This is a genomic window from Pseudomonas sp. H26/SER47-MNA-CIBAN-0231 (assembly GCF_040310465.1).
GTDB classification, from domain to species: domain Bacteria; phylum Pseudomonadota; class Gammaproteobacteria; order Pseudomonadales; family Pseudomonadaceae; genus Aquipseudomonas; species Aquipseudomonas atacamensis.
In genome coordinates, this window is sequence record NZ_JBEOPW010000022.1 from 1 (window position 1) to 56387 (window position 56387).

A 56387-nucleotide genomic window follows, 5' to 3' on the forward strand; every position below is an offset into this window, starting at 1 on the left:
CCGTTTCGACTGCGCCGGAAGTGGGGCGAATTATAGACCTCTGGAATCTGCCGTCAACCGTTAATTTCGCTTTTCTTGCAGATTCTGCTTTTTACCCAGTAAACGCGGGATTCGCTTCATCACCGGCGGCAGACGAAGCAGCAAAAGCACGCCACCTATAAAGGCATAAATGGTCCACTCTTCCAGATCGGCCCGCACGATCCACAGCATATGCAGCAAACCCAGTCCGAGAATCAGGTAAACCAGGCGATGCAGCTTCTTCCAGCGAGCGCCCAAACGACGCTGACTATAACGATTGGACGTCACCGCCAGTATCAGTAATCCGAGAAAGCCCAGCGCACCAACAATAATGTAAGGCCGCTTGCGCAGCTCAACGCCCAACTGCGACCAGTCGAATCCGAGGATAAACGCCATATAGCTGAACAGATGCAGCGTCACATAAGCAAAACACCAAAGCCCTAACTGCCGGCGCACTGCAATCCACCCCGCCCAGCCGCTCAGCTTTTGCAGGGGAGTCATGCTCAGGGTGATCAACAGCAACACCAGCGTGCCAAGCCCGAGACGATCAACCAGCACCTTGCCCGGATCAGGCCCGAGCAGATCGGCGAACGCTTGATAGAACCACAGCAATGGCCAGACCGCCGCAGCAATGAACACGCCCACTCGCCAGAACGGATAGCGCATCAGTAGTTCTTCCGCAGATCGAGCCCTGTATATAAAGAAGCGACTTCATCCGAGTAGCCGTTGAACATCTGCGTGTCGCGCACATTCGGTTTGAACAGGCTGTTCGGCAAGCGCCGCTCGCGCGCCTGGGTCCAGCGTGGATGGTCGACGGTAGGATTCACATTCGCGTAGAAGCCGTACTCATCGGCAGCAATGCTTTGCCAGGTGGTCTTCGGCTGCTCGCTGACCAGACTGATGCGCACAATGGACTTCACACTTTTAAAGCCGTACTTCCACGGCACCACCAGACGCAAAGGTGCGCCGTTCTGGTTCGGCAGTTCGCGGCCATACATGCCCACCGCGAGGATCGCCAAAGGATTCATCGCCTCATCGAGACGCAAACCTTCGACATACGGCCAGTCGATCAACGCAAAACCGGAACGCTGGCCGGGCATGCTCTTGGGATCCTGCAGGGTTTCGAAGCGGATGTACTTGGCCTTGGAAGTCGGCTCGACCTGTTTGAGCAAGGCCGAGATGGGAAAGCCGATCCAGGGAATGACCATCGACCACGCCTCGACGCAGCGCAGACGATAGATACGCTCCTCCAATTGATACGGTTTCATGAAGTCTTCCAGCGCATAACGCCCTGGCTTACCCACCTCCCCGTCAATCACCACGCTCCAGGGTTCGGTTTTCAGGTCGCCAGCATTCCTCGCCGGATCGCCCTTGCCGGTACCGAACTCATAAAAGTTGTTGTAGTTCGTCGCGTCTTTATAAGGCGTGATCGCCTCATCCTTGACGTTGACCGCCCCCCATTGTGTAGAAGGGAGCTTTTCGGCAAACCAGGCCGGAGCCTTGCCGGATTCAACATCAGAGTAGCGAGGGGCATCAGCGGCACTGGCCCAGCGTGGCAGGCTGCTCATGGCAATACCGGCAGCAGTGGCGCCGAGCAATTGGCGACGGGAAAGATAAATGGCTTCAGGCGTGACATCCGACTCATGGCAGTCGGATGCTTTGGGGATCTTGATCAACATGACAACTCCGCAGCTTTGGAGGACAGGTGCACCCATAGACTGCGGAGTATGCGGGAAATTACATCACTCGGCGTTTTTGTGACGACGAAGACGCAACAGATATTGCACCGGACCGGACGCCGCATAGGCGAGGAACACCAACAGCAAAATGCGCGGCGGATCACTGAACACGACAGCGAATACCAGCACCACCGCCAGGATCGCCACGAACGGCACGCGACCTTTGAGATCCAGCTCCTTGAAGCTGTTGTACTTGATGTTGCTGACCATCAGCATGCCGGCCGCCGCCACCATCAAGGCCACCAGGAACGACATCTTCGAACCCTGGATGCCGTAATCGCTGAACGCCCAGACAATGCCGGCCACAACACCTGCCGCCGCCGGGCTGGCCAGACCGATGAAGTAGCGTTTGTCCGCCGTGCCGACCTGGGTGTTGAAACGCGCCAGACGCAACGCCGCACCCGCTACATATATGAAGGCGACCATCCAGCCGACCTTGCCCATGTCGCCCAGCGCCCAGCCGAAGGCCAGCAATGCCGGCGCTACGCCGAACGCGACCATGTCCGACAGCGAGTCATACTCGGCGCCGAAAGCACTTTGGGTATTGGTCATGCGTGCCACGCGACCATCGAGGCCATCGAGGACCATCGCGACGAAAATCGCGATCGCAGCGAAGGCGAAGTACTTGCTCGCATTCACCGAGTCGCCGGCGCTCAACGCGGCCTGCGCGCTCATCGAGTTGATGATGGAATAGAAGCCTGCGAACAGGTTGGCAGTGGTGAACAGGTTCGGCAGCAGATAGATACCACGATGCCGGACTTTACGACCTTCGGCGTCGTGCCCTTCTTCGATGTGTTCATCGATGGGCAACAGGCTTTCGGCGTCGGAAGCCTTGTTCGGCTCTTCGGGACGTTCGCTCATGGACATTACCTTGCAACGGTTTGGAAAAAATTCGACAGAGGCTTGAGGACGACAGTTCGGCCACAAACGATGCAGCTTTATACCAGAAGCACCGGCCCAAACGAAAAAACGCGGCCGAGGCCGCGTTTTTCGTACAAGCAACGACGACTCAGTTCTTGGCTTTGTCGACGATCTTGTTGGCACCGATCCACGGCATCATGGAGCGCAGTTGCTCGCCGATGACCTCGATACCGTGAGCGGCGTTGTTACGACGCTTGGCGGTCATCGAAGGGTAGCCGGTTGCGCCTTCGCTGATGAACATTTTGGCGTATTCGCCGTCCTGAATACGTTTCAGGGCGTTGCGCATGGCCTGACGGGATTCGGCGTTGATCACTTCCGGGCCAGTCACGTACTCACCGTACTCGGCGTTGTTGGAGATCGAGTAGTTCATGTTGGCGATACCGCCTTCGTACATGAGGTCAACGATCAGCTTCAGTTCGTGCAGGCACTCGAAGTAGGCCATTTCCGGCGCGTAGCCAGCTTCAACCAGAGTTTCGAAACCGGCTTTCACCAGTTCAACGGTACCGCCACACAGAACGGCTTGTTCGCCGAACAGGTCGGTTTCGGTCTCGTCCTTGAAGGTGGTTTCGATGATGCCGGTACGACCGCCACCGACGCCAGCAGCGTAGGACAGTGCGACGTTCTTGGCGTTGCCCGAGGCGTCCTGGTAGATCGCGATCAGGTCAGGGATACCGCCGCCTTTGACGAACTCGGAACGCACGGTGTGGCCCGGGGCTTTCGGCGCGATCATGATCACGTCGAGGTCGGCACGCGGAACAACCTGGTTGTAGTGAATCGCGAAGCCGTGGGAGAAGGCCAGAGTGGCGCCTTTCTTGATGTTCGGCTCGATTTCGTTCTTGTACAGCGAGGACTGGAACTCGTCTGGGGTGAGGATCATGACCAGGTCGGCAGCGGCAACAGCGGAAGCCACGTCGGTCACTTTCAGGCCGTGAGCTTCGGCTTTGGCAACGGTGGCCGAACCTTTACGCAGACCGACGGTAACGTCGACACCGGAGTCTTTCAGGTTGCACGCCTGAGCGTGGCCCTGGGAGCCGTAACCGATGATGGCAACTTTCTTGCCCTGGATGATCGACAGGTCGCAGTCTTTATCGTAGAAAACTTTCATGAATTTCCCCTTATATCCGGCCGTTCAGGCCATGCGCTAATTTGGTTTAGATGCTGAGTACTTTGTCGCCGCGAGCAATGCCGGTCACGCCGCTACGGACGGTCTCCAGAATCGATGCGGTGCCGATGGACTGAATGAAGCTGTCGAGCTTGTCGCTGGTACCGGTCAATTGAACGGTATACACGCTGGCGCTGACATCCACGATCTGCCCACGGTAGATATCGGTGGTGCGTTTGATCTCGGCGCGCTGGGCGCCAGTGGCCTTGACCTTGACCAGCATCAGTTCACGCTCGATGTGAGCGCTTTCCGACAGGTCCACCAGCTTGACCACTTCGATCAGCTTGTTCAGGTTTTTGGTGATCTGCTCGATCACTTCATCGTGGCCCACGGTGGTCAGCGTCAGACGCGACAGGGTCGGGTCTTCGGTCGGGGCCACGGTCAGGCTTTCGATGTTGTAGTTGCGCTGCGAGAACAGGCCGACTACGCGAGACAGAGCGCCGGGTTCGTTTTCCAGAAGCAGGGAAATAATGTGCCGCATGATTAAGTACGCTCCGTCTTGCTCAGCCACATATCGCGCATGGAGCCGTCTTTGATCTGCATCGGGTAGACGTGCTCGCTGGTGTCGACCGCAACATCGATGATCACCAGGCGATCCTTCATGGCAAACGCTTCGGCCATCTTCGACTTCAAATCTTTCGATTCGGTGATGCGTACGCCAACGTGGCCGTAGGCTTCAGCCAGCTTGATGAAGTCGGGCAGCGATTCCATGTAGGAGTGCGAGTGACGGCTGCCGTAACTCATGTCCTGCCACTGGCGAACCATGCCCAGCACACCGTTGTTGAGGATGACGATCTTCACCGGCAAGCCGTATTGCAGGCAGGTCGACAGCTCCTGGATATTCATCTGGATACTGCCTTCGCCGGTGACGCAGGCAACGTCATCGTCCGGGAAGCTCAGTTTGATGCCCATCGCGGCTGGCAGACCGAAGCCCATCGTGCCCAGACCACCGGAGTTGATCCAGCGGTTCGGCTTGTTGAACGTGTAGTACTGCGCGGCAAACATCTGGTGCTGACCGACGTCGGAGGTCACAAAGGCGTCGCCCTTGGTCACTTCGCAGAGGGTTTCGATCACGGTCTGCGGCTTGATCTTGCTGCCGTCGCCCTTTTCATAAGGGAACAGGCCGCGATCACCGCGCCATTCATCGACCTGCTTCCACCAGCTGGCTACGGACTCCTTGTTCGGGGTCTCGCCGATTTCCTTGAGGATCGCGACCATTTCGGTCAGGACGCTCTCGACCGGACCCACGATTGGCACGTCGGCCTTGATGGTCTTGGAAATCGACGCCGGGTCGATGTCGATATGGATGATCTTGGCGTTCGGGCAGAATTTCGCCGGGCCGTTGATCACCCGATCGTCGAAGCGTGCGCCCACTGCGAGGATCACGTCGGCGTGGTGCATCGCCAGGTTCGCGGTGTAGCTGCCGTGCATACCCAGCATGCCGATGAACTGACGGTCAGTGCCAGGGAATGCGCCCAGACCCATCAAGGTGTTGGTCACCGGCAGGTTGAGCATTTTTGCCAGTTCGGTCAGTTGCGCGGAGCCATTGCCGAGAATCACGCCGCCGCCGGAGTACAGCACCGGGCGCTTGGCCGCCAACAACATTTCTGCTGCTTTGCGGATCTGCCCGGAGTGACCGCGAACGGCCGGGCTGTAGGAGCGCAGCTTGGCTTTTTTCGGAAAAACGTATTCGAACTTTTCGGCCGGGTTGGTCATGTCTTTCGGGATGTCGACCACGACCGGGCCCGGACGACCGGATTGCGCCAGGTAGAAGGCCTTCTTCATGACTTCCGGGATTTCCGAAGCGTGCTTGATCATGAAGCTGTGCTTCACGATCGGCCGGGAGATACCGATCATGTCGGTTTCCTGGAACGCGTCGGTGCCGACCATGGTGCTTGGCACCTGACCGGAAATGATCACCATCGGAATCGAGTCCATGTAGGCGGTGGCGATACCGGTGATGGCGTTTGTGGCGCCTGGACCGGAAGTCACCAATACCACGCCGGCTTTACCGGTGGCACGGGCGTAGCCGTCAGCCATATGGGTCGCCGCTTGTTCGTGACGAACCAGGATGTGGGTCACTTCCGGTTCTTTGAACAGGGCATCGTAAACATGCAGGAGAGCACCACCCGGGTACCCGTAGATATATTTGACGCCTTCGTCACGCAAAAAGCGGACGAGCATCTCACCGCCAGATAAAAGCTCCACGTTGTTCACCTCTAAAACGCCAGAATACCGTCCACAAAAAAGGGGCGGGTCTTAATAGGTTTACTTCTCGGCAGAGCATGAGCGACGGTGGTCGCCGACTACGTCAGCACTGACTGAGCAAGTATTGGGATCGTCCCAAGTGTTGCGGGCCTTTCCCACCCAGCGCGAGGTAACGCGTTGCGGGTGTAACAGGTCGGCGCGGATGTGCGCCTCATGATCTACCGAGTGGGTCTGCTTCTGGCAGTCCCTCTACAGCGGACTTTGGATTCTTCTGTTTCGCCCTCTGCAAGTCAAGTCGTCTGTGTGGTTAATTGTGGGTAAGCACATGAGAACGCAAGAAAAAACCTGAAAAGCGCTACTCTGTTAGCGTCAATTGCGCATTTTTGCCAAGGAATCAGCATGCGAACGCTCCTCCTCACTCTGCTGATCGGCCTCAGCCCATGGTGCTCGGCCGCTCAAATCTACAAATGGGTCGATGCCCAAGGCGTCACGCATTTCGATGCACAACCGCCGCAGGGCCAACCGGCGACGACCGTACAGACACCCTCCTCACCCGCGCCGAAAGCTGCGCCGATGCCGGGCGGCGGCGTACTTGGCGATCAGAAAGCCATTGATGCCAAGGTGAAGAAACAGGTCGCCGAGCAGCAGGCGCAGCTCAAGGCATTTTGCGAGCAGGCACGCAGGAACCTGGCGCAACTGCAGAACAATCCGCGCTTGCGTGAGGAGGTTGAGGGGGATTTGCGCAGGCTCGACGATACACAGCGTCAGGAACGCATCGTCGAAGCGAAGAAGCAGATTGCCGAGAACTGCCAGTAGGCCTGGCAGTTTCCAGTTTAGTTCAGCGGGACGCAGTGATCAGCAGGTCGAACTCTTTGAGCAGCACCTGCAACTGCCGATCCTTGCCGCCAAGGTTGCGCTGGGCGAAGACCATTTCCGCCATTTCCTGAATGCCCGAGGCATTCGGCAGCGGCAGATCCTGCTCAAGGATCATCTTCATGCGCGGCAGGAAGATCCATTGCAGCCATTGCTCGAAGTCCAGCGTGTCGACCGAAAACGGCTCGACACTGCTCAGCGCTTCGGCGGACGGCTGAACTTCATCCCACCAACCCTGGGTGCGCAGCTCGCGTTCGATCAGCAACAGCTGATCGGCGATTTTCGGGAAGCGCACGTCCATCACAGGGAAACCTTGGCCTTCTGACGGGCCAGTGCGGCGCCGGCGGAATCGCCTTGTTTCTCACGAGACTGAGCGATGATTTCCCACAGGCTGGCTTGCAGATCCGGACGACCGTTGGCCATGGTCAGCGCACGACGGGCAAATTGCTCGGCTTGCGGCGCATCGCCTTGGGCCATACGTACTTGCGCCAAACGGTAAAGCACTTGTGGCTCACGGGGGGCGACACGTTGCGCGCGCTCCAGGCTGGAAGAAGCGCCGTTGAGGTCGCCGCCGGCCTGTTGCTGTTGCGCGGTGGTCAGCAAGGCGAGTACCGGACCGTCCAGTTGCTCATCCGCCGACAGGCCACCGCCACTGCTGGCCGAAGGAATGCCACTTGGCGTCGACGGCATGCTGTAGCTGCCGGAGTTGATCGGCGCCGACTCAACCGCCGATGGGTTGTACGGCCCCGACGTAATGCCTCCGGATGCAGGCCCCGGGACGATCGGCGAAGAGCTGATCGGTGTCGACACTGCCGCACCGCCGCCCGGCACCATCACCACTACGCCGGTATCGCCTTGCGGAATCGCCTGAGGCTGGCCCTGCACCGGGCGCTTGACCGTGGTCTGGCGAAAACCGCCATTGGCGCCGATGCGTTCGCTGTTGGACACGGCCGTGCCCGAATCCACCACGGGAATCGAACCACGCTGTACGGTGGAGCAGCCGCTGAGCAAAGCCACGGCGGTCACCGCTGGAATCAACCACTTGTTCACTTGAAACCCTCTTTGCTTAATTCATCCAGCCCTTGACCCAGTCCATCACCGATTCCGGCGAGGCAGGTGTTTCGCTTGCACACGCGGCGCCGGGTGGCGGCTCGCTGCCGCGAATATACGGCATCTGTACCGCGCCGGGGCAGTTGGCATCCGAACCCTGGCCGGTGCGCGAATCGACCCAGGCCTGCACGACGTTGTCCGGCTGCGGCATGTCCAGCGGCAGCGGATCGGCCTTGCGCATGAAACTGGTCCAGACCTGCAACGCACCGGTGGCCCCGGTGAACGGCGTCTTGCCGTTGTCGTCGCGGCCGAGCCAGACCACTGCCAGCAGATCCTGACTGAAACCGGCAAACCAGCTGTCGCGCGAATCGTTACTGGTACCGGTCTTGCCCGCCAGTGTCAGGGTCTTGGGCAGCACGTTATAAACCGAACTGCCGGTACCTTCACGCATCACCCGCTGCATGGCGTTCTGGATCAGGTAAATCGAGGCCGGGTCGAAACGCTGCTCGATCTGGAACGGATAACGCTTGAGCGGCTCGCCCTCGGCGGTCAGCACGCTGCGAATGCCGCGCATCGGCGTATTGAAACCACCGTTGGCCAGCGTCTGGTACATGGTCGCCACTTCGATCGGCGTCATACCGCCAGCACCGAGCAGCATCGACGGGAACGCCGGGAATTCACGAGTAACGCCGAGGCGACCCACGGTCTTGAGCACATTCGGCACGCCGACTTCCAGGCCCAGACGCGAGGTCGACAGGTTGTAGGAATGCGCCAGGCCCTGATAGAGGAAAACCGTACCGTGGGAGCGGCGATCGTAGTTCTGCGGCTTCCACACCTGACCGTTGGCGCCCTTGACCGACAGCGGATCGTCCGACAGCCAACTGGTCAGCGTGTACTGGCTTGGCTTCTCAAGCGCGGTCAGATACACCGCCGGTTTGATCAAAGAACCAATCGGGCGCACCGCATCCAGCGCGCGGTTGAAGCCGGCATAACTGGCCTGACGGCTGCCGATCATCGCCTGGACTTCACCGGTTTCCGGGTTGGTCACGACCATCGCCGCTTCGACGTCATCCGAGCCCTTGCGCCCGGCCAGACGCTTGAACGTGTCGTTGACCGAGGCTTCGGCTTTCATCTGCAGAATCGGGTCGAAACTGGTAAAGATGCGCAGGCCTTCTTCGGTCAAGTCTTCGTCGCGGTAGTCTTCGCGCAACTGACGTTTGACCAGGTCGATAAAGCCCGGGAACGAGCTGTCGGCGAGCTTGCCGCGAGTCGTCACGCCGAGCGGCATTTTCTTCGCCGCCTCGACCTGTTCGGGGGTTGCCACGCCTTGCTGCGCCAGCACGTCGAGGACCAGATTACGCCGCTCCAGCGCGCGCTCCGGGTTACGACGCGGGTTGTAGTAGGACGGCCCCTTGACCATGCCGACCAGCAGCGCTACCTGATGCAGTTTCAGCTCGGACAATGGCTGGCCGAAGAAGAACTGACTGGCCAGACCGAAACCGTGCACCGCACGCTGGCCGTCCTGACCGACGAAGACTTCGTTGAGGTAGGCCTCAAGAATTTCCTTCTTGTCGTAATGCAGTTCGAGCAGCAACGCCATCATCGCTTCGGTGAGCTTGCGGGTCAGGCTGCGTTCGCTAGTCAGGTAGAAGTTTTTCACCAACTGCTGGGTCAGCGTACTGCCGCCCTGGGTCATCTTGCCGCCGGAGGTGTTGATCCACACGGCGCGGGCGATCGATTTCGGCGACACGCCCCAGTGGCTGTAGAAGTCGCGGTCTTCCACAGCGATCAAGGTTTCGAGCAGGTACGGCGGCACTTGATCGAGTTTGATCAGGATGCGGTCTTCGAGATTTTTCGGGTAAATGCCGCCGATCATCAGCGGCTCGAGGCGCACCACCGACAGTTTCGAACCGTTGGTCGAGGACAGTTCGGCGACGTAGTCGCCGGAGAAGCGCACACGCACTGGCTGCGGCTTTTCCAGACCTTCATAGAACTGGAAGCCACGGGTGTTCAGGTCAACCGTATTGCCGCTGACGGCTGCGGCGCCGGGGCCATTGCTCACGGCTTCGCGGCGATAGCCGAGGGCATCGAGTTCGGTGAGGAAATCGTCCTTGCTGAGCTTCTGTCCGACGAACAGCTCGAGCGGGCGCGCGTACACCTTGGCCGGAATGGTCCAGCGCTTGCCGGAGAACTTCTCCTGCACCACGGCATCGAGGTAAACGGCGAAGCCGGCTAGCACTACAAGGCCGACCAGGCTGAGTTTAATGGCCCAGCTCAACCATGGGCTGAGGCCCTTGGCTGGTGGTTTTTTCTTGGTACGGGGGGATCGGGATCGAGTCATGGCGGCGGATTATACGCACTTTATCGATCCTCAACAGGCACGCGCGGAGGTTTGCGTCAGGCGGGCAAGCAGCCATAATGGCCGCCTCGAATTCCCCCGCCTCTGAAGGATCGCCCGTGAGCCAGTCCCTGATCGCTGCCCTGCAAAACCCGGCCCTCTACCCGCATCCCGTCGAAGGGTTTCAGGTCATCGAAACCCACATCTCGTGGGTGATTCTCACCGGGCCCTTTGCCTATAAAGTGAAGAAGCCGGTGAATTTCGGCTTCCTCGACTTCACCAGCCTCGACGCACGTGCGCATTTCTGCGCTGAAGAGCTGCGTCTGAACCAGCGTCTGACCGCTGATTTGTATCTGGACGTGTTGCCAATCACCGGCAGCGTCGAGGCACCGCAATTGGGCGGCGACGGCCCGGCTATCGAATACGTGCTGAAAATGCGCCAGTTCCCCCAGAGCGGGCTGCTCAGCACCCTGCAAGCCAATGGCGAACTGACCACTCAGCACATCGATGCGTTGGCCGAACAGATCGCCCATTTCCACCTCAACGCGCCGAAGGTCCCGGCCGAACACGACGCCGGCACGCCGGACAGCGTGATGGCGCCGGTCGCGCAAAACTTCGAGCAGATCCTGCCGTTCCTCAGCGACAAAAACGATTTGCTGCAACTCGATGCCCTGAAAGCCTGGGCCGAAAGCAGCTTCGAGCGCCTCAAGCCCCTGTTCGCCCAGCGCAAGTCACAAGGTTTCACCCGTGAATGCCACGGCGACATCCATTTGGGCAACGCCACGGTCATCGACGGCAATGTGGTGATCTTCGACTGCATCGAGTTCAACGAGCCATTCCGTTTCACTGATGTCTGGGCCGACACCGGCTTCCTCGCCATGGACCTGGAAGACCGTGGCCTGAAATCGCTCGCGCGTCGCCTCATCAGCCAGTACCTGGAACTGACCGGCGACTATGAGGGCCTGGAAGTGCTGAACTTCTATAAAGCCTACCGCGCGCTGGTGCGGGCCAAGGTGGCATTGTTCAGCATGCCGGCCGACGCGACTGCGGTGCAGCGCGCCACCACCCTGCGTCAGTACCGCAACTACGCCAACCTGGCGGAAAGCTACAGCACCATTCCTTCGCGTTTCATGGCCATTACCCACGGTGTTTCCGCAGTCGGCAAGAGCCATGTGGCCATGCGCCTGGTCGAAGCGCTGGGCGCGATTCGCCTGCGTTCCGATGTCGAGCGCAAGCGCCTGTTTGGCGAGCAGACCGTTGCCAACGATGTGCAGGCGGGCATTTACAGCGCCGATGCCAGCACCGCGACCTATGCGCGCCTGCATGAAATCGCCGAGGTGATCCTGCACGCCGGCTTCCCGGTAGTGATCGACGCGACTTACCTCAAGCGTGAGCAGCGCGACAACGCGGCGAAGATTGCCGAAGCCACCGGCACGCCGTTCCTGATCCTCGACTGCAACGCACCGCAAGCCGTGATCGAGAGCTGGCTGGCGATGCGCCAGGCCGACCAGAAGGATCCGTCCGACGCCACCCTCGCCGTGATCGAAGCGCAGCAGGCCAACCGCGAAGCGCTGACGCCGGAAGAAATCCTGCGCAGCAAACGCGTGCAGACCAATGAATCCGGCACGCTGGACACCGTGGTCGCGCAGATCCGTCAGCGCCTGCCGGGTCTGTAAAAAACTATTTCGGCCGTGAAGCCCTCGCTCGCTTCACGGCCGGCAAATAGTGGCACTATACTGGCGTCATAAAACCAACAGGTGATCTGACATGAGCCAGCCAAAACTGCTCGACACTCCGCTTTACGCCCTGCTGCACAAAGATGACGTCGCAGGCTTCAACAAGGAACGCCCACTGGATGGTCCGATCGACATGGTCGGCGGCGATTTCCGGGGCCTCGACCTGCGCGAGCTGAACGCCGACGGCGTGGATTTCCGCGATGCGTACTTCCGCTCCGCCGACCTGCGCGGCATCGACTTCCGCAAGGCTTCGCTCGAAGGCGCCAGCCTGGCCCATGCGCAAATCTCCGGGGCGTACTTTCCGCCAGAGCTGAGTGCTGACGAGATTCTGATGTCGATGAATTTCGGCACGCGGTTGCGCTATCGCACCCGCTGAAATCTGGAAATCTTCCTGACGCCACGCCTTTCCCCTGTGGGAGCGAGCCTGCTCGCGAAGGCGTAGTGTCAGCTGATATCGATTGTGTCTGATACGCCCTCTTCGCGAGCAGGCTCGCTCCCACATTGTTAACGCCTAACTCGCTTCCCTCTGCGTTCGCAGGTCCTTTACCCCCCCTTTCTTAGAAGCTTTTGCGTCGGATCCGATCAAACAACCACGCTTTTCCTACTGATGGCTACACTGCTGAGAAGCTCGCCCACGCACCATTCGGCCGTCGCAAGGAGGCTTGATGAATGATGAACTGCAACACCTGAAAAATCTTGGCAAGACATCGGCGCAATGGCTGCATGCCGTGGGCATCCACAGCGCCTCGGACTTGCGTCGCCTCGGTGCAGTGGATGCCTACCGGGCCGTGCGTACTCGGGGGTTTCGCGCATCGAAGGTGTTGTTGTATGCGATCGAAGGCGCGTTGATGGACGTGCACTGGAACGACATCCCCGCCGAGCGCAAGGACGCCTTGAACAAACAGCTCGAAGCCATTTCCGCGCGCCACAAGAACTGAACAGGCGCTGACGCCATGTATTTACTGGGGGAACAATCGGCCCACGCCGACGCATTGATCAATCGCTTGCAGAGTATTCCTGGGCAGTGGCTGCTGGATTTGTCGCCGTGCGCGCCGGTCATCGAGCTGGAGGCAACGGACGATCTGTTTGCACAGTTGCCGGAAGATCAGTTGTTTCTGCTGAGCGAGGGCGTGGTGCATGGCTGCATCGCGGGCCGTGCGCTGTTCTACTGGCAGGAAGGTGATCTGCTCGGCCTGCAACGTGGCGAGCAATGGAGCGACTGTCGCATTTGCAGCGACAGCGCTGTGCGCCTGGTGCCCTATGGGCGCGCTGAGGTTTTGCAGTATTTGTATGCCGACCCTGATCGAGCGGAGCAGTTGCTGAGCTATCTGCTCGGGCAAATGGCGCTGCTCGCCCATGCCGTGGCCGAGTTGAAACCCCGGGAGTTCCGCAGCACCAACGGCTTAAAACGCGTTGAGGCGGGCGCCGTACTGATTCAACAGGGCGATGCAGCGGATCACGTCTTCGTGATTATCGACGGGCATGCCGAGGCATTTGTTGACGGGCACAAGGTCGGTGACGTGGCCAAGGACGAGATTTTCGGCGCCATGGCGTTGTTTACCGGCGAGCCGCGCAACGCTTCGGTGGTGACGTCCGAGCCGAGCACGGTGATGTTGATTCCCGGTGATCAATTTTTGAGCATGACCCGCAGCAATCCGAAGATCGCCCATAGCCTGATTGAGGGCATGGCTCGACGCATCGGCCAGTTGAATCGCCAGATCACGCAGTTGACGACGCAGCGCACCTAGCGCAAAGCCCTTTATTCACAGGGCCTCACCACCGCTCGCAAAACTAAATTACAGATTTGCAAAATCAGCGGTTGACGCGGTAATGAGAATCGCTATGATTATCACAACTGGTCGCGAGATCAGTCGATATTCTGAAAAGCCCTTGGTTCGGACTCTCAGATTATCTCCTCATCAGGCTAATCACGGTTATTTGACCCGGTTTTTTACCGGGTCTTTTTTTGCCTGTGGAAAAGTCATTTAGCGAATTGCTGGCGCATCTGCTCGCAGTAATCCGGCTTCGGCGTGGCCGGCGTGTACCAGACGTAATCGGCCATCGCCGCCGATACCGCAGCGCCCTGCTCGGCCAGCATCAATACGATCGGCGCCTTGCCAGCGCCGAGATCCGACAGATGCAGCGGCACGCCAACATCCTTGCGCGCATGCCAGGCACCGGCCAGCAGAATCGAAGGCATCGGCGCCGCCAGCATGCGTTCGGCCATGCGTCGATCACGCTGTTGCTGAATTGCCAACATCGCCGGCATCTGTGATTCGGGCAGCAAGCCGCAGTGGGATTCACTGATTTGCCCAAGCAAAGTTTTTTTAACCGACGGCGAATTGCTGCGCGGACCGTTCAGAGCAGGTGGATTGCGGTAGAACGCGCGGATTTCGCTGTCATCGAGATTGGCCGCCAGCAACGGATACGGCTGCGACAGGGCAAAGCGCACGATCGGCCCGTAAAGGTTCCAGTCCCAGCCCTCTTGCCAGGCCAATGCCGCGGGCAGATCTGCCGGAACGGATTTCGACTGGCGTGCCGCATCGACTTTCGCTTGTTGAACCGGCGAGAGCATTTCCAGCAGCAGACTGCCTTGCGCTCGCTGCTCGCCGAGCGACTGCAACAGCCACAACTGTGCGGCATGGTGATCGGCGTTGTCGTGCTGCTCACCGATGATCAAAGGCTCAGGCTCAGCCAGACGCGTCAGCAATTGCTGCGCCGTAAGTACCTCGCCGCTGCGCAGATCGCGGATATCGCCGCCCACCGGTGGAGCCGCCACATGCTGACACCCTGCGAGCAACACCAGTGCCAACAACCACAATCCACGCATGCGACACCTCGATGATTGATCAGCGGGCGATGATCAGCGGATGCCCACGCTCCGGGTGCGGCTGCACCAAAACCTCCAGGCCGAACACTGCTTTGAGCGTATCCGGGCGCAGCACCTGCTGCGGAGTATCCAGCGCAACCGGGCGCCCCTCCTCCAGCAACAGCACGCGATCACAATAGCGTGCCGCCAGATTCAGATCATGCAGGATCACCAGTACCGTCGCGCCGCGATCGGCGAACTCGCGCACCGCCTGCAAGGTGGTGTGCTGATGCAGCGGATCGAGCATCGACGTCGGTTCGTCGAGCAACAGGGTTTGCCCGGCCTGACCCGGCCAGAGTTGCGCCAGCACCCGCGCCAGATGCACGCGCTGACGCTCGCCACCGGACAACGCCAGATAGCTGCGCCCACTCAGATGGCTGGCGTCGGCGGCGGCCAGCGCTGCCGCGACAATCTCGTCGTCGCGCACGCGCCCGGTCTGGTACGGCAAACGGCCCATGCCGACGACCTCCTCCACGGCGAAGGCAAAATCCAGCGTCGAAACCTGCGGCAACACCGCCAGTCGTTGTGCCCGCTGCGTTCCGCTCCAGTGGCTCAAAGTCTGACCATCGAGCGAGACATTGCCGTCGCTGGCGGGCAACTCACCACACAATGCGCCAAGCAACGTGCTCTTGCCGGCGCCGTTCGGTCCCAGCACGCCAAGCACTTGACCGGGTTCGAGCCCGAGCGTAACCCCACTGAGCACAGCCTTACGGCCACGGCGGACATGCAGATTGTGCGCAGACAACATCAGGCACGCCCTCGCAGCAGCAGATAAAGGAAGAACGGCGCACCGATAAACGCGGTGACAATGCCGATCGGCAACTCCGCCGGCGCCAGCGCCAGGCGCGCCACCAGATCGGCGAGCAATAACAGGCTCGCACCCGCCAAAACCGAGGCTGGCAACAGAACTTTGTGATCGGGGCCGGCCAGCAGGCGCACCAGATGCGGCACCACCAGCCCGACAAAACCGATCATGCCCGCCGCCGCCACCGCCGCGCCGACACCCAGCGCGGTGCAGAACACCAGTTCGCGCTTGAGCCGTTCGACATCGATGCCCAGATGACCGGCCTCGGATTCACCGAGCAACAAGGCATTCAATGCCTTGGCCCGACGCGGCAGCCACAGCGCCACGCCGATGGTGATGATCAGCAGAGGCCAAAGCCGCGCGTAACTGGCGCCGTTGAGGCTGCCCAGGTTCCAGAACGTCAGGGTGCGCAGCGTGGCGTCATCGGCCAGATAAGTGAACAGACCGACCGCCGAACTGGCCAGCGCCGTCAGCGCGATACCGGCCAGCAACATGGTCGCCACATGGGTCTGACCGTTGCGCCGGCCCAGCCGGTAGACCAGCGTCGTCACTCCAAGTCCGCCAAGAAACGCACACACCGACAACAGATACGGCCCGAACCACTCCGGCAGGCCGCCAAAGAACGAGCCGCCGACAATCGCAATCGCCGCGCCGAGTGCCGCGCCACTGGACACCCCGACCAGCCCTGGATCGGCCAGCGGATTACGAAACAGGCCCTGCATCGCCACCCCGGACAGCGCCAGCACGCCGCCGACCGCCAAGCCGAGCAAGGTTCGCGGCAGGCGGATCTGGCCGAGAATCAGCTCGGCCTGCTCCAGCCCTTCCGGCGCCAACGGCACGCCGATCAGACGCAGCGCCGCGCGCAGGGTATCGAACAACGGCAGGCTCACCGGCCCCAATGCCAGCGACAGCCAGATCGCCAGCAGACACAGCAATGTCAGGCCGATAAACAAGCCACGGGGTTTGACCAGTGTGGTCATTGGCCGCCCTTGGCCGGGTAGAAGCCGTCCGTCAGGGTTTGCAAAGCAGCCGGCAACCGTGGCCCGAGGCCGCCAACCAGCAGCGTCGGATCCAGCTCCATTACCCGCCCGCTCTTGGCCGCCCGGCTGGAATTGAGGATGGGGTTTTCCTTGAACAATGCCGCTTTTGCGGCCTCGCCGGTCAGCGCACGGTCGGCAAACACCAGCACTTCGGGATCAAGGCTGGCGAGGGATTCGACAGAAAACGGTTTGTATCCGGTATGCGTCGCAAGGTTGTGCCCGCCAGCCTGTTGCAGCAACCAATCCGCTGCGGTGTCCTTGCCGGCGATCAACGGCTTGCCGCCAGCGTGCCCGAGCAACAGCAACACGCCCGGAGCTTTCTGCGTGGTCTGCACTTGGGCAACGCGCGCTTTCTGCGCCTGAAGCTGCTGTTGATAACTCTGCAGCAGCTGCGCTGCCTGGCTTTGTGCGCCGAGCAACTGGCCCAAACGAGTGACATTCTTTTCCAGCGTCGGCAGATCAGGCTGTGCCGAGAACAGCTCGACGTTCACTTTGGCGGCTTTGACTTGCGCCAGAACCGGCGGCGGGCCCATTTCTTCGGTACCGACCAGAATGTCCGGGCGCAGGCTCAAGATGCCTTCGGCCGACAGGCTGCGCTGATAACCAATACTCGGCAGCGCCTGCAACGATTGGGGATGCTGACTGGTGGTGTCGACCCCTACCAGCTTCGACTCACCACCCAACGCGCTGACCCATTCCGACAGCGCACCGCCGGCGCTGACCCAGCGTTGCGGTAAATCCGCTGCGCTCGCCTGATGGCTGAGAAAAAGGCCGACGCACAGTACGGCAACGCGGGTTTTCAGGCGCATACGCAGCTTCCTTGAACAAGGTTTCCCGGGCATCGGCGCAGCGAGCCAAGTATCCTCGGCAACGGCCAGACTCCCTGTGGGAGAAGGTCGCCATTTGATAATTGTTTGCATTTGAACGTCAAGCTCGGACATATCCAGACACGAGCGGACATTTGAGGATAGCCATGAAGTTTCTCTGCGCCGGCAGCGATCTGGCCGAAGGTGGCAGTCGCGGTTTCGTTATCGAAGGCAAAAAGCTTTTCGCCGTGCGTCGTGGCGGGCAGGTCTATGCCTACTTCAATCGCTGCCCGCATCGCGGCGTCGGGCTGGAATGGCAGCCCGACCAGTTTCTCGACCCAAGCAACAGCCTGATCCAGTGCGCCACACATGGTGCACTGTTTCTGATCGAGGACGGCGAATGCGTCGCCGGCCCCTGCGCCGGGCAGTCGCTCACGGCAATTGAATGCCGGGAAGATACACAAGGCGTGTGGGTCGACGTTTAACCGTTTAGCCGCACGTCGAGTCGGCGGTCGATGACCATTTCTTCGTGGTCAAGGCGCACACCGTAGGCCAACACCTCAACACCGCAGGCGACCGCTTCACGCAGCGCCTCGGCGTAAGCCCAATCGATTTCCTCGGCCGGGCGCACGGCATCGATGCCGGTGAGGTTCACGCAGTACAACTGCACCGCCCGAATGCCGTCGCGCGCCAGATGCGCCAGCTCGCGCAGATGTTTGGCGCCGCGCTGGGTCACCGCATCGGGAAACGCCGCCACCGCCGTGCCGTCGAAGCCGAGGGTGACGCTTTTGACTTCGACATACGCCGGGCCGCTGGGGTATTCGAGGCGGAAGTCGATGCGGCTTTTTTCCTGTCCGTAGGCAACCTCACGCTTCAACGCGGTAAAGCCGTTCAACTCGGTAATCACCCCAGCCTGCAAGGCTTCTTCGACCAATCCGTTGGCGCGTGCGGTGTTGACGCAAAACAGCCGGCCCTGCGGGGTTTCGCCAATTTCCCAAGTGCCGGGCAATTTGCGTTTCGGGTCATTGGAGCGACTGAACCAGACCTGCCCGCCCTCGACCTGGCAATTGAGCATCGAACCGGTGTTGGGGCAGTGAATGGTCAGCAATTCGCCGCTAACGGTCTCGATATCGGCGAGAAAACGCTTGTATCGGCGAATCAGCCGCGCTTCTTCCAGAGCAGGATAAAAGCGCATCAGCCTTGCCAGCTCTTCAAGCCGCGCGCGATGCGCTCAACCGCTTCCTGTAAACGTGCGAGGTTCTGTGTGTAAGCGAAACGCACGTGATGGCCGGCCTGATAACGACCGAAATCCAGTCCCGGCGTGAAGGCAACGTGCTCGGTTTCGAGGAAATGTCGGCAGAACGCGAAGGCATCACCGCCGAAACGGCTGATATCGGCGTAAAGATAAAACGCGCCTTCCGGCTCAACGGCGATGTTGAAACCGAGTTCACGCAGCGCCGGCAGGAGGAAGTCGCGACGGCGCGCAAACTCGGCGCGGCGCTCTTCGAGAATCGCGATGGTGGCTGGCTCGAAACAGGCCAGCGCCGCGTATTGCGCCATGCTCGGCGCACTGATGTAGAGGTTCTGCGCGAGTTTTTCCAGCTCGCTGACCGCCGCGTCCGGCGCGACCAGCCAGCCCAGGCGCCAACCGGTCATGCCGAAATACTTGGAGAAACTGTTGAGGACAAAAGCGTTGTCATCGACTTCCAGCACACTGGCGGCATCAGTGCCGTAGGTCAGGCCGTGGTAGATCTCATCCACCACCAAGTGCCCGTGCCTGGCCTTGATCGCTGTGGATAATCCGCCCAGTTCATCGCGGGTCAGCAAAGTGCCCGTCGGGTTGGCCGGCGAAGCGACAAGGGCGCCGACACTGTCGTGATCCCAATGCCGCTCGACCAGATCCGGGGTCAGTTGATAACGCACCTCCGGCCCGACCGGCACCAATTGCGCCGCGCCTTCGACCAGCCGCAAGAAATGCCGATTGCACGGGTAGCCCGGGTCGGCGAGCAGCCAGTGTTTACCCGGATCGACCAACAGGGCACTGGCCAGCAACAGCGCGCCGGAGCCGCCCGGCGTGATCAGAATCCGTCGTGGGTCGATATTCAGGCCGTAACGCGATTGGTAGAAACCGGCGATCGCCTCGCGCAGTTCGGGAATGCCACGGGCGGCGGTGTAGCGGGTCTTGCCCGCCGTCAACGCAGCTCTTCCGGCGCGAATGATCGGCTCGGCGGTGGTGAAGTCCGGCTCGCCGATTTCCAGATGGATCACGTCGTGGCCTTCGGCCTGCAATTCATTGGCCCGCGCCAGCAGCGCCATCACATGGAACGGTTCGATCGCACGACTGCGCGCACTGTAGGGGCCCATTGGAATGCCTTTGACGGAAAAAAGAGACGATTCTACCTGTCTGCTGGAACGAGCGAGAACCCGTGAAGGTCACAGCCTCAAGAACGCTGGACTGTAACGATCTGAACGTACGCTCCAGGATTGACTAAAATCAGTGATTGAACAGGTCTCCCTTCCCACAGACACGGCTTGTCAGACATCTGCAAGCGCCACCCGCCGGGGGCTCGACATCCGGGAGTAGCGCAGGCTGATTTGATCTGGTAAGTTCGCCCGCTTGCAGCCGCAGGGCCGGCAGGTGTCGGTGATGGAGCAATCCTGCGCAATGGATTACAAGAGTAGAGGCGGTCTATTTCATGTCCACCCAAGCAAAGCAACAGCAGAAAGACACGATCAGCGGCTTCGAACCTTACGTTCAGAAGGCGGGTGAAGAGTACATGGGCGCTCCAATGCGCGCGCACTTCACCAAGATTCTGAACAAGTGGAAACTGGACTTGATGCAGGAAGTCGACCGCACGGTTGGCCACATGAAAGACGAAGCGGCCAACTTCCCTGACCCGGCCGACCGTGCCAGCCAGGAAGAAGAGTTCTCCCTCGAACTGCGCGCCCGCGACCGCGAGCGCAAGCTGATCAAGAAAATCGACAAGACCCTGCAACTGATCGAAGACGAAGAGTACGGCTGGTGCGAGTCCTGCGGCATCGAGATTGGCGTCAAGCGCCTCGAAGCCCGCCCGACAGCGGATCTGTGCATCGACTGCAAGACCCTGGCGGAAATCAAGGAAAAGCAGGTCGGCAAGTAATCTCGACCTGAACGAAAAACGGAGCGTGCGAACGCTCCGTTTTTGTTTCTGCTCTTCGCCTGCCGTACTTGCTTCTGCCCCTGTGGGAGCGAGCCTGCTCGCGAAAGCGTCCTTTCAGACAGCTCATTATTGACTGACACAGCGCTTTCGCGAGCAGGCTCGCTCCCACAGGAATACCCTGCATAAATTCTGAATAGCTTTTATCGCCTCCATGACTGCCAAATCCCCCGCCTACATCGGCCGCTTCGCCCCCACCCCCAGTGGCCACCTGCACTTCGGTTCGCTGGTCGCTGCGTTGGCGTCCTATCTCGACGCCCGCTCCGTCGGTGGGAGCTGGCTGGTGCGCATGGAAGATCTCGATCCGCCGCGCGAAGAGCCCGGTGCGCAAGCGGCGATTCTCAAGGCGCTGGAAAGCTACGGCTTCGAATGGGACGGCGAAATGGTCCGCCAGAGCGATCGGCACGCTGCCTACGCCGAAGTGCTCGACAGCCTGTTCAATCATGGCCTGGCCTACGCCTGCACCTGCTCGCGCAAACAACTGGAGCCCTATCACGGGATTTATCCGGGGTTTTGCCGCAACGCCGGGCATGATCAGCACGACGCCGCGATCCGCCTGCGCGTGCCGGAGCTGGAATACCACTTCATTGATCGCGTGCAGGGCGAATACCGCCAGCACCTGGGCCGCGACGTCGGCGACTTCGTCATCCGTCGGCGCGATGGTCTCTACGCTTATCAATTGGCGGTGGTGCTCGATGACGCCTGGCAAGGCATCACCGACATCGTGCGTGGCGCCGACCTGCTCGATTCGACGCCGCGTCAGCTGTACCTGCAAGAACTGCTCGGTCTGAAACAGCCGCGCTATCTGCACCTGCCGCTGATCACCCAGCCGGACGGCAACAAACTCGGCAAGTCCTACCGCTCGCCGCCGCTCGAAGCCGATCAGGCCACGCCGTTGCTGCTGCGGGCCTTGCGCGCGCTGGGGCAGAATCCCGGCACCGAACTGGCTCACGCTTCGCCGCGCGAACTGCTGGCCTGGGGCAGCGCGCATTGGGATGCCGACCGGATCCCGCGCACATTGACCCTGCCCGAAGCGCAACTGCAATGACGACACTTGCAGTCGCGCGCCCATCCGTTACCATCGCCGCACGTTTTCGGGCACGCGCATAAAAAAGAGAGGCCGGGATGTACATCTATCGCTTGGTCCTGCTTTTGGTCGTCGGGATCTACCTGTTCTCCCCCGCCATCATGGATTGGTGGATCGACGCGACGGGCGCCTGGTATCGCCCTTATCTGCTCTGGCTGATCCTGATTGTCGTGACCTTCATCCTGCAGAGCCAAAAAGATGCCGATGAGCTTTAGTCTGACCCAGATGATCCTGATCAGCGCCGCGTACCTGGCGGCGCTGTTCGGCGTGGCCTGGGTCAGCGAACGGGGCATGATCCCGCGCGCGATCATTCGCCACCCGTTGACCTACACCCTGTCGCTGGGGGTTTACGCCAGCGCCTGGGCGTTCTACGGCACGGTGGGCCTGGCCTATCAGTACGGTTACGGCTTTCTGTCCAGTTATCTCGGCGTGTCCGGTGCATTCCTGCTGGCGCCGGTGCTGCTCTATCCGATCCTGAAGATCACCCGCACCTATCAACTGTCGTCGCTGGCCGATCTGTTTGCCTTCCGCTTTCGCAGCACCTGGGCCGGTGCGCTGACCACGATTTTCATGCTGATTGGCGTCTTGCCATTGCTTGCCTTGCAGATTCAGGCCGTGGCCGACTCGATCGGCATTCTCACCGGCGAACGTGTGCAGAGCCGCGTGGCGCTGGCGTTCTGTGCGCTGATTATTCTGTTCACGATCTTCTTCGGTTCCCGGCACATCGCCACGCGCGAGAAACATGAAGGGCTGGTGTTCGCGATTGCCTTCGAATCGATCATCAAACTGATCGCTCTCGGCGGCGTTGGCCTGTACGCGCTGTATGGCGTGTTCGACGGCCCGCAACAGCTCGAACTGTGGCTGCTGCAAAACCAGACCGCCCTCGCCGCCCTGCACACGCCGTTGCAGGAAGGTCCGTGGCGCACGCTGCTGCTGGTGTTCTTTGCCTCGGCGATCGTGATGCCGCACATGTATCACATGACCTTTACGGAAAACCTCAATCCGCGCTCGCTGGTCAGCGCCAGTTGGGGCCTGCCGTTGTTTCTGCTGTTGATGAGTCTCGCCGTACCGCTGATTCTCTGGGCCGGGCTGAAACTCGGCGCCACCACCGACCCGGAATATTTCACCCTCGGCATCGGCATCGCCGCCAACAGCAAACCGCTGGCCTTGCTCGCCTATGTCGGTGGCCTGTCCGCCGCCAGTGGCCTGATCATCGTCACCACCCTGGCCTTGTCGGGCATGGCGCTGAACCATCTGGTGCTGCCGCTTTATCAACCGCCGGCCGAAGGCAACATCTACCGCTGGCTGAAATGGACCCGTCGGGCGCTGATCGTGGCGATCATCATGGCCGGTTTCGGTTTCTACCTGATGCTCGGCGTCGAACAGGATCTGGCCAACCTCGGCATCGTCGCGTTCGTGGCGACCCTGCAATTTCTGCCCGGGGTGTTGTCGGTGCTGTACTGGCCGACCGCCAACCGCCGCGGTTTCATTGCCGGTCTGCTGGCGGGGATCACGGTCTGGGTGGTGACCATGCTGCTGCCGCTGGTCGGCAATCTGCAGGGTTTCTATATCCCGCTGTTGAACATGATCTACGTGCTCGACGATACCAGTTGGCACATGGCGGCCATCGCCTCGCTGGCGGCCAACGTGCTGATGTTCACCCTGATCTCACTGTTCACCAACGCCAGCCCGGAAGAAGCCAGCGCCGCCGAAGCCTGTGCGGTGGATAACGTGCGGCGCCCGCAACGCCGCGAACTGCACGCCGCCTCGCCGCAGGAGTTCGCCACGCAACTGGCCAAGCCGCTGGGTGCCAAGGCTGCGCAGAAAGAAGTCGAGCAAGCGCTGCGCGACTTGTATCTGCCCTTCGATGAACGCCGGCCGTATGCCTTGCGCCGGTTGCGCGACCGCATTGAGGCCAACCTGTCCGGCCTGATGGGCCCGAGCGTTGCGCAGGATATGGTGGAAACCTTCCTGCCCTATAAGGCTGGCGGCGAAAACTATGTCACCGAAGACATCCACTTCATTGAAAGCCGTCTCGAGGATTATCACTCGCGCCTCACCGGCCTGGCCGCCGAGCTCGATGCCCTGCGCCGCTACCACCGCCAGACCTTGCAGGAACTGCCGATGGGCGTCTGCTCGCTGGCCAAGGATCAGGAGATCCTGATGTGGAACAAGGCCATGGAAGAGCTGACCGGCATCGCCGCGCAGCGAGTGGTCGGTTCGCGTCTGAGTACCATCGCCAACCCGTGGAAAGAACTGCTGCAAGGCTTCATCAACCTGCCCGACGAGCATTTGCACAAACAGCATCTGGCCCTCGATGGTCAGACCCGCTGGCTGAATCTGCACAAAGCGGCAATCGACGAGCCGTTGGCCCCGGGTAACAGTGGTCTGGTGTTACTGGTCGAGGATTTGACCGAAACGCAAATGCTCGAAGACAAACTGGTGCATTCCGAACGGCTGGCCAGCATCGGTCGACTCGCAGCGGGGGTGGCCCACGAAATCGGCAACCCGATCACCGGCATCGCCTGCCTGGCGCAGAACCTGCGCGAAGAGCGTGAAGACGACGGCGAGCTGACGGAAATCAGCGGGCAGATTCTTGAGCAGACCAAACGCGTCTCGCGCATCGTCCAGTCGCTGATGAGCTTCGCCCATGCCGGCAGTCATCAGCACAACGACGAACCAGTGTGTCTGGCCGAAGTCGCGCAGGACGCCATCGGCCTGCTGGCGCTGAACCGACGCAATTTCGAAGTGCAGTTCTACAACCTGTGCGATCCCGACCATTGGGTCGAAGGCGACCCGCAACGGCTTGCCCAGGTGCTAATCAATCTGCTCTCCAACGCCCGCGACGCCTCGCCGCCGCACAGTGCGGTACGGGTCAAGAGCGAAGCCGGCGAACACACGGTCGATCTGATCGTCGAAGACGAAGGCAGTGGTATTCCGTCGAGCATCATGGACCGATTGTTCGAACCTTTCTTCACCACCAAGGATCCGGGTGAAGGCACCGGTCTGGGCCTTGCACTGGTCTATTCCATCGTTGAAGAGCATTATGGACAAATCACCATCGACAGCCCGGCTGATGTACAAAGCCAACGCGGCACCCGTATCCGGGTGACCTTACCGCGTCATGTCGAAGCGACGTCCGCTGTGAACTGAGACCGTCGAGAGTATCGAATCAATGCCGCACATTTTGATCGTCGAAGACGAAACCATTATCCGCTCCGCCTTGCGCCGCCTGCTGGAACGCAACCAGTACCAGGTCAGCGAAGCCGGATCAGTGCAGGAAGCACAAGAACGCTTCACCATTCCTACGTTCGATCTGATCGTAAGCGACCTGCGCCTGCCGGGCGCTCCGGGCACCGAGCTGATCAAGCTCGGCCAGGGCACGCCGGTGCTGATCATGACCAGTTACGCCAGCCTGCGCTCGGCGGTCGACTCGATGAAAATGGGCGCGGTCGATTACATCGCCAAGCCGTTCGACCACGATGAAATGCTCCAGGCGGTTGCGCGGATCCTGCGTGATCGCCAGTCAGTGCCGGCTGCCGGCGAAGCCACGGCGAGCAAGCCTGCCGCCGGCAATGGCAAAGCTGCTGTGGATAACAGCAATGGTGAAATTGGCATCATCGGCTCCTGCCCACCGATGCAGGACCTGTACAGCAAGATCCGCAAAGTCGCGCCAACCGACTCCAACGTGTTGATTCAGGGTGAGTCCGGTACCGGTAAAGAACTGGTGGCCCGTGCCCTGCACAATCTGTCGAAACGCGCCAAGGCGCCGATGATTTCGGTGAACTGCGCGGCGATTCCGGAAAGCCTGATCGAATCAGAACTGTTCGGCCACGAGAAAGGCGCGTTCACCGGCGCCAGCGCCGGTCGCGCCGGTCTGGTTGAAGCGGCGGACGGCGGCACCTTGTTTCTCGATGAGATCGGCGAACTGCCCCTCGAAGCCCAGGCTCGCTTGCTGCGGGTTCTGCAGGAGGGCGAGATCCGCCGCGTAGGTTCGGTGCAGTCGCAGAAAGTCGATGTGCGCCTGATCGCTGCAACTCACCGCGATCTGAAGAGCCTGGCGAAAATCGGTCAGTTCCGTGAAGACCTTTATTACCGTCTGCACGTGATTGCCCTGAAGCTGCCGCCGCTGCGCGAGCGTGGCGCCGACGTCAACGAAATCGCCAATGCCTTCCTCGCTCGCCAGAGCGCGCGGATCAATCGCACCGACCTGAAATTCGCCGCCGATGCCGAACAGGCGATCCGGCACTATTCCTGGCCGGGTAACGTCCGTGAGCTGGAAAACGCTGTCGAGCGCGCGGTGATTCTCAGCGAAAGCCCGGAGATCTCGGCCGACCTGCTGGGCATCGACATCGAGCTGAGCGATCTGGAAGACGACGAGTTCATCGGCCTGCCGCCGCAAACCGGCGGTAACGCCAGCAACAGCAGCCATGAGCCGACCGAGGATCTGTCGCTGGAAGACTATTTCCAGCACTTCGTCCTCGAGCATCAGGACCATATGACCGAGACCGAACTGGCACGCAAACTGGGCGTCAGCCGCAAATGCCTGTGGGAACGCCGCCAGCGTCTGGGCATTCCACGACGCAAGACCGGGGTTGCCAGCGAGAGCTGAGCGTTACCCACCGCGTGCGCGGGTAACGCATGACAATGTGAAAAAACTGTTACCGCAGTCGATTCACGTAACAGAAGCCGGGGTTATCGGTAACGAAACCCCGGCTTTTTTTCGCCCCTGCAAAACGGTTGTATCGACCTAACCCCTTGTTTTACTGGGCTTGGCAAAAGTTGGCACGCACCCTGCTATATGTTTGGTACAAGAACAATAACAAGCAATGCACAAGACAATAAAAATAAGACGAATCGACTCACGCACAATAAAAACAAGACGGCGAGAGGCGCAGCTAACTGATTCTTTTGGAGAGGCGTTGTATTTGGGGCTTGCCCCACGACCAGGCCGAGAACAACAAAAACTGTCCTAAGACAGAGCCTGTACTGGTTGGATCGACAGATCACTGCAATTCAGCGACCAAAGCAATCCGTTTGCTCTTGGCTCCCGATTGGGAGGGTCACGAAGGAAACACTTCGTGGCGAGGGCACTCAACAAAAACAAGAAGCCCGAATCAATAATAAAAAGAGCACGCAACTACTTCTTGGGGAGCTTCGGCTCCCCTTGTAGTTTCTCCCTTCCGTGAAATCCCCCCGTTTTCCTCGCTCGACCCTTGTAGCTTGGGGCTTGCAGCTCATATCTGCTGCGTCCTACACCATCCCCCGACTAAATGCTAGAATCTGCGCCCATCATGCGGTCATTCTTTTGGTATGGCCGAACATTCCTTCAAACAGTGCATCCCATGCTGAAGAAGCTGTTCCAGTCATTCCGAACTCCCGTGCGTCGTACGCAACACATCCGCAGCACCCCTGAAGTGCTCAACAGCGGCCAACATTCGCTGCAGAAAACGCAGTTCAGCCGCTATGCGGTGAATATCGTCGAACGCCTGCAAGGTGCCGGTTACCAGGCTTATCTGGTCGGTGGTTGCGTGCGTGACATGCTGCTGGGCATCACGCCCAAGGACTTCGACGTCGCCACCAGTGCCACCCCCGAGCAGGTGCGTGCCGAATTCCGCAATGCGCGGATCATCGGCCGCCGGTTCAAGCTGGTGCACATCCATTTCGGTCGCGAAATCATTGAAGTCGCGACCTTCCGCGCCAATCACCCGGTCAACGAAGACGAGGAAGACAGCAACCAGTCTTCGCGCAACGAGAGCGGGCGGATTCTGCGCGACAACGTCTACGGCACCCTGGAAGAAGACGCGCAACGCCGCGACTTCACCATCAATGCTCTGTATTACGATCCGGTCAGCGAGCGCATTCTCGATTACGCCAACGGCGTGCACGACATCCGCAATCACCTGATCCGCCTGATCGGCGACCCGAAGCAGCGTTACCAGGAAGACCCGGTGCGCATGCTGCGGGCCGTGCGTTTCGCCGCCAAGCTCAACTTCGGCATTGAGAAGCACACCGTGCAGCCGATCCGTGAGCTGGCGCCGATGCTGCGCGAGATTCCGTCGGCGCGGCTGTTCGAAGAAGTGCTCAAGCTGTTCCTCTCCGGGCACGGCGCGATCACCTTTGAAATGCTGGTTGATCTGCAACTGTTCGCCCCGCTGTTCCCGGCCAGTGCCGAGGCGCTGGAATACAACCCGGAATACACCCACACGCTGATCAGCGAAGCACTGACCAACACCGACCTGCGCATCAAGCAGAACAAACCGGTAACCCCGGCGTTCCTCTTTGCCGCCCTGCTCTGGCCGGCGCTGCCGGCGCGAGTGTTGCGTCTGCAGGAACGCGGCATGCCGCCAATTCCGGCGATGCAGGAAGCGGCTCATGAGCTGATCGCCGAACAGTGCCAGCGCATCGCAATTCCGAAGCGCTTCACCATGCCGATCCGCGAAATCTGGGACATGCAGGAACGCCTGCCACGCCGCAGCGGCAAACGCGCCGATCTGTTGCTGGACAACCCGCGCTTCCGTGCCGGTTACGACTTCCTGCTGCTGCGTGAAAGCGCCGGCGAGGAAACCGATGGCCTCGGCGAATGGTGGACCGATTATCAGGACGCCAACGACAGCGAGCGTCGTGACATGATCCGCGATCTCAGCGGCAAGGGTGACGATGCCAGCGGCACACCGCGCAAACGTCGCCGCAGCGGCGGTTCCAAGCGCAAGCGCGCCGGTGCTTCGAGCGCGACGGGCGAGTAAGCGATGGAACGCATCTACATCGGCCTGGGCAGCAACCTCGCTGACCCGGCCGACCAGTTGCGCAGCGCCATCGCGGCGCTGGGGCAATTGCCGCAGACGAGTCTTGCCGGCGTCTCAGCCTTTTATCAAAGCGATTCGCTGCTGCCGGGCCAGCCGCGTTACACCAACGCCGTCGCCGCGATCGACAGTTCGCTCGCACCGATCGAGCTGCTCGACGCCTTGCAAGCGATCGAAAATGCTCAGGGCCGCGAGCGTCTTGAGCGCTGGGGGCCACGCACGCTGGATCTGGATATTCTGCTGTTCGGCGATCGCCTGATCGATGAGCCACGGCTGAAGGTCCCGCATTACCAGATTCAGGAGCGGGCGTTCGTTCTCTATCCCTTGGCTGAGCTGGCGCCGCAGGATCTGCGTCTCGCCGATGGCCGCACGCTGACAGAGCTGCTGGCCGCCTGCCCGTTCGTCGGCCTCGAACGCCTCTCCCAGCCCTGACAAAAATCTTCTGTGAAATGTGGTTGTGTGGCGAGGGGATTTATCCCCGTTGGGTCGCGGAGCGGCCCCATGTTGTGTACAGCTTGGTCAGATTTGGGCCTGCTTCGCAGTCCAACGGGGATAAATCCCCTCGCCACAGGTCACCTGCCAATCTCCAGTTTTTGTCAGACAAAAATCCCCCGAATCAGGCCCGCCGCGCCGCTGAATCGCATCAGTAACGCCGGTAACACCCCCCGCGTAACAAGGCGGTAACACACGCAATTGACTTCCTGTTGGCTCATCACGACTATAGGCGTCCCGCTGCCGCCAACCCGGCATGAACGGGCGCAATCCAGGCCTTTCAAAGCACGACACAAGACCGTGCGCCTGAGTAGATGAAGAATCACGCGCGTGACTCGCAGCAGTTTCCAGAGCGCCTGAACGAGGATTTTTTACATGCCAGCCATCACCCTGACCACGCTCCAGAGCCTCAAGCAGAAAGGTGAAAAAATCACCATGCTGACCTGCTATGACGCGACCTTCGCCCACGCCTGCAACGAGGCCGGTGTCGAAGTGCTGCTGGTCGGCGACTCCCTCGGCATGGTTCTGCAGGGTCATGACAGCACCCTGCCGGTGACCACGGCGGAAATGGCCTATCACGTCGCCAGCGTCAAGCGTGGCAATGGCGATGCCCTGATCCTCGCCGACCTGCCGTTCATGGCCAACGCCACCCTCGAACAGACCATGAACAACAGCGCCATGCTGATGCAGGCCGGCGCACACATGGTCAAGGTCGAAGGTCAGCTGTGGCTGGCGGAGTCGATCCGTCTGCTCGCCGAGCGCGGTGTGCCGGTGTGCGCGCACATGGGCCTGACCCCGCAAGCAGTGAACATCCTCGGTGGCTATAAAGTGCAGGGCCGCAACGAGAATCAGGCGCGGCAGATGCGTGCCGATGCGATCGCGCTGGAGCAGGCCGGTGCGGCCATGCTGTTGCTTGAGTGCGTGCCGAGCGAACTGGCGGCAGAAATCAGCCAGGCCGTGAGCATTCCGGTGATCGGTATCGGTGCCGGCAACGCCACCGACGGCCAGGTGCTGGTATTGCACGACATGCTCGGCCTGTCGATCACCGGCCGCGTACCCAAATTCGTCAAGAACTTCATGCAAGGTCAGGACAGCATCCAGGCCGCGCTGAAGGCTTACGTCAGCGAAGTCAAAGCCACCACGTTCCCCGGCATCGAACACGGATTCTCTGCATGAACACCGTCAAAACCGTACGCGAACTGCGCGCCGCCGTCGCCCGCGCGCGCAGTGAAGGCAAGCGCATCGGCTTCGTGCCGACCATGGGCAACCTGCACAGCGGCCACGTCGCATTGATCACCAAAGCTACCCAGCGAGTCGATTTCGTCGTCGCGAGTATTTTCGTCAATCCGTTGCAATTCGGCGCCGGCGAAGACCTCGACAAATACCCACGCACCCTCGCTGCCGATCAGGAAAAACTCCTCGAAGCCGGTTGCGACCTGCTGTTCGCGCCGACGGTTGAAGAGATGTACCCGGACGGCATGGCCGGGCAAACACGGGTCAGCGTGCCGCAATTGTCCGAAGGCCTGTGTGGCGCCAGCCGTCCGGGGCACTTCGAAGGTGTGGCGACGGTGGTCAGCAAGCTGTTCAACATGGTCCAGCCGGATCTGGCGATCTTCGGCCAGAAGGATTACCAGCAACTGGCGGTGATCCGCGCACTGGTGCATGACCTGAACATGCCGATCCAGATCATCGGCGAGCCGACCGTGCGTGCAGCGGATGGCTTGGCACTGTCGTCGCGCAACGGCTTCCTCAATGAAGACCAGCGCGCCGTGGCACCGGTGGTCTATCGCGTGCTGAGCAGCATTGCCGAAGCGATCAAGCAAGGTGAGCGCGATTACCCGGCGCTGATCGCTGCACAGCTGCAGGTGCTGGAAGCGGCGGGGCTGCGTCCGGACTATCTGGAAATCCGTCATGGCCTGACCTTGCGTCCGGCGACGGCGGAGGATCGCGATCTGGTGATTCTGGCGGCAGCGTTCCTCGGCACTACGCGGCTGATCGACAACCTGCACCTGAATCTCGATAGCCCGATTTAAGCAGCAACAAATTTCCCTGTGGGAGCGAATCTGCTCGCCAAGGCGGTGTATCAGCGACTTATAAGTTGCCTGACACCACGCCTTCACGAGCAGGCTCGCTCCCACAGGTGTTTTCGGTGCATGCCGGTTGGGCGAAAGTGTTCCGGGCACCTCCGTTTGTCGGCCAGATTCCTCAACGGATGTTAAAAAAGTACAGGGATCTGGTCAGACAAAGTCAAGACAGAACGCAGCGCGAGGTTTACTGTATTCGCCCTGTGTCCAGATCTCGTGTCGACGCAGTTGATCCCATGCGCTAAAACTCGTGGTTGATCTGTACCGTGTTCAAAAGGCCGTTCAAGTAAAAAGGAAAACCGCAGCGATGGCGTACTACCGCACTCCTCACGACGTTACCGCTCTGCCCGCCTGGCAAGCGTTGAAAGATCACCGCCAAGCCATGCAGGATTTCAGCATGCGCGAAGCCTTCAACGCCGATCCGCAGCGTTTCAATCAGTTCACCCTCAGTAGCTGCGGTCTGTTTCTCGATTATTCGAAGAATTTGATCAACGCCGAGACCCGCAACCTGCTCGTGGGCCTGGCCAATGAAGTCGATCTGAAGGGCGCGATCAAAGCGCTGTTCGACGGCGAAATCGTCAACGCCTCCGAAGGCCGCCCGGCACTGCACACCGCCCTGCGCCGCCCGGTCGGCGACAAGTTGTCGGTCAACGGCGTCAACGTGATGCCGGAAGTGCACAAGGTGCTGAACCAGATCACCGATCTGGTCGGCCGCATCCACGATGGCTTGTGGCGTGGTTACACCGAGAAGCCGATCACCGACGTGGTCAATATCGGTATCGGTGGTTCGTTCCTCGGTCCCGAGCTGGTCTCCGAAGCACTGCTGTCCTACGCGCAGAAAGGCGTACGTTGCCACTATCTGGCAAACATCGACGGCAGCGAATTCCACGAGCTGACGCAGAAACTGCGCGCCGAGACCACGCTGTTCATCGTTTCGTCGAAGTCGTTCAACACCCTCGAAACCCTGAAGAACGCGCAGGCCGCACGCGCCTGGTACCTGGCGCAGGGCGGCTCGGAAGCCGAGCTGTATCGCCACTTCATCGCTGTGTCGAGCAACAACGCCGCCGCTGTGGCTTTCGGGATTCGCGAAGAAAACATCTTCCCGATGTGGGACTGGGTCGGCGGGCGTTACTCGCTGTGGTCGGCGATCGGTTTGCCGATTGCGCTGGCCATCGGCATGTCCAACTTCAAGGAACTGCTGTCCGGTGCCTACACCATGGACCAGCATTTCCAGACCGCGCCGTTCGAACAGAACATGCCGGTGCTGCTGGCCCTGCTCGGCGTCTGGTATGGCAACTTCTGGGGTGCGCAAAGCCACGCGATCCTGCCGTACGACCACTACCTGCGCAACATCACCAAGCACTTGCAACAGCTGGACATGGAGTCCAACGGCAAGAGCGTGCGTCAGGACGGCACCTCGGTGTCGACCGATACCGGCCCGGTGATCTGGGGCGGCGTCGGCTGCAACGGTCAGCACGCTTATCACCAGTTGCTGCACCAGGGCACCCAACTGATCCCGGCCGACTTCATCGTGCCGATCGTCAGCTTCAACCCGGTTTCCGACCATCACCAGTGGCTGTACGCCAACTGCCTGTCGCAGAGCCAGGCGCTGATGCTCGGCAAGACCCTGCCGGAAGCTGAAGCCGAACTGCGCGACAAAGGCATGGGCGAAGACGACGTGCGCAAACTTGCGCCGCACAAGGTGATCCCGGGCAATCGTCCGAGCAACACCCTGGTGGTCGAACGCATCAGCCCGCGTCGCCTCGGCGCCCTGGTTGCGATGTATGAGCACAAAGTGTTCGTACAAAGCGTGGTCTGGGGCATCAACGCCTTCGACCAGTGGGGTGTGGAACTGGGCAAGGAATTGGGCAAAGGCGTCTACAACCGCCTGGTCGGCAGCGACGAGACCGTGGCTGACGATGCCTCGACTCAAGGCCTGATCAACTACTTCCGCGGGCGTCATCGCGGCTGATAAAAGCCTTCGGGCACAACGCTGTTCCCCTGTGGGAGCGAGCCTGCTCGCGAAATCGGTGCGTCATTCAACACTGTGTTGACTGATCCGCCGCCTTCGCGAGCAGGCTCGCTCCCACAGTTGTTTTGGCGCATGACTTGAACCTGTGCAGCGCTCGGCGCATCTTTATTCGTGTCGCACCACAAGAATAAGGAACCGTCATGTTCGATATCAGCACGTTCCCCAAAGCCGATGCCGTGCGCCAGGCCGCTCAGTTGAGCCAGGACGAGTATCGGCGCCTGTACCGCGAATCGATTGAACACCCCAGCGCCTTCTGGGCCGAGCAGGCCACGCGCTTCCTCGATTGGAGCACGCCGTGGCAGACCGTTCAGCGCTATGACCTGAAGACCGGTGAAGCGGCCTGGTTTGCCGGCGGCAAGCTCAACGTCAGCTACAACTGCATCGACCGTCACCTCAAGCAACGCGGCGAGCAGACCGCCCTGCTTTGGGAAGGCGACGATCCTGCCGAATCGGCGCAGATCACTTACAACAAACTCCATCACCACGTCTGCCGTCTGGCCAACGTACTGAAAAGCCGTGGCGTGAAGAAAGGCGATCGGGTGTGCATCTACATGCCGATGATCCCCGAAGCCGCCTACGCCATGCTCGCCTGCGCGCGAATCGGTGCGATCCATTCGGTAGTGTTTGGCGGATTTTCCCCGGATTCCTTGCGTGATCGAATCCTCGACGCCGACTGCCGTACCGTGATCACGGCCGATGAAGGCGTGCGCGGCGGCCGCTTCGTGCCGCTGAAAAACAACGTCGACAAAGCCCTGCAAAGTTGCCCGAAGGTCAGCACCGTGGTGGTGGTCGAGCGCACGCAGGGCCAGGTCGATTGGGTCGAGGGCCGTGACCTCTGGTACCACCAGGCCGTGCGTGAGGTCAGCGACGACTGCCCGCCGGAACCGATGGACGCTGAAGACCCGCTGTTCATCCTCTACACCTCCGGCAGCACCGGCAAACCCAAAGGCGTGCTGCACACCACCGGCGGCTATCTGCTGCAAGCAGCAATGACCTTCAAGTACGTGCTGGATTACCGCGACGGCGAAGTGTTCTGGTGCACCGCCGACGTCGGCTGGGTCACCGGCCACAGTTACATCGTCTACGGGCCGCTGGCCAACGGTGCGACCACACTGATGTTCGAAGGCGTGCCGAGCTACCCGAGCAGTTCGCGCTTCTGGCAGGTCATCGACAAGCACAAGGTCAACATTTTCTACACCGCACCGACCGCCCTGCGCGCGCTGATGCGCGAAGGCGCCGGACCGCTGAAGGAAACGTCGCGCGCCAGCCTCAGATTGCTCGGCAGCGTCGGTGAGCCGATCAACCCGGAAGCGTGGGAATGGTACTTCAATGCTGTCGGTGAACAGCGCTGCCCGATTGTCGACACGTGGTGGCAGACCGAAACCGGCGGCATCATGCTCAGCCCGCTGGTCAGCGCGCAACGGATCAAACCGGGCTGCGCGACGCAACCGATGTTTGGCGTGCAACCGGTGCTGCTTGACGAAGTCGGCAAGGAAATCAAAGGCGCCGGCAGTGGCGTGCTGGCGATCAAATCGAGCTGGCCGGCGCAGATTCGCAGCGTCTACGGCGATCCGCAGCGGATGATCGACACCTACTTCAAACCCTACCCCGGCTATTACTTCACCGGCGACGGCGCCCGCCGCGACGAGGACGGCGATTACTGGATCACCGGACGCATCGACGACGTGATCAACGTTTCCGGCCACCGCATCGGCACCGCCGAAGTGGAAAGCGCCCTGGTGCTGCACGACAGCATCGCCGAGGCCGCCGTGGTTGGTTATCCCCACGACGTCAAAGGTCAGGGCATCTACGCGTTCGTCACGCCAATGAACGGCACCGAGGCCAACGAAGAGCTGAAGAAAGACCTGCTGGCGCATGTCAGCAAGGAGATCGGCAGCTTCGCCAAACCGGACCTGATCCAGTGGGCGCCGGCATTGCCGAAGACCCGCTCGGGCAAGATCATGCGGCGTATTCTGCGCAAGATTGCATGCAATGAGCTCGACAGCCTTGGCGATACTTCGACGCTGGCTGATCCGAGTGTGGTGCAGGACCTCGTCGACAAGCGGCTCAATACTTGAGAGCTGCAAGTTTCTAGCTACAAGCTGCAAGCTAAAGCGGTCCGCGCAGCTTTTCGCTTTTAGCTTGCAGCTAGAAACTTGCCGCTTGTAGCTCCCCGACTGCTAAGCTTCGCGTTTTTTCAGCAAGGCGCCCGCATGTCTTCCTTGAATCAGGCGCTGCGCGCCGCCCTCGATCAACGCCAGGACCTGCTCGCTGCGCTGCACAGCCGGGGCACCGATTGCTATCGGCTGTTCCATGGCAGCCAGGAAGGCGCCGGCGGCCTGACCATCGACCGCTACGGCCCGCAACTGCTGGTGCAGAGTTTTCACCAGACGCTCGAACGTGATGATCTGCTGCAACTGCACGCCATGGTCAACCAGACGCTGGGCTTCGACAGCCTGCTGGTCTACAACGACCGCTCCCGTGGCAACTCGCGGATCGATCGCGAGGACAGCGTCTATAAAGCCGATGACGCCGCACTGGCGGATCTGGTCGGGCATGAATGGGGCCTGAACTACCGCGTGCGCGGGCGTCATGCCGGGCAGGATCCGCTACTGTTCCTCGACCTGCGCAACACCCGTGGCTGGGTCAAGGATCACGCGCAAGGCAAAAGCGTGCTCAACCTGTTCGCCTACACCTGCGGCGTTGGCCTCAGTGCAGCGGCCGGCGGTGCACGTGAGGTGTGCAACCTCGATTTTGCCGAGGGCAATCTGGCGGTCGGTCGCGAGAATGGTTTGCTCAACCCGCAACTGCCGGAGATGCAATTCATTCAGTCCGATTACTTCCCGGCGATCCGTCAGCTTGCTGGCCTGCCGATCAGCGTGCGGCGCGGGCAGAAGTTGCCGAGCTATCAGCGCCTCGAACAGCGCCAATACGATCTGGTCCTGCTCGATCCGCCGGCGTGGGCCAAAAGTGCGTTCGGCACCGTCGATTTGCTGCGCGATTATCAGAGCCTGCTCAAACCGGCGCTGCTGACCACCGCCGACAATGGCGTGCTGATCTGCTGCAACAACCTGGCGAAAGTCAGCATGGACGACTGGCGCGAACAAGTGCTGCGCTGCGCCGAAAAGGCCGGCCGCCCGGTGCGCGAATGGAGCGTGATGACCCCGGGCGCCGACTTCCCCTCGCGGGACCAGCAGCCACCGTTGAAGACGCTGATCTTGCAGCTGTGATCCCTCCGGCATGAGCGATTACATTTCCCTGTGGGAGCGAGCCTGCTCGCGAAAGCGCAGTGTCAGTCGACTTGTTTTTCACTGAACCAGCGCATTCGCGAGCAGGCTCGCTCCCACAAGGGAGATCTGTTCCTACAGAAATTTCTGAACAATCCTGTCCCACATCAAGCACTTCGGAACCAGAATCGCGTGCCATACTCCAAGGCACTCCGATTCAGACAGATGAAGCCGCACATGCCCAAAGGATTGATTCGCGCGATTGGCGCACTGCTGACAGCCCTGGCCCTCTACAGCCTGCTGGGGTTTCTGATCCTGCCGGGCATTGCCTTGCGCGTGGCCAACCAGCAACTGGCGAACTACGCGACGATGCCGGCGCATCTGCAGCGCATCGAACTCAACCCCTTCAGCCTTGAGGTCACCCTGTGGGGGCTGGTGATCGGCGAGCCGGGCAAGGAGCAGGTCGGCTTCGATCGCCTCTATGCCAACCTGCAAATCGACAGCCTGTGGACCAAAGCGCTGCATCTGTCCGACATCGAACTGGACAAACCCAAAAGCGAAATCCTCTTCGCCAAGGACGGCAAGCTCAACCTGCTCGGCCTGTTCAACGTGCCGCCGAGCGAGCCGACACCCGCCGATCCCGACGCCAAGCCATTCCCGCTGCGTATCGACAACATCAAACTGGCCGGCGGCGTGGTGCATTTCGAGGATATGCGGCCCAGCGAGCCGATCGAATTTCTTTACGACGACCTCAGTTTCGAGCTGAAAAACCTCAGTACCCTGCCCGAGGACAGCGCCGACATGACCCTCGTCGCCATCGGCCCCGCTGGCGGGCGGATCGACTGGACCGGCAATTTCAGCCTGATCCCGTTCACCTCCGAAGGCACCCTGAAAGTCACCGATGGCCAGATGAAATCCTTCTGGCCCTACGTGCGCGACGCCGTGCCGCTAGTGCTGGAAAACGGCGTGGTCAGCCTCAGCACCGAGTACAAGCTCAACCTGTCGAAACAGACCGAACTGCTGCTGAACAACGTCGCGGTGAGCATTGCGCCGTTCGCCGTCAAGGCTCCGGACGGACGTCCGCTGGCCAGGCTCGAACTCCTCGACGTCAGCGAAACCTCGCTGGACCTGGCCAAGCAGCAAGTGGTGGTCGGCAAGATCCGCAGCAACAAACTGGAAACCTGGGCGGCGCTGGAAGCCGACGGCCAACTGGACTGGCAGAAGTTGTTCGCCAGCCAACCGTCGAAACCGGCTGCCAAAGCCGCTGCCGAACCGGCGGAAACACCTGCCGCCGCCGACTCGCCGAAACCTGAGCCAAGCGCCCCGAGCAAGCCATGGCAGGTGCTGGTCAAAGATGTGCAACTGCGCAACTACACGGTTCATCTGGCCGACCGCTCGGCGCAACCGGCGGTAGCGCTGGACATCACTCCGCTGAACGTCGATCTGCAGGATTTCGACAGCCTCAACGGCTCGCCTTTCAAGCTCAAGCTCGACAGCGGCCTGGGCAAGCAAGGCAAGATCAGCGCCGACGGCACGGTCAATCTGGCCCCGGTCAACGCGCAGCTCAACGTGAAAACCCAGGACGTCGACTTGCGTGTCGCGCAGTCCTATATCAACCCGTTCATTCGTCTGGAACTGCGCAGCGGCATGCTCGGCAGTGACCTCAAGGTCAACCTGAAAAGCACCGAACCACTGGCCCTCAGCGTCACCGGCCGCGCGCAGATTGATCAACTGCACACCCTCGATACGCTCAAGACCCGCGATTTTCTCAAATGGCAGCAAGTAGTGGTCGACGGCATCAACTATCAGCACGGCGACAGCCTGTCGATCGACAAGGTCAACCTGTTGCAGCCGTATGTGCGCTTCATGATCAACGACGATCGCACCACCAACGTCGACGACCTGCTGATCCCGCAACCGGCCGACAGCGGAGCACAAAGCACCGCAGCCAAACCGGCCGGCAAGGACAAACCACTGGGCATTCACATCGGCGCGATTGCGATCAACGATGGTTCGGCCAACTTCGCCGACTTCAGCCTGACGCCGAATTTCGCCACCGCCGTGCAGCAGCTCAACGGCCAGATCGGCACCATCGACAGTCGTCAGGCGAAACCGGCCAGCGTCGACATCAAAGGCAAGGTCGACCGTTATGCGCCGGTGACCATCAAGGGTGCGGTCAATCCGTTCGACCCGATGGCCAGCCTCGACATCGCCACCAGTTTCAAGCGCGTCGAACTGACGACCCTGACGCCCTACTCCGGCAAATTCGCCGGCTACCGCATCCGCAAGGGCCGGCTCAACCTAGATCTGCACTACCTGATTACCAAGGGCCAATTGAAAGCCGACAACAAAGTCGTGGTCGAGCAATTGCAACTGGGCGAGAAGGTCGACAGCCCTGATGCAGTGAGTCTGCCGCTGAAACTGGCGATCGCCCTGCTCAAGGACGTCGACGGCAAGATCTCCATCGAATTGCCGGTGACCGGCGACCTGAATAATCCACAGTTCAGCGTGATGCCGATCGTCTGGCAAACCCTGCGCAATTTGATCGTCAAAGCGGCCGCCGCACCGTTCAAAATGATCGGCGGGCTGGTCAGTGGCGGCGGCTCCGAAGACCTCGGCACGGTGTCCTTCGCGCCGGGCTCCAGCGATCTGAGCAAAGACGCCGAAGCGGCGCTGGTGAAACTGTCGCAGGCACTCAAGGAACGTCCGGCGCTGCGCCTGGAAATCGAAGGCACTGCTGCGAAGAGCAGCGATGGGCCACTGCTGGCCGAGCAACGTCTGGAACGCGAATATCAGTACAACTACTACAAGATGCTCCAGCGCCGTGGCGACAAAGTTCCGGCCCAGGCCTCGCTGCTGCAAGTGCCCGAAAGCGAGAAAGGCGCGTTGCTCGAAGGCATCTACCGCACCCGCCTGAAAACCCAGCCACCGGCAGAATGGAAAGATCTGGGCAAGGAAGAACGCACGGCGAATATGCGCCAGGGCGTGATCGCATTCTGGAGTGGCAGCGAGGTGCTGTTGCGCCAGTTGGGCCAGGACCGCGCCAGCACCATCAAGGATTACCTGGTCGACAAGGGCAAGCTCGAGGATGACCGCGTGTATTTCATCGACGCCAACCTCGGCGAGGCCGAAAGCGATGGCCGCGTGGTCACGCAAATGCACCTGGATGCCGAATGACCGTGCGTAAATGGTTGATGGCGCTCGCTCTGACCTGCGCCGCCTGCCATGCGTCGGCTTCGGATACATTGCGCTGCGGCAGCCAATTGATCAGCCTCGGCGACCGCACAAGCGAGGTGCTGCAGAAATGTGGCGAGCCGGTCAGTCGCGACGTGCTCGGCTACAAGCGCAGTGCCAATCGCCGCGAAGAGTTTCAGGTCGAGGAATGGACCTACGGCCCGAACAACGGCATGTATCAATACCTGCGCTTCGAAGGCAATCGCCTGCGGCAGATCAACAGCAAACGCGGTAACTGAGAAGAGCAAAAGATCGCAGCCTTCGGCAGCTCCTACATTTGGAATGCATTTCCCTGTAGGAGCTGCCGAAGGCTGCGATCTTTTGATTCTCCAAATAGAACAGGCCCCGACACAAGTGCCGGGGCCTGTAATGGTCACATCCGTGTGACCGTTCGCATGAACTCTAAAGTTGCGGCAGACGTATTGCTCGGCCCGTCTGTCGCGTCTTCTCCCGGTTCAGGCGAGAAGTCTTGCCTTACTCGGCTTTCAGGCCGTCAGCGGAGACCGCTTTAACGCCTTTGATTTTCTTGGCAATGCCAACGGCGACTTCTTTCTGCGACTCGGTTACCGCAGTGGTCGACGACAGGGAAACTACACCCTTGTTGGTTTCGACTTTGATGTCGGTGCCTGGAATGCCTTTTTCGGTAACCAGGTCAGCTTTGACCTTGGTGGTGATCCAGGTGTCGCTGGTATCTTGTTTCATTTCGGTAACTTCACCGGCAGCCAGAACCATTGGCGCTTGGGTAGCCTGAGCGGACTGGGCGAAAGCGCCACCAGCCATGGTCAGGGTCAGAGCGGTAGCAGCGGCAGTGATAGCGAACTTCTTCATACGAGTAACTCCTGTTTTTACTGGAAGTCTGCTGTAACGCTTGTCAGCAGGGTTACCGGATATATTGCGAACGCTGTGCCAACTTTTTTTGCCATATAAATTCTTTTAAAAACAATGAGTTATGAAAAATGCCAATTTTCATTTTCATGCAAAATGCATGACTCGCTCAATCTTCGCATGCAAGTTGCGGTTTTTTGGAAAGTTCATAAGCTGCTGAAATTATTGGAGCTTTTGTAGACTGGTGACCATACGAAAATGCCCCGCAGTGCGGGGCATTCGCTTTGTACTCAGTTAAACGCCAGGGCAACTGGTCGTCGTGTATTCCTTGGAACCGGAGAAGCCGCAAGACCAACCCGCGGTCGCACTACGAGTCAAGGTGATCGTCTGGCCAAGAACCGGAGCCGGAGCATTAAGCAACTTGCAAGTAATCGTCCCGGTACCGTCAGCCACTTTGCCACTCACACCCATTGTGCAGTTTTGAGTGGCACCTACGTTTGCGTTGACGTTAGCCAAAGTTGGATCACCAGATCCCGCGTTGATCACGTCTTCGAAATTGACTTTGAGGGCGGAAACTTCGGCAATACCCGCCGTCACCTTCGACCGCGCCTGATACTTCGAATACTGCGGCAGGGCGATAGTCGCCAGAATGCCGATGATCGCCACAACGATCAGCAGCTCGATCAATGTGAAACCTTGTTGTTTTTTCATAGACACGCTCCATGCATGAGTCGAAATCTCATGATCTGAACAAGGCTCAGCACAGCCCATGCCAACGCCTTTCAGGCCCCGCCTGCTGGGCGCGCGCAATCGCCTGCGCCGTTTCCTACAACCCGCAACCGCACTATCTGACACTTTTTGTCACCTGCACCGGCCGTGTTTGGCGCTGTCACTTGACTAGGCTATAAGTCATGAACGGCAAGCGTGCGGAATCCCCATGAATGACATCGCTCTGAGCGGTCTGGCCAAGCAATTGGTCCAGGCCGAACTGCTCACGGAAACAAGCGCCCGGCAATCCTGGGCGCAGGCCCAGCGCAATCGCGTGTCGCTGGTCAATTACCTGGTGCACAACAAACTGGTCAACAGCCGGCAAATTGCCGAGATCGCCTCGGAACATTTCGGCATGGCCCTGCTCGATCTGCATTGCCTCGACAAAGAGACTCAGCCCAAGGGTCTGGTCAGTGAGAAACTGGTTCGCCAGCACTGCGCCCTGCCCCTCTGGCGGCGCGGCAACAAACTGTTCGTGGGCCTTTCCGACCCAAGCAATCAGCAGGCGATCAGCGACATCCAGTTCAGCACCGGCCTGAGCACCGAAGCGATTCTGGTGGAGGACGACAAGCTCAGCGACGCCATCGACAAGTTCTTCGACAGCCATGCCTCGGGCCTGGAGGAAATGGCCGATGTCGATCTCGACGGCCTCGACGTCGAGTCCATTGATGACAACAAACAGGACGTGATCGGCGGCCTCGATGCCGACGACGCCCCGGTCGTACGTTTTGTGCACAAGATGCTGCTCGATGCGATCAAAAGCGGCTCTTCCGACCTGCATTTCGAACCCTACGAAAAAAACTATCGGGTGCGCATGCGCACCGACGGCATGCTGCGCGAGGTGGCCAAGCCGCCGATCCAGTTGGCCGGGCGCATTGCCGCGCGCTTGAAGGTAATGGCCAGTCTGGATATCTCGGAACGGCGCAAACCTCAGGACGGCCGCATCAAAATGCGCCTGTCGAAAAGCAAATCCATCGATTTTCGCGTCAACACCCTGCCGACTCTGTGGGGCGAAAAAGTGGTGATCCGGATTCTCGACCCGTCCAGTGCACAAATGGGCATCGATGCGCTGGGCTACGAGGCCGAACAAAAAGCCTTGTACCTGGCCGCGCTGAAACAGCCGCAAGGAATGATTCTGGTCACCGGCCCCACCGGCTCCGGTAAAACCGTGTCGCTGTACACCGGGCTGAATATCCTCAACACCGTCGACATCAATATTTCCACCGCCGAAGACCCGGTGGAAATCAACATGGAGGGCATCAACCAGGTCAACGTCAATCCCCGCCAAGGGCTGGACTTTGCCCAGGCGCTGCGCTCGTTTCTGCGTCAGGACCCGGACGTGATCATGGTCGGCGAGATCCGCGATCTGGAAACCGCCGAGATCGCGATCAAGGCCGCGCAGACCGGCCACCTGGTGCTGTCGACCCTGCACACCAACAGCGCGGCGGAAACCCTCACGCGCCTGCACAACATGGGCATTCCCGGTTTCAACATTGCCACCTCGGTCAGCCTGATCATCGCCCAGCGTCTGGCGCGCAAATTGTGCGCGCACTGCAAGCGGCCGCTGGAAATCCCCCACGAAACCTTGCTCAAGGAAGGCTTCCCCGAGGAACGCATCGGCCATTTCACGATCTACGAGCCGGTCGGTTGCGATCACTGCAACGGCGGTTACAAAGGACGCGTGGGGATTTATGAAGTGGTAAAGAACACACCGGACCTGCAACGGTTGATCATGGCCGAAGGCAATTCGCTGGAAATCGACATTCAGATGCGCCGCGACGGTTTCGCCGATCTGCGCACCTCCGGGCTGCACAAGGCCATGCAAGGCATCACCAGCCTTGAGGAAATCAACCGGGTCACCAAGGATTGAACATGGCGGTCAAGGCAGCGAAAGTCAGCGTTTACGCCTGGGAAGGCACCGACCGCAAAGGCAGTAAAGTCAGCGGCGAGTTGAGCGGGCAGAACCCCGCACTGATCAAGGCGCAGCTGCGCAAACAAGGGATCAACCCGGGCAAGGTGCGCAAGAAATCCGCGTCCCTGCTGACCTTCGGCAAACGCATCAAACCGCAGGACATCGCCCTGTTCACCCGGCAGATGGCGACCATGATGAAGGCCGGCGTGCCGCTGTTGCAGTCCTTCGACATCATCGGCGAAGGCTTCGAAAACCCGGCCATGCGCAAGCTGGTCGACGAGGTCAAACAGGAGGTCGCCGCCGGTAACAGCTTCGCCACGGCCCTGCGCAAGAAGCCGCAATACTTCGACGAGTTGTACTGCAACCTGGTCGACGCCGGCGAACAGTCCGGTGCCCTCGACACCTTGCTCGAACGGGTCGCGACCTATAAGGAAAAAAGCGAAGCGCTCAAGGCCAAGATCAAGAAAGCCATGACCTACCCCACCGCCGTGGTGCTGGTGGCGGCGGTGGTGACCGGCATTCTGCTGGTCAAGGTGGTGCCGCAGTTCCAGTCGGTGTTTTCCGGGTTCGGCGCCGAACTGCCGGGCTTCACCCTGATGATCATCAGCCTGTCGGAATTCATGCAGCAGTGGTGGTGGGCGATTCTGTTTGCACTGGTGGCAGCGTTTTTCGGCACTCGCCACGCGTTGAAGACATCGCAGGCCCTGCGCGACCGGCGCGATGCCTGGCTGCTGAAGCTGCCACTGGTGGGCACCTTGATGTACAAGTCCGCCGTTGCACGCTTTGCCCGCACCCTGTCGACCACTTTCGCCGCCGGTGTGCCGCTGGTCGAAGCACTGGATTCGGTGGCGGGCGCCACCGGCAACGTGGTGTTCAAGCGCGCGGTGCTACGGGTGCGGCAGGACGTCTCGACCGGCATGCAGCTCAACTTCTCGATGCGCAGCACCGGTGTGTTTCCGAACATGGCGGTGCAGATGACCGCCATCGGCGAGGAGTCCGGGGCACTGGATGACATGCTCGACAAGGTCGCCGGTTTTTATGAAGCGGAAGTCGATAACATGGTCGACAACCTCACCAGCCTGATGGAGCCGTTCATCATGGTGGTGCTGGGGGTCATCGTCGGTGGACTGGTGGTGGCCATGTACCTGCCGATCTTCCAACTCGGCTCAGCGATCTGACATGCCTATCGACGAACTGTTTGCCGAGTATCCGCTGGCCTTTGTGGTCAGCGCGCTGCTGCTCGGGCTGGTGGTCGGCAGCTTCCTCAATGTTGTGGTCTGGCGCTTGCCGAAAATGCTCGAGCGCGACTGGCGGCAGCAGGCCCATGATGTGCTCGGCCTGCCCAGCGAAACGCCCGTGCCGACCTACAACCTGATGCTGCCGCACTCCGCGTGCCCGCATTGCGGACACCGGATCCGCCCGTGGGAAAACATTCCGCTGCTCAGTTATCTGCTGCTGCGCGGGCGCTGCTCGGCCTGTTCGGCGCCGATCAGTAGACGTTACCCGCTGACCGAACTGGCCTGCGGCCTGCTGTCGGCATTCATCGCCTGGCATCTGGGCTTCGGCTGGCCGGCGAGCTTGCTGATTTTGCTGACGTGGGGCTTGCTGGCGATGAGTCTGATCGACTGCGAACATCAGTTGCTGCCCGATGTGCTGGTGCTGCCGCTGCTGTGGCTGGGGCTGATCGTCAACAGCTTCGGCGTGTTCGTGGCGTTGCCCGATGCATTGTGGGGCGCAGTCGCGGGTTATCTGGCGCTGTGGTCGGTGTTCTGGCTGTTCAAACTGCTCACCGGCAAGGACGGCATCGGTCATGGCGATTTCAAGCTGTTGGCCTTGCTTGGCGCTTGGGGTGGCTGGCAGATTCTGCCGCTGACGATCCTTCTATCGTCCTTGGTGGGGGCGATTTTGGGCGTCGTCATGCTGCGCCTGCGCGCCCAGGAAACCTCGACGCCGATCCCCTTCGGGCCCTTTCTGGCAATTGCCGGCTGGATTGCCTTGCTCTGGGGTGGTCAAATAACCGACTTCTATTGGCAGTCTGTCGGTTTGAAATGAATACCCCTGTGGAAAAACCCTGGATCCTCGGCCTGACCGGCGGCATCGGCAGCGGCAAAAGCGCGGCGGCGCAGCACTTCATTGACCTCGGCGTGCACGTGGTGGACGCCGATCATGCGGCGCGCTGGGTAGTCGAGCCGGGGCGTCCGGCGCTGGCGAAAATCGCCGAGCATTTCGGTTCCGGCGTGTTGCAGTCCGATGGCACGCTAGACCGCGCCGCCCTGCGCAAACTGATTTTTGAAGACCCCGAACAGCGACGTTGGCTCGAAGCGCTGCTGCATCCGTTGATCGGCGAGGAAATCGCTGATCATCTGGCGCAGGCAAAATCGCCTTACGCGATTCTGGTGTCACCGTTGCTGATCGAGTCCGGGCAATACGCGATGACCCAGCGCATTCTGGTCATCGATGCGCCGCAACAACTGCAGATCGAACGCACCTTGCAACGTGACCAGGCCAGCGAAGCGCAGGTGCAGGCGATCCTCAAGGCGCAATCGAGCCGTGAAGACCGCGTGAGCCGTGCCGACGATGTGATCGTCAACGACCGCGACCTCGCCTGGCTGCACAGCGAGGTCGAGCGTCTGCATCACTTTTATCTGACTTTATCCGGAGGCCAAGCATGAGCCAGATTCCAACCGTTGAATGCCCGACCTGCGGCGCCCCCGTCGAATTCACCCCGGCGAACAAATTCCGTCCGTTCTGCTCCGATCGCTGCAAACTGATCGACCTCGGCGCCTGGGCCTCGGAAGAGCACAAGATTCCGGTCGCCCCGGATGCCGAAGACGAGCTGTTTTCCGGCGATTTCGATCCGCGTCACTGATCGCTGATCAGGGCCGCATAAAGCCGTAGTCCTGACTGTCGTCGAGGTTCTCCGCGAGAAAGCGCAACTCGTCGGCCAGGTCTTCGGCATTGCGCACTGCCTTGCTCTGCTGCACCACGGCGCTGAGCAGGGCGCGCAAACTCAGGCCTGGGTCAAAGCCCACCTCCTGCGCCAGTTCCAGACTCTGCCGGGTTTCCTGCCGCGCCCATTCGTAAACGCCCATGCCACTGCTCCTGAAGGGATTTGCGCGAGCATGAAATCTCTGCGGCATGGCCGGTTTGATGTGGATCAAGACTTCGGATCGTCGTCCTTCCACGGCGCTGAAAGGTAACGGGTGCGGTTGAAGGTCTCCAGCCATTCCGGGCAAAACACCACCAACGCACTGACAACCATGCCGTTGATAAAGGCCTCGGGAAACAGCAGCAACCACAGGTAGCCGACGAAATCTTCCAGCCATTCCGGCATGGCGAAGAGGCCGTCGTACCACAGCAACGTCAGGCTCAGAATCAGGCACAACAGGCCTGACAACGCAGCGGCGAAGAAACCGGAACAGAAGATGTAAACGAATGGATTGCGTGGCTGCGCACGCTCGACCAGAATCGCCACGCACTCGGTGATCAGCACTGGCAGCAGAATCAGCAACGCGCCATTGACGCCCACCGCCGCCAGGTCCTGACGCCCCAGCAGCACCAGCCCCATCTGCGCAACCAGCCCGCCGACGATCGCCAGCGGCCAATCGAGCAGCAGCGTCACCGCCGTCATGCCGATGAAGTGATAAGACACGCCGGTGTCGAAATCCCTGCGCACCAGCCACAGCAGAAACAGCGCGAACACCGTGCCGAACAGCAAGTGCTGCCGGCGACTGTCGCTGAACAGCTCGACCCATGGCGCACGCATGACCGCCCAGAGCAGCACCGGCAGATAAATCAGCCAGCCGAGCGTCAGGCTTGCCGAGGACAGCAGTTCGGCACCGATCATGATTCCCTCAACTTCTCCATGGGCTTACCGCTTTGTCGCAGTCTACACCGCCGATGTATGTGCACCAGCCGATGCAAAGCTATCTGCTTGTCGCATTTGGACGCTAAGCTTGGGCTTATGGATGATTCAGATTATTTACGCCTGCTGACCATCGCGGCCGAGCAAGCCAATGCGTTTCTGTCCAATGCCCGCAAATGGGAGCGTGAGCGTTGGGTCTGCCAGCGCCTGCTGCAAGGTTTGAACATCCCCTACCGCGCCGACGAGTTCGCCCCGGCCGGTGAGCCGCCGGACGTGTTGTTCCGCGATGCCAATTTCGAAGTTTTTTTCGTCCTCGATGAAGGCCGCCGTCTCAATGATGAATGGCGCGACGAATTGCAGCGTCGGCGCAGCGCGTTTTCCCTGAGCCAACTGGTGCGCCGCGAAGCCAAACCCAAGCGCATCCCGGCCAATGAATTTCTCCTGCGTCTGGCGCCGACCCTGCGCAAGAAGGCGCACAACTACAAGGAACGCGGCATGGATCTGGGTGAGCTGGACATCATCGCCTTCGCCAGCCTCAAGCGCGAAGTGCTCGACCTCAACAGTCATTTCCCGCCACCGACCGAATATCTGCGTCAGGGCTGGCGCTCGCTGTCGCTGGTCGGCCCGACATTCGCCCGTGTGCTGTTCGCCCATCCCGACGCACCGGACTTTCTGCGCAGCAACCTCGGCCGCAGCATTGTGTTCGACGTGGGCATCAGCCTGTGACGCCGCTGCAGCAGTTGATCGCCGAGGTTCCGCAAACCGGTCGTGTGCGCTGGATCGGTGTGCGTCCAGAATCCCGTGGGCCGATGCTTGAGCTGGACGCGGTCGAGGCGCGGCTGGAAGCCGGGCTCACCGGCGACCACGCCCGCCCGGGCATTCGCAATGCGCGACAGGTGACGCTGATTCAGTGGGAGCACCTGGCGGTAATCAACGCACTGATGGGCCGTCCCGCTGACCAGCCGGTCCGGCCTGAAGATCTGCGGCGCAATCTCGTTATAAGCGGAATCAATTTGTTTAGCCTGAAGGGGCGGCGCTTTCGCATCGGGCAAGCGATACTCGAAACCACTGGCTGGTGTCAGCCCTGCGCACGTTTGCAGAACAATCTCGGCCCGGGCACGTTTCAAGCCGTGCGCGGGCATGGCGGGATCACTGCCCGGGTGTTACAAAGCGGCATCATTCGCCTCGACGATAGCGTGTGCGTCGAACCGGTTCCGGACAGCGGCTACGCTGCGTTCAACCCGGGCTGAAAACCGCTGTAGCCTGTGCTCATTCAGTAACGTCTACTTGACGAGGCAAATATGACCAGCCGCCTGAACCCCGAAGACCAAAAGCATGTCGAAGAGTACCTGCAGCTGTCCCAACACCGTGTCGAGCGCCGGCCTTTCCGGCCGTGGATGCTCCTGGTGCTGGTGCTGGCAGTGACCATTGGTCTGGGCCTGTTGAGCCGATTTATCAGTTACCTGACGTTATGAGCTGCCTTGCGCTCCCTCGGGTAACCGCACCGATTTCCTTTAAAAACCTTGCGAGTTATCCCTATGTCCCATCGTATTGTCATTGTCGGCGGCGGCGCCGGCGGTCTGGAGTTGGCTACCCGCCTGGGTAAGACTCTGGGCAAGCGCGGCACGGCCAGCGTGATGCTGGTCGACGCGAACCTGACCCACATCTGGAAGCCGCTGCTGCACGAAGTGGCCGCCGGTTCCCTGAACTCCTCCGAAGACGAACTCAACTATGTCGCGCAGGCGAAATGGAACCACTTCGAGTTCCAGCTCGGGCGCATGAGCGGGCTCGATCGCGCGCAGAAGAAAATCCAGTTGGCCGCGACCTATGACGAAAACGGCGTCGAGCTGGTGCCGGCGCGTGAAGTGGCTTATGACTCGCTGGTGATCAGCGTCGGCAGCACCACCAACGATTTCGGCACCCAGGGCGCGGCGCAGCATTGTCTGTTCCTCGATACACGCAAACAGGCCGAGCGCTTCCATCAGCAATTGCTCAATCATTATCTGCGCGCCCACGCCGGGCAGACCGACGTGGTCGAGCAGATCAGCGTGGCCATCGTCGGCGCTGGCGCCACTGGCGTCGAACTGGCGGCAGAGCTGCACAACGCCGCCCATGAATTGGCCGCGTATGGTCTGGACCGGATCAAACCGGAAAACATGCACATCACGCTGATCGAAGCCGGCCCACGAGTGCTGCCTGCCCTGCCGGAGCGCATCAGCGGGCCGGTGCACAAAACCCTGGAGAAGCTCGGGGTCAATGTGATGACCAACGCAGCAGTCAGCGAAGTGACTGCCGACAGCCTGATCACCGCCGATGGCAACGAGATCAAGGCGAGCCTGAAAGTCTGGGCTGCCGGCATTCGCGCACCGGGCTTCCTCAAGGACATCGATGGTCTGGAAACCAACCGCATCAATCAGCTGCAAGTGCTGCCGACTCTGCAAACCACGCGCGACGAAAACATCTTTGCCTTCGGTGACTGCGCGGCGTGCCCGCAACCGGGCACTGATCGCAACGTCCCACCACGGGCACAAGCGGCGCATCAACAGGCGTCGCTGCTGGCCAAGTCGCTGAAACTGCGCATCGAAGGCAAGACCCTGCCGGAGTACAAATACACCGACTACGGCTCGCTGATCTCGCTGTCGCGTTTTTCTGCTGTGGGTAACTTGATGGGTAACCTGACCGGTAGCGTGATGCTCGAAGGCTGGCTGGCGCGGATGTTCTATGTGTCGCTGTACCGTATGCACCAGATGGCACTGTACGGCCCGTTCCGCACGGCGATGCTGATGCTGGGCAGCAAGATTGGTCGTGGCACCGAGCCGCGTCTGAAACTGCACTAAGGCCAACATCTGTGGGAGCTGGCTTGCCAGCGATGGCGCCGGGTCAGTTGATATTTCTGTTGCCTGACCCACCGCTATCGCGGGCAAGCCCGGCTCCCACAGGTTTTCGTGCTGCTCGAAGATCAGGCGCATTCGCGAGCAGGCTCGCTCCCACCTTTGATCTTTATTCCAAGCCCCGCATCGCGCGGGGCTTTTTATTGGCTGTCGATCACAGCTGGAAGCGCCGCACCATGCCCTGCAGCGCATTGGCCAGTTGCGACAGTTCGTGGCTCGATGCGCTGGTCTGATCAGCCCCCGCAGCCGAACGCACCGACAGGTCGCGAATATTCACCAGATTGCGATCAACTTCCCGCGCTACTTGCGCTTGTTCCTCAGCCGCACTGGCGATCACCAGGTTGCGCTCGTGAATCTCGTGCACCGACGCCGTGATCGTCACCAACGCCTCACCTGCCCGCTCTGCGAGAACCAGCGTACTCGCCGCACGAGATGCGCTGGCCTGCATTGACTCCAGCGCCTGGCTCGAACCGCTGCGCATGCCTTGCACCATCTGCTCGATTTCCTGCGTCGATTGCTGGGTGCGATACGCCAGCGCGCGCACCTCATCGGCTACCACCGCAAAACCTCGACCGCTTTCGCCCGCACGTGCTGCCTCGATGGCAGCGTTGAGCGCCAGCAGATTGGTCTGCTCGGCGATGGCGCGAATCACGTCCAGAACCTTGCCGATGTCTTGCGATTGATTGGCCAGCGACTGCACCAGCTCGCCGGTGTTTTGCACATCACTGGCCAGGGCGTTGATCGCACTGGCGGTTTCGCTGACGCGCTCCTGGCCCAATTGCGCCGATTGACTGGACTGGCGCGTGGCATCGGACGTCGACACCGCGTTGCGCGCGACCTCCTCCACCGCAGCGGTCATCTCGTTGACCGCAGTGGCGGCCTGTTCGATTTCGTTGTTCTGCTCTTGCAAGCCTTGGGTGCTGTCGACGGTAACGGCGCTCAGTTCATCCGCGGCGGTGGCCAGTTGCGTAGCTGAGCCGCTGATACCTTGCAGGGTCTCGCGCAGGTTCTGTTGCATCGTCGCCAAGGCCTTGAGCAAACGGCTGACTTCGTCATTGCCATGGGTTTCGATCGGTCGGGTTAGATCGCCCTTGGCGACACTTTCAGCGGCATCCACGGCGCTGCTCAGCGGGCGCACGATACTGCGCGTGAGCAACATCGCCAGCGCCACCGTGGCCAGCGCTGCCAAGGCAATGAAAAGAGTAACGATGGTGCGCGAGGTTTCATAATGCGCGGCGGACTTCTCGCTTTCGGCAGCGACCTGGCGGGCGAACAGATCGGCGAGATCATTGAGCTGTTTGCCGGAGCCGTCGACCACGGTCTTCATGTCAACCAGGAGCAATTTGGTCAGCTCGTCACGCTTGCCTTGCTCGGCAAGGGTGAATGACTGGGCAATGCCAGTGCGATAGGCGGCGAAGGTTTTCTTGAACTGGTCATACAGCTGCTGGCCTTCGGCAGTGTCGACCAGTTTGTCGTAGGCGGCGATCTTCTCGCTCAGCTCCTTGTCGCGGGTGTCCATCTGGCCGCGATAGGTGGCGATGTTGGCCGGATCCTGATCGAGCGCCATGCGCAGGGAGATGGTACGGATGCGCAGCATCAGTTCACGGATCTCGTCGCCGCCACGGATGCTCGGCAACCAGCGGTTCTCCACCGCCACCTCACTGTCGCGAATGCTCGACATCTGTCCCAGCGCAAACACGCCGAGCAAGGCCACCAAGACCGCGATCAGGGCAAATCCCAGGGCAGCCCGGGGAGCAATATTCAACTGACGAAGCAACATGACGAACGCCCTTATTCTTGTAATGGCCAGATCAAGGGGCGAAGCGTTGGCAGTCCCCTCGTGTTAGCGGGCTATCGGCAGGTTGTATGACGACTTGAAGGGATTCAGCTTTCGGCAGACAAAAAAAATCCCCGTATCTTTCGATACGAGGATTTTCAATATGGTCGGGGTAAGGGGATTCGAACTCCTGACATCCTGCTCCCAAAGCAGGCGCGCTACCGGACTGCGCTATACCCCGGTAAAAAAAAGGCGACCTTTCAAAGATCGCCTTCTTCGATCAGCGCTTTTGGCCTCTGATCTTAAGATTCGATCCCAGCGCAAACTGGTTTCAAAAATGGTGGGTCGTGTGGGATTCGAACCTACGACCAATTGGTTAAAAGCCAACTGCTCTACCAACTGAGCTAACGACCCAAATATGGTCGGGGTAAGGGGATTCGAACTCCTGACATCCTGCTCCCAAAGCAGGCGCGCTACCGGACTGCGCTATACCCCGGTTTGAAATTGGCTCCGTGACCAGGACTCGAACCTGGGACCCAATGATTAACAGTCATTTGCTCTACCGACTGAGCTATCACGGAACTACATATTTCAATTTACAACTGTGAAGCTTTGTTGCATCTCGCCACCCGTTCGCATCGCTGCGTTCGTGTGTCTGAGGCGCGCTATTCTACAACCTAGAACACCTCTGTCAACCCCCTAAATTGCTTTCAAGTTAATGATTTGCAACTTATTTCAGATTCCAACCCGGTGGGTTGAAACGCTGCCGGTGACTGACTGCGGGGCGCACTTTACAAGCCTTTTCCTTTGAGTTCAACAGCCTGGCGAAAAAAAGGCCTCGCAATGCGAGGCCTTCCCGGTTTCATTGCTGCTGAGGCTTAGCCGAAAACGATTTCGTCGTTCTCGACCTTGCCGGTGGCGGTGTCGCCCGGCATGAAATGACCCGACAGGATCAACTGTGCCAGCGGGTTTTCGATCCAGCGCTGGATCGCCCGTTTCAAAGGACGTGCGCCATACACCGGGTCGTAACCGACGGCGATCAGCTTGTCCATCGCTTCCGGGCTCAGCTCCAGCTTCAGCTCGCGCTCAGCCAGACGGCTGCGCAGGCGACCCAACTGGATCTCGGTAATCCCGGCGATCTGATCCCGCGCCAACGGCTCGAAGATCACCACCTCGTCGACCCGGTTGATGAACTCCGGACGGAAGTGCGACGTCAGCGCGTCCATCACAGCAGCGCGCTGCGCCTCGCGATCACCGACCAGCTCCTGGATCTGCATCGACCCGAGGTTGGAGGTCATCACGATCACCGTGTTGCGGAAGTCCACCGTACGCCCGTGACTGTCGGTCAGCCGGCCATCCTCAAGCACTTGCAGAAGGATGTTGAACACATCCGGATGGGCTTTCTCGACTTCGTCCATGAGGATCACCGAGTACGGCTTGCGCCGCACCGCTTCGGTCAGATAACCGCCCTCTTCGTAGCCGACGTAGCCCGGTGGCGCACCGATCAGACGAGCCACGGAATGTTTCTCCATGAACTCGGACATGTCGATCCGCACCATCGCCTCTTCGGTATCGAAGAGGAACTCGGCCAAGGCCTTGCACAGCTCGGTTTTACCAACACCGGTAGGGCCGAGGAACATGAACGAGCCGCTCGGACGATTCGGGTCGGACAGCCCGGCGCGGGAACGCCGCACGGCGTTGGCCACAGCCACGACCGCTTCTTCCTGACCGATCACCCGTTTGTGCAACAGGCTCTCCATCTTCATCAGCTTGTCGCGCTCGCCTTCGAGCATCTTCGACACCGGGATGCCGGTCCACTTCGACACGACTTCGGCAATCTCTTCTTCAGTCACCTTGCTGCGCAGCAACTGGTTTTCGCTCTTGCCGTGCTGGTCGACCATTTGCAGGCTGCGCTCCAGATCGGGGATCACCCCGTACTGCAACTCGGCCATGCGATTCAGGTCGCCTTTGCGGCGTGCGGCTTCCAGTTCCTGGCGCGACTGTTCGATCTTCTGCTGGATCTGCGCAGAACCCTGCACCTCGGCTTTTTCCGAGTTCCAGATTTCTTCCAGATCCGAGTACTCACGTTCGTGACGCTCGATTTCTTCCTGGAGTTTTTCCAGGCGTTTCTTCGCCGCGTCGTCGCTTTCTTTCTTCAGCGCCTGGGATTCCACCTTCAACTGAATCAGGCGCCGCTCCAGACGATCGAGCACTTCCGGCTTGGAGTCGATTTCCATGCGGATACGGCTGGCCGCCTCGTCGATCAGGTCGATGGCCTTGTCCGGCAGCTGTCGATCCGTGATGTAGCGATGGCTGAGCTTGGCCGCAGCGATGATCGCGCCGTCGGTGATAGCCACCTTATGGTGAACCTCGTAACGTTCCTTGAGGCCACGCAGAATGGCAATGGTGTCTTCTTCGCTCGGTTCGTCTACCAGGACTTTCTGGAAACGCCGCTCGAGCGCCGCGTCCTTCTCTATATATTGACGGTACTCGTTGAGCGTGGTCGCGCCGACGCAGTGCAACTCGCCGCGAGCCAGCGCAGGCTTGAGCATGTTGCCGGCATCCATCGAGCCTTCGCCCTTACCGGCGCCGACCATGGTGTGCAGCTCGTCGATGAACAGAATGATCTGCCCTTCCTGCTTCGACAGTTCGTTGAGCAACGATTTCAGGCGCTCTTCGAACTCACCGCGATACTTGGCGCCGGCGATCAACGCCCCCATGTCCAGCGACAGCAGACGCTTGCCTTTGAGGCCGTCCGGCACTTCGCCGTTGATGATGCGCTGCGCCAGCCCTTCGGCGATCGCGGTTTTACCCACGCCAGGTTCACCGATCAGCACCGGATTGTTCTTGGTGCGGCGTTGCAGAACCTGAATGGTGCGGCGGATCTCGTCGTCACGGCCGATCACCGGGTCAAGCTTGCCGTCTTCGGCGCGCTTGGTCAGGTCGACGGTGTATTTGTCCAAGGCCTGACGCGACTCTTCGTGGTTGGCGTCATTTACCGCTTCGCCACCACGCAGGTTGTTGATCGCGTTTTCCAGGGCTTTTTTGCTCACGCCTTGGCCGAGCAGCAACTTGCCGAGCTTGCTGTTCTCGTCCATCGCGGCGAGCAGCACCAGTTCGCTGGAGATGAACTGGTCGCCCTTCTGCTGAGCCAGACGGTCGGCCTGATTGAGCAGGCGCGCCAGATCCTGCGACATGTTGACGTCGCCGGTCGGGTTCTGGATTTTCGGTAGTTGATCGAGCTCTTTGGTCAGCTCTTTACGCAAGCTGTTGACGTCGAAGCCTACCTGCATCAGCAGCGGCTTGATCGAACCGCCCTGCTGTTCAAGCATGGCCTGCATCAAGTGCGCCGGCTCGATGGCCGGATGATCGTGGCCAACCGCCAACGACTGGGCGTCGGACAGGGCCAACTGTAATTTGCTGGTTAAACGGTCAATACGCATGGGTCACCTTCCTTTTGAGCAGGCCGGACCTAAGAAACCATCCTGAATAAAGAAACCTGCCAGATACCACTGTAGATGCGGTCGATTCTGGGAGATTCAAGCGTCGGAGAGTTGATGCAGATCAGAGAGTTTAGCGGGTGAGCCAAACAAGAGAGGCGAAACGACCGGTGCGCGACGCACGGCGATAGGAGAAGAAGCGCGGATCGGTCACGGTGCAGAAACCGCCACCATAAACAGCCGTGACACCCCGTTCAGCCAGACGCAGGCGCGCCAGTTCATAGATGTCGGCCATGTACTTGCCGGGATTGTGGCTCGGCAAGAAGGCTGTCGCCGCTTCAGGCAATTGATTGATGAATACTTCGCGAACTTCCGGACCGACCTCAAAAGCCTTTGGGCCAATCGCCGGGCCGAGCCAGACCAGAATCTCTTCAGGCGCAACATCGAGGCTGTCGAGAGTTGCCTCAAGCACGCCCGCCGCCAGACCACGCCAACCGGCATGGGCCGCTGCTACACGGGTGCCCGCACGATCGCAGAACAACGCCGGCAAGCAATCCGCCGTCATCGCCGCGCAGGCGATTCCCGGCGTTGCGGTCCAGCTGGCATCTGCAGTCGCAACGATGCCCGGATCAGCATGGGCAACGGTGATCCCGTGCACTTGCTGCAACCAGGCAGGCTGTATAGAGAAGTGCTCGGTCAGACGCCGACGGTTCTCGGCGACGGCTTCAGGACGATCATCGACGTGATCACCCAGATTCAGGCTGTCGAACGGCGCCTCGCTGACACCACCCTCGCGGGTGGTGACACAGGCCCTGACGCTGGCCGGCGCAGGCCAGTCCGGCGTCAGCCAGTTCATCCGACGAAGGCCTCGCGATCCTGCTTGAGCAGGGTCAGCAGCCAGACGAAATCTTCCGGCAGCGGCGATTCCCAGCTCATGCGCTCACCGCTCGTCGGGTGATCAAGTTCAAGGAAGCGCGCGTGCAGCGCCTGACGCGGGAAGTGCTTGAGCGATTCCACCATGGTCGGGTTGGCCGCAGGCGGAATGCGGAAACGCCCGCCGTAGGCCGGATCGCCGACCAACGGGAAATTGATGTGCGCCATGTGCACGCGGATCTGGTGGGTCCGACCGGTTTCCAGCTTCACCCGCACATGAGTGTGGGAACGGAAACGCTCGAGCACGCGGTAATG

At 60.3% G+C, this 56387-nt stretch carries 52 protein-coding genes and 4 tRNA genes (1 of these 56 running past the window's edge); 29 read left to right on the top strand and 27 right to left on the bottom strand.

Going from position 1 to position 56387, the window contains the following annotated elements:
- Nucleotides 1-60 precede the first annotated feature (60 nt).
- The 6 genes from msrQ to AAEZ10_RS24430 all read right to left on the bottom strand — a co-directional run bounded on the left by msrQ (nt 61) and on the right by AAEZ10_RS24430 (nt 6048).
- Complete coding sequence (gene msrQ, locus AAEZ10_RS24405; protein WP_024014316.1) at nt 61-684, bottom strand: protein-methionine-sulfoxide reductase heme-binding subunit MsrQ; 624 nt, start codon at nt 682-684, stop codon at nt 61-63.
- Nucleotides 684-1697 (bottom strand): protein-methionine-sulfoxide reductase catalytic subunit MsrP, encoded by a 1014-nt coding sequence (msrP, locus tag AAEZ10_RS24410; RefSeq protein ID WP_130928550.1) that lies wholly within the window; start codon nt 1695-1697, stop codon nt 684-686. Before msrP ends, msrQ begins: the two co-directional genes overlap by 1 nt.
- A gap of 63 nt (nt 1698-1760) precedes the next feature.
- A complete protein-coding gene (gene pssA, locus AAEZ10_RS24415; protein ID WP_016773182.1) occupies nt 1761-2618 on the bottom strand; it encodes a CDP-diacylglycerol--serine O-phosphatidyltransferase in 858 nt (285 codons plus the stop codon).
- A gap of 148 nt (nt 2619-2766) precedes the next feature.
- A complete protein-coding gene (ilvC, locus tag AAEZ10_RS24420) occupies nt 2767-3783 on the bottom strand; it encodes a ketol-acid reductoisomerase (RefSeq protein ID WP_007909969.1) in 1017 nt (338 codons plus the stop codon).
- Nucleotides 3784-3829: 46 nt separating this feature from the next.
- Nucleotides 3830-4321 carry an acetolactate synthase small subunit gene (gene ilvN, locus AAEZ10_RS24425; protein ID WP_003176102.1) on the bottom strand — a complete coding sequence of 164 codons (492 nt, stop codon included), beginning with the start codon at nt 4319-4321 and terminating at the stop codon, nt 3830-3832.
- A gap of 2 nt (nt 4322-4323) precedes the next feature.
- On the bottom strand, nt 4324-6048 hold the full coding sequence (locus tag AAEZ10_RS24430) for an acetolactate synthase 3 large subunit (protein WP_039761986.1): 1725 nt from the start codon (nt 6046-6048) through the stop codon (nt 4324-4326).
- 399 nt (nt 6049-6447) lie between these two features.
- Here AAEZ10_RS24430 and AAEZ10_RS24435 point away from each other — a divergent pair, with 399 nt between their 5' ends.
- A complete protein-coding gene (locus AAEZ10_RS24435) occupies nt 6448-6864 on the top strand; it encodes a DUF4124 domain-containing protein (RefSeq protein WP_273529014.1) in 417 nt (138 codons plus the stop codon).
- A gap of 22 nt (nt 6865-6886) precedes the next feature.
- Here the strand turns inward: AAEZ10_RS24435 and AAEZ10_RS24440 are convergent, their stop codons facing one another.
- From AAEZ10_RS24440 to mrcB, 3 genes are read right to left on the bottom strand one after another with little or no spacing between them, the layout of a single operon-like run.
- On the bottom strand, nt 6887-7222 hold the full coding sequence (locus AAEZ10_RS24440) for a YqcC family protein (protein ID WP_073475432.1): 336 nt from the start codon (nt 7220-7222) through the stop codon (nt 6887-6889).
- A complete protein-coding gene (locus AAEZ10_RS24445) occupies nt 7222-7971 on the bottom strand; it encodes a tetratricopeptide repeat protein (protein WP_073475434.1) in 750 nt (249 codons plus the stop codon). The genes AAEZ10_RS24440 and AAEZ10_RS24445 overlap by 1 nt, the downstream gene beginning before the upstream one ends.
- 16 nt (nt 7972-7987) lie before the next feature.
- Entirely contained in the window at nt 7988-10312 is a 2325-nt protein-coding gene (mrcB, locus tag AAEZ10_RS24450) for a penicillin-binding protein 1B (RefSeq protein WP_056790389.1), read from the bottom strand.
- Nucleotides 10313-10428: 116 nt separating this feature from the next.
- Here mrcB and AAEZ10_RS24455 point away from each other — a divergent pair, with 116 nt between their 5' ends.
- The 4 genes from AAEZ10_RS24455 (at nt 10429) to AAEZ10_RS24470 (ending at nt 13793) form a co-directional block, all read left to right on the top strand.
- Entirely contained in the window at nt 10429-11985 is a 1557-nt protein-coding gene (locus AAEZ10_RS24455) for a bifunctional aminoglycoside phosphotransferase/ATP-binding protein (RefSeq protein ID WP_024014320.1), read from the top strand.
- A 91-nt stretch (nt 11986-12076) separates the two neighbouring features.
- Nucleotides 12077-12421, top strand: coding sequence for a pentapeptide repeat-containing protein (locus tag AAEZ10_RS24460; protein WP_073475441.1), 345 nt, complete (start codon nt 12077-12079; stop codon nt 12419-12421).
- Nucleotides 12422-12710: 289 nt separating this feature from the next.
- Nucleotides 12711-12983: a TfoX/Sxy family protein gene (locus AAEZ10_RS24465; RefSeq protein ID WP_016773175.1), complete on the top strand. Its 273-nt coding sequence runs from the start codon at nt 12711-12713 to the stop codon at nt 12981-12983.
- A gap of 15 nt (nt 12984-12998) precedes the next feature.
- Complete coding sequence (locus tag AAEZ10_RS24470) at nt 12999-13793, top strand: Crp/Fnr family transcriptional regulator (protein WP_273528940.1); 795 nt, start codon at nt 12999-13001, stop codon at nt 13791-13793.
- A gap of 233 nt (nt 13794-14026) precedes the next feature.
- Here the strand turns inward: AAEZ10_RS24470 and AAEZ10_RS24475 are convergent, their stop codons facing one another.
- From AAEZ10_RS24475 to AAEZ10_RS24490, 4 genes are read right to left on the bottom strand one after another with little or no spacing between them, the layout of a single operon-like run.
- On the bottom strand, nt 14027-14875 hold the full coding sequence (locus AAEZ10_RS24475; protein WP_273525945.1) for a ChaN family lipoprotein: 849 nt from the start codon (nt 14873-14875) through the stop codon (nt 14027-14029).
- A 19-nt stretch (nt 14876-14894) separates the two neighbouring features.
- Nucleotides 14895-15662: a heme ABC transporter ATP-binding protein gene (locus tag AAEZ10_RS24480; protein WP_273525944.1), complete on the bottom strand. Its 768-nt coding sequence runs from the start codon at nt 15660-15662 to the stop codon at nt 14895-14897.
- Nucleotides 15662-16645: a FecCD family ABC transporter permease gene (locus AAEZ10_RS24485; protein ID WP_350571409.1), complete on the bottom strand. Its 984-nt coding sequence runs from the start codon at nt 16643-16645 to the stop codon at nt 15662-15664. Before AAEZ10_RS24485 ends, AAEZ10_RS24480 begins: the two co-directional genes overlap by 1 nt.
- Nucleotides 16646-16695: 50 nt before the next feature.
- On the bottom strand, nt 16696-17568 hold the full coding sequence (locus AAEZ10_RS24490; protein WP_122706088.1) for a heme/hemin ABC transporter substrate-binding protein: 873 nt from the start codon (nt 17566-17568) through the stop codon (nt 16696-16698).
- A 164-nt stretch (nt 17569-17732) separates the two neighbouring features.
- On the opposite strand from AAEZ10_RS24490, the gene AAEZ10_RS24495 reads away from it, so the two are divergent.
- A complete protein-coding gene (locus AAEZ10_RS24495; protein WP_122706086.1) occupies nt 17733-18050 on the top strand; it encodes a Rieske (2Fe-2S) protein in 318 nt (105 codons plus the stop codon).
- Here the strand turns inward: AAEZ10_RS24495 and sfsA are convergent.
- Nucleotides 18047-18760 carry a DNA/RNA nuclease SfsA gene (gene sfsA, locus AAEZ10_RS24500; RefSeq protein WP_122706084.1) on the bottom strand — a complete coding sequence of 238 codons (714 nt, stop codon included), beginning with the start codon at nt 18758-18760 and terminating at the stop codon, nt 18047-18049. The two genes, AAEZ10_RS24495 and sfsA, sit on opposite strands and share 4 nt — an antisense overlap.
- Nucleotides 18760-19929, bottom strand: a complete 1170-nt coding sequence (locus AAEZ10_RS24505) for a pyridoxal phosphate-dependent aminotransferase (protein ID WP_122706082.1) — start codon at nt 19927-19929, stop codon at nt 18760-18762. The genes sfsA and AAEZ10_RS24505 overlap by 1 nt, the downstream gene beginning before the upstream one ends.
- 332 nt (nt 19930-20261) lie before the next feature.
- On the opposite strand from AAEZ10_RS24505, the gene dksA reads away from it, so the two are divergent.
- The 14 genes from dksA to AAEZ10_RS24575 all read left to right on the top strand — a co-directional run bounded on the left by dksA (nt 20262) and on the right by AAEZ10_RS24575 (nt 39960).
- Nucleotides 20262-20705 carry an RNA polymerase-binding protein DksA gene (gene dksA, locus AAEZ10_RS24510; protein WP_073475455.1) on the top strand — a complete coding sequence of 148 codons (444 nt, stop codon included), beginning with the start codon at nt 20262-20264 and terminating at the stop codon, nt 20703-20705.
- A gap of 211 nt (nt 20706-20916) precedes the next feature.
- On the top strand, nt 20917-21810 hold the full coding sequence (gene gluQRS, locus AAEZ10_RS24515; RefSeq protein ID WP_071173621.1) for a tRNA glutamyl-Q(34) synthetase GluQRS: 894 nt from the start codon (nt 20917-20919) through the stop codon (nt 21808-21810).
- 77 nt (nt 21811-21887) lie between these two features.
- Nucleotides 21888-22064: a hypothetical protein gene (locus AAEZ10_RS24520; protein ID WP_003176118.1), complete on the top strand. Its 177-nt coding sequence runs from the start codon at nt 21888-21890 to the stop codon at nt 22062-22064.
- Nucleotides 22048-25002, top strand: a complete 2955-nt coding sequence (locus tag AAEZ10_RS24525) for a sensor histidine kinase (protein WP_024014332.1) — start codon at nt 22048-22050, stop codon at nt 25000-25002. Before AAEZ10_RS24520 ends, AAEZ10_RS24525 begins: the two co-directional genes overlap by 17 nt.
- A 22-nt stretch (nt 25003-25024) precedes the next feature.
- Nucleotides 25025-26461 carry a sigma-54-dependent transcriptional regulator gene (locus tag AAEZ10_RS24530; protein WP_071173622.1) on the top strand — a complete coding sequence of 479 codons (1437 nt, stop codon included), beginning with the start codon at nt 25025-25027 and terminating at the stop codon, nt 26459-26461.
- 733 nt (nt 26462-27194) lie between these two features.
- Nucleotides 27195-28595 (top strand): polynucleotide adenylyltransferase PcnB, encoded by a 1401-nt coding sequence (locus AAEZ10_RS24535; RefSeq protein WP_350571362.1) that lies wholly within the window; start codon nt 27195-27197, stop codon nt 28593-28595.
- A 3-nt stretch (nt 28596-28598) separates the two neighbouring features.
- Entirely contained in the window at nt 28599-29084 is a 486-nt protein-coding gene (gene folK / locus AAEZ10_RS24540; protein WP_122506692.1) for a 2-amino-4-hydroxy-6-hydroxymethyldihydropteridine diphosphokinase, read from the top strand.
- A 435-nt stretch (nt 29085-29519) separates the two neighbouring features.
- The gene (gene panB / locus AAEZ10_RS24545) at nt 29520-30320 is read left to right on the top strand and encodes a 3-methyl-2-oxobutanoate hydroxymethyltransferase (RefSeq protein WP_350571364.1); all 801 of its coding nucleotides are present in this window, start codon (nt 29520-29522) and stop codon (nt 30318-30320) included.
- Nucleotides 30317-31177 (top strand): pantoate--beta-alanine ligase, encoded by an 861-nt coding sequence (gene panC, locus AAEZ10_RS24550; RefSeq protein ID WP_024014335.1) that lies wholly within the window; start codon nt 30317-30319, stop codon nt 31175-31177. Before panB ends, panC begins: the two co-directional genes overlap by 4 nt.
- Before the next feature lie 358 nt (nt 31178-31535).
- Entirely contained in the window at nt 31536-33200 is a 1665-nt protein-coding gene (pgi, locus tag AAEZ10_RS24555) for a glucose-6-phosphate isomerase (RefSeq protein WP_016773160.1), read from the top strand.
- Nucleotides 33201-33400: 200 nt separating this feature from the next.
- Nucleotides 33401-35338 (top strand): acetate--CoA ligase, encoded by a 1938-nt coding sequence (gene acs, locus AAEZ10_RS24560; RefSeq protein ID WP_273525939.1) that lies wholly within the window; start codon nt 33401-33403, stop codon nt 35336-35338.
- A 135-nt stretch (nt 35339-35473) separates the two neighbouring features.
- A complete protein-coding gene (locus tag AAEZ10_RS24565) occupies nt 35474-36490 on the top strand; it encodes a class I SAM-dependent rRNA methyltransferase (protein ID WP_350571367.1) in 1017 nt (338 codons plus the stop codon).
- 222 nt (nt 36491-36712) lie between these two features.
- Complete coding sequence (locus AAEZ10_RS24570; RefSeq protein WP_350571369.1) at nt 36713-39664, top strand: DUF748 domain-containing protein; 2952 nt, start codon at nt 36713-36715, stop codon at nt 39662-39664.
- Complete coding sequence (locus tag AAEZ10_RS24575; protein WP_350571371.1) at nt 39661-39960, top strand: DUF2845 domain-containing protein; 300 nt, start codon at nt 39661-39663, stop codon at nt 39958-39960. The genes AAEZ10_RS24570 and AAEZ10_RS24575 overlap by 4 nt, the downstream gene beginning before the upstream one ends.
- A 235-nt stretch (nt 39961-40195) precedes the next feature.
- On the opposite strand, the gene AAEZ10_RS24580 is transcribed toward AAEZ10_RS24575, so the two are convergent.
- Both AAEZ10_RS24580 and AAEZ10_RS24585 read right to left on the bottom strand, forming a co-directional pair.
- Complete coding sequence (locus AAEZ10_RS24580) at nt 40196-40549, bottom strand: BON domain-containing protein (protein WP_016773155.1); 354 nt, start codon at nt 40547-40549, stop codon at nt 40196-40198.
- A gap of 291 nt (nt 40550-40840) precedes the next feature.
- Nucleotides 40841-41257, bottom strand: a complete 417-nt coding sequence (locus tag AAEZ10_RS24585; RefSeq protein ID WP_071173630.1) for a pilin — start codon at nt 41255-41257, stop codon at nt 40841-40843.
- A 226-nt stretch (nt 41258-41483) separates the two neighbouring features.
- Between AAEZ10_RS24585 and pilB the strand changes: the two genes are divergently transcribed.
- From pilB to yacG, 5 genes are read left to right on the top strand one after another with little or no spacing between them, the layout of a single operon-like run.
- Entirely contained in the window at nt 41484-43184 is a 1701-nt protein-coding gene (gene pilB / locus AAEZ10_RS24590) for a type IV-A pilus assembly ATPase PilB (RefSeq protein WP_056790439.1), read from the top strand.
- A 2-nt stretch (nt 43185-43186) separates the two neighbouring features.
- Nucleotides 43187-44404, top strand: coding sequence for a type II secretion system F family protein (locus AAEZ10_RS24595; protein WP_041477818.1), 1218 nt, complete (start codon nt 43187-43189; stop codon nt 44402-44404).
- Nucleotide 44405: 1 nt separating this feature from the next.
- Nucleotides 44406-45278: a prepilin peptidase gene (locus AAEZ10_RS24600; protein WP_350571374.1), complete on the top strand. Its 873-nt coding sequence runs from the start codon at nt 44406-44408 to the stop codon at nt 45276-45278.
- On the top strand, nt 45275-45898 hold the full coding sequence (coaE, locus tag AAEZ10_RS24605; RefSeq protein WP_073475473.1) for a dephospho-CoA kinase: 624 nt from the start codon (nt 45275-45277) through the stop codon (nt 45896-45898). Before AAEZ10_RS24600 ends, coaE begins: the two co-directional genes overlap by 4 nt.
- On the top strand, nt 45895-46095 hold the full coding sequence (gene yacG / locus AAEZ10_RS24610) for a DNA gyrase inhibitor YacG (RefSeq protein WP_016773149.1): 201 nt from the start codon (nt 45895-45897) through the stop codon (nt 46093-46095). The genes coaE and yacG overlap by 4 nt, the downstream gene beginning before the upstream one ends.
- A gap of 7 nt (nt 46096-46102) precedes the next feature.
- Here the strand turns inward: yacG and AAEZ10_RS24615 are convergent, their stop codons facing one another.
- Nucleotides 46103-46318: a hypothetical protein gene (locus AAEZ10_RS24615; RefSeq protein WP_016773148.1), complete on the bottom strand. Its 216-nt coding sequence runs from the start codon at nt 46316-46318 to the stop codon at nt 46103-46105.
- A 65-nt stretch (nt 46319-46383) separates the two neighbouring features.
- On the bottom strand, nt 46384-47073 hold the full coding sequence (locus tag AAEZ10_RS24620) for an energy-coupling factor ABC transporter permease (protein ID WP_273525931.1): 690 nt from the start codon (nt 47071-47073) through the stop codon (nt 46384-46386).
- A gap of 117 nt (nt 47074-47190) precedes the next feature.
- Between AAEZ10_RS24620 and AAEZ10_RS24625 the strand changes: the two genes are divergently transcribed.
- The 4 genes from AAEZ10_RS24625 (at nt 47191) to AAEZ10_RS24640 (ending at nt 49928) form a co-directional block, all read left to right on the top strand.
- Nucleotides 47191-47817 carry a DUF1780 domain-containing protein gene (locus AAEZ10_RS24625; RefSeq protein WP_007909887.1) on the top strand — a complete coding sequence of 209 codons (627 nt, stop codon included), beginning with the start codon at nt 47191-47193 and terminating at the stop codon, nt 47815-47817.
- Nucleotides 47814-48341, top strand: coding sequence for an MOSC domain-containing protein (locus AAEZ10_RS24630; protein WP_024014346.1), 528 nt, complete (start codon nt 47814-47816; stop codon nt 48339-48341). The genes AAEZ10_RS24625 and AAEZ10_RS24630 overlap by 4 nt, the downstream gene beginning before the upstream one ends.
- 51 nt (nt 48342-48392) lie before the next feature.
- A complete protein-coding gene (locus tag AAEZ10_RS24635) occupies nt 48393-48566 on the top strand; it encodes a DUF3094 domain-containing protein (protein ID WP_007909875.1) in 174 nt (57 codons plus the stop codon).
- A 63-nt stretch (nt 48567-48629) separates the two neighbouring features.
- On the top strand, nt 48630-49928 hold the full coding sequence (locus tag AAEZ10_RS24640) for an NAD(P)/FAD-dependent oxidoreductase (protein WP_016773144.1): 1299 nt from the start codon (nt 48630-48632) through the stop codon (nt 49926-49928).
- Between the two features lie 208 nt (nt 49929-50136).
- Here AAEZ10_RS24640 and AAEZ10_RS24645 read toward each other — a convergent pair whose 3' ends face one another.
- The 8 genes from AAEZ10_RS24645 to rluD form a co-directional block, all read right to left on the bottom strand.
- On the bottom strand, nt 50137-51762 hold the full coding sequence (locus tag AAEZ10_RS24645) for a methyl-accepting chemotaxis protein (protein WP_071173634.1): 1626 nt from the start codon (nt 51760-51762) through the stop codon (nt 50137-50139).
- Nucleotides 51763-51923: 161 nt separating this feature from the next.
- A tRNA-Pro gene (locus tag AAEZ10_RS24650) sits at nt 51924-52000 on the bottom strand.
- Nucleotides 52001-52097: 97 nt separating this feature from the next.
- A tRNA-Lys gene (locus AAEZ10_RS24655) sits at nt 52098-52173 on the bottom strand.
- Nucleotides 52174-52178: 5 nt separating this feature from the next.
- Nucleotides 52179-52255: transfer RNA gene (locus tag AAEZ10_RS24660), tRNA-Pro, on the bottom strand.
- A gap of 9 nt (nt 52256-52264) precedes the next feature.
- Nucleotides 52265-52340: transfer RNA gene (locus AAEZ10_RS24665), tRNA-Asn, on the bottom strand.
- Nucleotides 52341-52637: 297 nt separating this feature from the next.
- On the bottom strand, nt 52638-55202 hold the full coding sequence (gene clpB, locus AAEZ10_RS24670) for an ATP-dependent chaperone ClpB (RefSeq protein ID WP_073475480.1): 2565 nt from the start codon (nt 55200-55202) through the stop codon (nt 52638-52640).
- Between the two features lie 130 nt (nt 55203-55332).
- The gene (pgeF, locus tag AAEZ10_RS24675; protein WP_350571379.1) at nt 55333-56055 is read right to left on the bottom strand and encodes a peptidoglycan editing factor PgeF; all 723 of its coding nucleotides are present in this window, start codon (nt 56053-56055) and stop codon (nt 55333-55335) included.
- A protein-coding gene (gene rluD / locus AAEZ10_RS24680; protein ID WP_016773140.1) for a 23S rRNA pseudouridine(1911/1915/1917) synthase RluD crosses the window boundary here: on the bottom strand, nt 56052-56387 show its 3' end. 627 nt of this gene lie beyond the right edge of the window; only the last 336 of its 963 coding nucleotides appear in the window; its start codon lies beyond the right edge, outside the window; it ends in the stop codon at nt 56052-56054. Before rluD ends, pgeF begins: the two co-directional genes overlap by 4 nt.

Bases quoted from the DNA above. Each gene is read 5' to 3' on its own strand.
- AAEZ10_RS24535 (WP_350571362.1), top strand. From the start codon at position 27,195: ATGCTGAAGAAGCTGTTCCAGTCATTCCGAACTCCCGTGCGTCGTACG.
- AAEZ10_RS24640 (WP_016773144.1), top strand. From the start codon at position 48,630: ATGTCCCATCGTATTGTCATTGTCGGCGGCGGCGCCGGCGGTCTGGAG.
- AAEZ10_RS24565 (WP_350571367.1), top strand. From the start codon at position 35,474: ATGTCTTCCTTGAATCAGGCGCTGCGCGCCGCCCTCGATCAACGCCAG.
- AAEZ10_RS24595 (WP_041477818.1), top strand. From the start codon at position 43,187: ATGGCGGTCAAGGCAGCGAAAGTCAGCGTTTACGCCTGGGAAGGCACC.
- AAEZ10_RS24600 (WP_350571374.1), top strand. From the start codon at position 44,406: ATGCCTATCGACGAACTGTTTGCCGAGTATCCGCTGGCCTTTGTGGTC.
- AAEZ10_RS24635 (WP_007909875.1), top strand. From the start codon at position 48,393: ATGACCAGCCGCCTGAACCCCGAAGACCAAAAGCATGTCGAAGAGTAC.
- msrP (WP_130928550.1), bottom strand. From the start codon at position 1,697: ATGTTGATCAAGATCCCCAAAGCATCCGACTGCCATGAGTCGGATGTC.
- folK (WP_122506692.1), top strand. From the start codon at position 28,599: ATGGAACGCATCTACATCGGCCTGGGCAGCAACCTCGCTGACCCGGCC.
- AAEZ10_RS24475 (WP_273525945.1), bottom strand. From the start codon at position 14,875: ATGCGTGGATTGTGGTTGTTGGCACTGGTGTTGCTCGCAGGGTGTCAG.
- AAEZ10_RS24645 (WP_071173634.1), bottom strand. From the start codon at position 51,762: ATGTTGCTTCGTCAGTTGAATATTGCTCCCCGGGCTGCCCTGGGATTT.
- pssA (WP_016773182.1), bottom strand. From the start codon at position 2,618: ATGAGCGAACGTCCCGAAGAGCCGAACAAGGCTTCCGACGCCGAAAGC.
- ilvC (WP_007909969.1), bottom strand. From the start codon at position 3,783: ATGAAAGTTTTCTACGATAAAGACTGCGACCTGTCGATCATCCAGGGC.
- mrcB (WP_056790389.1), bottom strand. From the start codon at position 10,312: ATGACTCGATCCCGATCCCCCCGTACCAAGAAAAAACCACCAGCCAAG.
- AAEZ10_RS24530 (WP_071173622.1), top strand. From the start codon at position 25,025: ATGCCGCACATTTTGATCGTCGAAGACGAAACCATTATCCGCTCCGCC.
- AAEZ10_RS24495 (WP_122706086.1), top strand. From the start codon at position 17,733: ATGAAGTTTCTCTGCGCCGGCAGCGATCTGGCCGAAGGTGGCAGTCGC.
- dksA (WP_073475455.1), top strand. From the start codon at position 20,262: ATGTCCACCCAAGCAAAGCAACAGCAGAAAGACACGATCAGCGGCTTC.
- AAEZ10_RS24615 (WP_016773148.1), bottom strand. From the start codon at position 46,318: ATGGGCGTTTACGAATGGGCGCGGCAGGAAACCCGGCAGAGTCTGGAA.
- panB (WP_350571364.1), top strand. From the start codon at position 29,520: ATGCCAGCCATCACCCTGACCACGCTCCAGAGCCTCAAGCAGAAAGGT.
- sfsA (WP_122706084.1), bottom strand. From the start codon at position 18,760: ATGCGCTTTTATCCTGCTCTGGAAGAAGCGCGGCTGATTCGCCGATAC.
- AAEZ10_RS24620 (WP_273525931.1), bottom strand. From the start codon at position 47,073: ATGATCGGTGCCGAACTGCTGTCCTCGGCAAGCCTGACGCTCGGCTGG.
- AAEZ10_RS24575 (WP_350571371.1), top strand. From the start codon at position 39,661: ATGACCGTGCGTAAATGGTTGATGGCGCTCGCTCTGACCTGCGCCGCC.
- AAEZ10_RS24460 (WP_073475441.1), top strand. From the start codon at position 12,077: ATGAGCCAGCCAAAACTGCTCGACACTCCGCTTTACGCCCTGCTGCAC.
- pilB (WP_056790439.1), top strand. From the start codon at position 41,484: ATGAATGACATCGCTCTGAGCGGTCTGGCCAAGCAATTGGTCCAGGCC.
- AAEZ10_RS24625 (WP_007909887.1), top strand. From the start codon at position 47,191: ATGGATGATTCAGATTATTTACGCCTGCTGACCATCGCGGCCGAGCAA.
- AAEZ10_RS24580 (WP_016773155.1), bottom strand. From the start codon at position 40,549: ATGAAGAAGTTCGCTATCACTGCCGCTGCTACCGCTCTGACCCTGACC.
- ilvN (WP_003176102.1), bottom strand. From the start codon at position 4,321: ATGCGGCACATTATTTCCCTGCTTCTGGAAAACGAACCCGGCGCTCTG.
- AAEZ10_RS24465 (WP_016773175.1), top strand. From the start codon at position 12,711: ATGAATGATGAACTGCAACACCTGAAAAATCTTGGCAAGACATCGGCG.
- acs (WP_273525939.1), top strand. From the start codon at position 33,401: ATGTTCGATATCAGCACGTTCCCCAAAGCCGATGCCGTGCGCCAGGCC.
- clpB (WP_073475480.1), bottom strand. From the start codon at position 55,202: ATGCGTATTGACCGTTTAACCAGCAAATTACAGTTGGCCCTGTCCGAC.
- AAEZ10_RS24525 (WP_024014332.1), top strand. From the start codon at position 22,048: ATGCCGATGAGCTTTAGTCTGACCCAGATGATCCTGATCAGCGCCGCG.
- AAEZ10_RS24505 (WP_122706082.1), bottom strand. From the start codon at position 19,929: ATGGGCCCCTACAGTGCGCGCAGTCGTGCGATCGAACCGTTCCATGTG.
- pgi (WP_016773160.1), top strand. From the start codon at position 31,536: ATGGCGTACTACCGCACTCCTCACGACGTTACCGCTCTGCCCGCCTGG.
- AAEZ10_RS24440 (WP_073475432.1), bottom strand. From the start codon at position 7,222: ATGGACGTGCGCTTCCCGAAAATCGCCGATCAGCTGTTGCTGATCGAA.
- AAEZ10_RS24520 (WP_003176118.1), top strand. From the start codon at position 21,888: ATGTACATCTATCGCTTGGTCCTGCTTTTGGTCGTCGGGATCTACCTG.
- AAEZ10_RS24490 (WP_122706088.1), bottom strand. From the start codon at position 17,568: ATGCGCCTGAAAACCCGCGTTGCCGTACTGTGCGTCGGCCTTTTTCTC.
- pgeF (WP_350571379.1), bottom strand. From the start codon at position 56,055: ATGAACTGGCTGACGCCGGACTGGCCTGCGCCGGCCAGCGTCAGGGCC.
- panC (WP_024014335.1), top strand. From the start codon at position 30,317: ATGAACACCGTCAAAACCGTACGCGAACTGCGCGCCGCCGTCGCCCGC.
- yacG (WP_016773149.1), top strand. From the start codon at position 45,895: ATGAGCCAGATTCCAACCGTTGAATGCCCGACCTGCGGCGCCCCCGTC.
- gluQRS (WP_071173621.1), top strand. From the start codon at position 20,917: ATGACTGCCAAATCCCCCGCCTACATCGGCCGCTTCGCCCCCACCCCC.
- AAEZ10_RS24585 (WP_071173630.1), bottom strand. From the start codon at position 41,257: ATGAAAAAACAACAAGGTTTCACATTGATCGAGCTGCTGATCGTTGTG.
- AAEZ10_RS24480 (WP_273525944.1), bottom strand. From the start codon at position 15,662: ATGTTGTCTGCGCACAATCTGCATGTCCGCCGTGGCCGTAAGGCTGTG.
- AAEZ10_RS24570 (WP_350571369.1), top strand. From the start codon at position 36,713: ATGAAGCCGCACATGCCCAAAGGATTGATTCGCGCGATTGGCGCACTG.
- AAEZ10_RS24470 (WP_273528940.1), top strand. From the start codon at position 12,999: ATGTATTTACTGGGGGAACAATCGGCCCACGCCGACGCATTGATCAAT.
- coaE (WP_073475473.1), top strand. From the start codon at position 45,275: ATGAATACCCCTGTGGAAAAACCCTGGATCCTCGGCCTGACCGGCGGC.
- AAEZ10_RS24435 (WP_273529014.1), top strand. From the start codon at position 6,448: ATGCGAACGCTCCTCCTCACTCTGCTGATCGGCCTCAGCCCATGGTGC.
- msrQ (WP_024014316.1), bottom strand. From the start codon at position 684: ATGCGCTATCCGTTCTGGCGAGTGGGCGTGTTCATTGCTGCGGCGGTC.